57 protein-coding genes and 1 pseudogene are annotated in these 55127 nt (G+C 41.4%); 40 read left to right on the top strand and 18 right to left on the bottom strand.

What is annotated here, in order from left to right; translation table 11 throughout:
• Positions 1-281: 281 nt before the first annotated feature.
• The 13 genes from ACEQ1T_RS12695 (at position 282) to ACEQ1T_RS12635 (ending at position 11517) form a co-directional block, all read left to right on the top strand.
• Positions 282-650, top strand: a complete 369-nt coding sequence (locus tag ACEQ1T_RS12695; RefSeq protein ID WP_206839333.1) for a DUF2750 domain-containing protein — start codon at positions 282-284, stop codon at positions 648-650.
• A gap of 85 nt (positions 651-735) precedes the next feature.
• Complete coding sequence (locus ACEQ1T_RS12690) at positions 736-1500, top strand: LysR substrate-binding domain-containing protein (RefSeq protein ID WP_370223192.1); 765 nt, start codon at positions 736-738, stop codon at positions 1498-1500.
• 790 nt (positions 1501-2290) lie between these two features.
• Positions 2291-3010 (top strand): GntR family transcriptional regulator, encoded by a 720-nt coding sequence (locus ACEQ1T_RS12685; RefSeq protein WP_370223190.1) that lies wholly within the window; start codon positions 2291-2293, stop codon positions 3008-3010.
• A gap of 204 nt (positions 3011-3214) precedes the next feature.
• The gene (locus tag ACEQ1T_RS12680; protein WP_206839336.1) at positions 3215-4300 is read left to right on the top strand and encodes an ABC transporter substrate-binding protein; all 1086 of its coding nucleotides are present in this window, start codon (positions 3215-3217) and stop codon (positions 4298-4300) included.
• 16 nt (positions 4301-4316) lie between these two features.
• Entirely contained in the window at positions 4317-5393 is a 1077-nt protein-coding gene (locus tag ACEQ1T_RS12675) for an ABC transporter ATP-binding protein (RefSeq protein WP_370223189.1), read from the top strand.
• A 5-nt stretch (positions 5394-5398) separates the two neighbouring features.
• Positions 5399-6316 (top strand): ABC transporter permease, encoded by a 918-nt coding sequence (locus tag ACEQ1T_RS12670; protein WP_206839339.1) that lies wholly within the window; start codon positions 5399-5401, stop codon positions 6314-6316.
• Entirely contained in the window at positions 6313-7113 is an 801-nt protein-coding gene (locus ACEQ1T_RS12665) for an ABC transporter permease (RefSeq protein ID WP_206839340.1), read from the top strand. Before ACEQ1T_RS12670 ends, ACEQ1T_RS12665 begins: the two co-directional genes overlap by 4 nt.
• Positions 7114-7128: 15 nt before the next feature.
• Positions 7129-7452 (top strand): (2Fe-2S)-binding protein, encoded by a 324-nt coding sequence (locus ACEQ1T_RS12660; RefSeq protein ID WP_206839341.1) that lies wholly within the window; start codon positions 7129-7131, stop codon positions 7450-7452.
• Positions 7442-8521 (top strand): NAD(P)/FAD-dependent oxidoreductase, encoded by a 1080-nt coding sequence (locus ACEQ1T_RS12655; protein WP_206839342.1) that lies wholly within the window; start codon positions 7442-7444, stop codon positions 8519-8521. Before ACEQ1T_RS12660 ends, ACEQ1T_RS12655 begins: the two co-directional genes overlap by 11 nt.
• A gap of 20 nt (positions 8522-8541) precedes the next feature.
• The gene (locus tag ACEQ1T_RS12650) at positions 8542-8880 is read left to right on the top strand and encodes a (2Fe-2S)-binding protein (protein ID WP_235192236.1); all 339 of its coding nucleotides are present in this window, start codon (positions 8542-8544) and stop codon (positions 8878-8880) included.
• Positions 8881-9954, top strand: coding sequence for an NAD(P)/FAD-dependent oxidoreductase (locus ACEQ1T_RS12645; RefSeq protein WP_370223187.1), 1074 nt, complete (start codon positions 8881-8883; stop codon positions 9952-9954).
• A gap of 87 nt (positions 9955-10041) precedes the next feature.
• Complete coding sequence (locus ACEQ1T_RS12640; protein ID WP_206839344.1) at positions 10042-10374, top strand: DUF1904 family protein; 333 nt, start codon at positions 10042-10044, stop codon at positions 10372-10374.
• 15 nt (positions 10375-10389) lie between these two features.
• A complete protein-coding gene (locus ACEQ1T_RS12635; RefSeq protein ID WP_206839345.1) occupies positions 10390-11517 on the top strand; it encodes an FAD-binding oxidoreductase in 1128 nt (375 codons plus the stop codon).
• Between the two features lie 54 nt (positions 11518-11571).
• Here the strand turns inward: ACEQ1T_RS12635 and ACEQ1T_RS12630 are convergent, their stop codons facing one another.
• From ACEQ1T_RS12630 to ACEQ1T_RS12610, 5 genes are all read right to left on the bottom strand, one after another.
• Positions 11572-11709: a YvrJ family protein gene (locus ACEQ1T_RS12630; RefSeq protein WP_019380521.1), complete on the bottom strand. Its 138-nt coding sequence runs from the start codon at positions 11707-11709 to the stop codon at positions 11572-11574.
• A gap of 80 nt (positions 11710-11789) precedes the next feature.
• Positions 11790-12008, bottom strand: coding sequence for a DUF2922 domain-containing protein (locus tag ACEQ1T_RS12625; protein ID WP_370223186.1), 219 nt, complete (start codon positions 12006-12008; stop codon positions 11790-11792).
• Between the two features lie 43 nt (positions 12009-12051).
• Positions 12052-12270: a DUF1659 domain-containing protein gene (locus ACEQ1T_RS12620; RefSeq protein ID WP_206839350.1), complete on the bottom strand. Its 219-nt coding sequence runs from the start codon at positions 12268-12270 to the stop codon at positions 12052-12054.
• 64 nt (positions 12271-12334) lie between these two features.
• Positions 12335-12838: a sigma-70 family RNA polymerase sigma factor gene (locus ACEQ1T_RS12615; RefSeq protein ID WP_206839351.1), complete on the bottom strand. Its 504-nt coding sequence runs from the start codon at positions 12836-12838 to the stop codon at positions 12335-12337.
• A gap of 195 nt (positions 12839-13033) precedes the next feature.
• The gene (locus ACEQ1T_RS12610) at positions 13034-13846 is read right to left on the bottom strand and encodes a hypothetical protein (RefSeq protein ID WP_206839352.1); all 813 of its coding nucleotides are present in this window, start codon (positions 13844-13846) and stop codon (positions 13034-13036) included.
• 649 nt (positions 13847-14495) lie between these two features.
• Here ACEQ1T_RS12610 and ACEQ1T_RS12605 point away from each other — a divergent pair.
• Positions 14496-14891, top strand: a complete 396-nt coding sequence (locus tag ACEQ1T_RS12605) for a hypothetical protein (RefSeq protein ID WP_206839354.1) — start codon at positions 14496-14498, stop codon at positions 14889-14891.
• A gap of 441 nt (positions 14892-15332) precedes the next feature.
• Here ACEQ1T_RS12605 and ACEQ1T_RS12600 read toward each other — a convergent pair whose 3' ends face one another.
• Complete coding sequence (locus tag ACEQ1T_RS12600) at positions 15333-15788, bottom strand: TIGR02206 family membrane protein (RefSeq protein ID WP_370223185.1); 456 nt, start codon at positions 15786-15788, stop codon at positions 15333-15335.
• A 275-nt stretch (positions 15789-16063) separates the two neighbouring features.
• On the opposite strand from ACEQ1T_RS12600, the gene ACEQ1T_RS12595 reads away from it, so the two are divergent.
• From ACEQ1T_RS12595 to ACEQ1T_RS12565, 7 genes are all read left to right on the top strand, one after another.
• Positions 16064-16531 (top strand): flavodoxin, encoded by a 468-nt coding sequence (locus tag ACEQ1T_RS12595; RefSeq protein WP_206839356.1) that lies wholly within the window; start codon positions 16064-16066, stop codon positions 16529-16531.
• A complete protein-coding gene (locus tag ACEQ1T_RS12590) occupies positions 16524-17411 on the top strand; it encodes a hypothetical protein (protein WP_206839357.1) in 888 nt (295 codons plus the stop codon). The genes ACEQ1T_RS12595 and ACEQ1T_RS12590 overlap by 8 nt, the downstream gene beginning before the upstream one ends.
• 15 nt (positions 17412-17426) lie before the next feature.
• Positions 17427-17876: a flavodoxin gene (locus ACEQ1T_RS12585; protein ID WP_206839359.1), complete on the top strand. Its 450-nt coding sequence runs from the start codon at positions 17427-17429 to the stop codon at positions 17874-17876.
• Positions 17877-17910: 34 nt separating this feature from the next.
• Positions 17911-18051, top strand: a complete 141-nt coding sequence (locus ACEQ1T_RS12580; RefSeq protein WP_244671149.1) for an FbpB family small basic protein — start codon at positions 17911-17913, stop codon at positions 18049-18051.
• Between the two features lie 429 nt (positions 18052-18480).
• The gene (locus ACEQ1T_RS12575) at positions 18481-19356 is read left to right on the top strand and encodes a GNAT family N-acetyltransferase (RefSeq protein WP_370223184.1); all 876 of its coding nucleotides are present in this window, start codon (positions 18481-18483) and stop codon (positions 19354-19356) included.
• A 105-nt stretch (positions 19357-19461) separates the two neighbouring features.
• The gene (locus tag ACEQ1T_RS12570) at positions 19462-21702 is read left to right on the top strand and encodes an ATP-binding cassette domain-containing protein (protein WP_370223183.1); all 2241 of its coding nucleotides are present in this window, start codon (positions 19462-19464) and stop codon (positions 21700-21702) included.
• Between the two features lie 81 nt (positions 21703-21783).
• Complete coding sequence (locus ACEQ1T_RS12565) at positions 21784-22503, top strand: GNAT family N-acetyltransferase (RefSeq protein ID WP_370223182.1); 720 nt, start codon at positions 21784-21786, stop codon at positions 22501-22503.
• A gap of 237 nt (positions 22504-22740) precedes the next feature.
• Here the strand turns inward: ACEQ1T_RS12565 and ACEQ1T_RS12560 are convergent, their stop codons facing one another.
• Entirely contained in the window at positions 22741-23922 is a 1182-nt protein-coding gene (locus ACEQ1T_RS12560) for an ROK family protein (protein WP_370223181.1), read from the bottom strand.
• Positions 23923-24103: 181 nt separating this feature from the next.
• On the opposite strand from ACEQ1T_RS12560, the gene xylA reads away from it, so the two are divergent.
• The 4 genes and pseudogenes from xylA (at position 24104) to xylE (ending at position 29601) form a co-directional block, all read left to right on the top strand.
• Positions 24104-25435, top strand: a complete 1332-nt coding sequence (gene xylA, locus ACEQ1T_RS12555) for a xylose isomerase (protein ID WP_370223179.1) — start codon at positions 24104-24106, stop codon at positions 25433-25435.
• Between the two features lie 107 nt (positions 25436-25542).
• Positions 25543-27045: a xylulokinase gene (gene xylB, locus ACEQ1T_RS12550; protein ID WP_206839363.1), complete on the top strand. Its 1503-nt coding sequence runs from the start codon at positions 25543-25545 to the stop codon at positions 27043-27045.
• Positions 27046-27066: 21 nt separating this feature from the next.
• Positions 27067-28104, top strand: a complete 1038-nt coding sequence (locus tag ACEQ1T_RS12545; RefSeq protein ID WP_370223178.1) for an aldose epimerase family protein — start codon at positions 27067-27069, stop codon at positions 28102-28104.
• 96 nt (positions 28105-28200) lie between these two features.
• A pseudogene (gene xylE, locus ACEQ1T_RS12540) lies at positions 28201-29601 on the top strand (D-xylose transporter XylE).
• A gap of 151 nt (positions 29602-29752) precedes the next feature.
• On the opposite strand, the gene ACEQ1T_RS12535 reads toward xylE, so the two are convergent.
• From ACEQ1T_RS12535 to ACEQ1T_RS12520, 4 genes are read right to left on the bottom strand one after another with little or no spacing between them, the layout of a single operon-like run.
• Positions 29753-30127 carry a metal-dependent transcriptional regulator gene (locus tag ACEQ1T_RS12535; protein WP_370223177.1) on the bottom strand — a complete coding sequence of 125 codons (375 nt, stop codon included), beginning with the start codon at positions 30125-30127 and terminating at the stop codon, positions 29753-29755.
• Positions 30128-30161: 34 nt separating this feature from the next.
• Positions 30162-31103: a metal ABC transporter substrate-binding protein gene (locus tag ACEQ1T_RS12530; RefSeq protein WP_206839368.1), complete on the bottom strand. Its 942-nt coding sequence runs from the start codon at positions 31101-31103 to the stop codon at positions 30162-30164.
• A gap of 34 nt (positions 31104-31137) precedes the next feature.
• A complete protein-coding gene (locus tag ACEQ1T_RS12525) occupies positions 31138-31995 on the bottom strand; it encodes a metal ABC transporter permease (protein ID WP_206839371.1) in 858 nt (285 codons plus the stop codon).
• Positions 31995-32741, bottom strand: a complete 747-nt coding sequence (locus ACEQ1T_RS12520) for a metal ABC transporter ATP-binding protein (protein WP_206839894.1) — start codon at positions 32739-32741, stop codon at positions 31995-31997. The genes ACEQ1T_RS12525 and ACEQ1T_RS12520 overlap by 1 nt, the downstream gene beginning before the upstream one ends.
• Positions 32742-33091: 350 nt before the next feature.
• Here ACEQ1T_RS12520 and ACEQ1T_RS12515 point away from each other — a divergent pair, with 350 nt between their 5' ends.
• The 4 genes from ACEQ1T_RS12515 (at position 33092) to ACEQ1T_RS12500 (ending at position 37669) form a co-directional block, all read left to right on the top strand.
• Positions 33092-33670: a glycerol-3-phosphate acyltransferase gene (locus tag ACEQ1T_RS12515; protein ID WP_206839372.1), complete on the top strand. Its 579-nt coding sequence runs from the start codon at positions 33092-33094 to the stop codon at positions 33668-33670.
• Positions 33671-33673: 3 nt separating this feature from the next.
• On the top strand, positions 33674-35284 hold the full coding sequence (locus ACEQ1T_RS12510) for a GNAT family N-acetyltransferase (protein ID WP_370223176.1): 1611 nt from the start codon (positions 33674-33676) through the stop codon (positions 35282-35284).
• Entirely contained in the window at positions 35271-37100 is a 1830-nt protein-coding gene (locus ACEQ1T_RS12505; RefSeq protein ID WP_370223175.1) for an LTA synthase family protein, read from the top strand. The genes ACEQ1T_RS12510 and ACEQ1T_RS12505 overlap by 14 nt, the downstream gene beginning before the upstream one ends.
• Positions 37101-37483: 383 nt before the next feature.
• Positions 37484-37669: a hypothetical protein gene (locus ACEQ1T_RS12500; RefSeq protein WP_206839930.1), complete on the top strand. Its 186-nt coding sequence runs from the start codon at positions 37484-37486 to the stop codon at positions 37667-37669.
• A 67-nt stretch (positions 37670-37736) separates the two neighbouring features.
• Here the strand turns inward: ACEQ1T_RS12500 and ACEQ1T_RS12495 are convergent, their stop codons facing one another.
• Complete coding sequence (locus tag ACEQ1T_RS12495) at positions 37737-38216, bottom strand: DinB family protein (protein ID WP_206839375.1); 480 nt, start codon at positions 38214-38216, stop codon at positions 37737-37739.
• Positions 38217-38440: 224 nt separating this feature from the next.
• Here ACEQ1T_RS12495 and ACEQ1T_RS12490 point away from each other — a divergent pair, with 224 nt between their 5' ends.
• The gene (locus tag ACEQ1T_RS12490) at positions 38441-39049 is read left to right on the top strand and encodes a hypothetical protein (protein ID WP_370223174.1); all 609 of its coding nucleotides are present in this window, start codon (positions 38441-38443) and stop codon (positions 39047-39049) included.
• 10 nt (positions 39050-39059) lie between these two features.
• Here ACEQ1T_RS12490 and ACEQ1T_RS12485 read toward each other — a convergent pair whose 3' ends face one another.
• Positions 39060-39938 carry a helix-turn-helix domain-containing protein gene (locus ACEQ1T_RS12485; RefSeq protein ID WP_370223173.1) on the bottom strand — a complete coding sequence of 293 codons (879 nt, stop codon included), beginning with the start codon at positions 39936-39938 and terminating at the stop codon, positions 39060-39062.
• A 103-nt stretch (positions 39939-40041) separates the two neighbouring features.
• Between ACEQ1T_RS12485 and ACEQ1T_RS12480 the strand changes: the two genes are divergently transcribed.
• The 5 genes from ACEQ1T_RS12480 to ACEQ1T_RS12460 all read left to right on the top strand — a co-directional run bounded on the left by ACEQ1T_RS12480 (position 40042) and on the right by ACEQ1T_RS12460 (position 46720).
• Positions 40042-40995, top strand: a complete 954-nt coding sequence (locus tag ACEQ1T_RS12480) for a DMT family transporter (RefSeq protein ID WP_370223172.1) — start codon at positions 40042-40044, stop codon at positions 40993-40995.
• Between the two features lie 375 nt (positions 40996-41370).
• The gene (locus ACEQ1T_RS12475) at positions 41371-42372 is read left to right on the top strand and encodes an LLM class flavin-dependent oxidoreductase (protein WP_370223171.1); all 1002 of its coding nucleotides are present in this window, start codon (positions 41371-41373) and stop codon (positions 42370-42372) included.
• Positions 42373-42872: 500 nt separating this feature from the next.
• Positions 42873-44435 carry a spore germination protein gene (locus ACEQ1T_RS12470; RefSeq protein WP_370223169.1) on the top strand — a complete coding sequence of 521 codons (1563 nt, stop codon included), beginning with the start codon at positions 42873-42875 and terminating at the stop codon, positions 44433-44435.
• Positions 44436-44459: 24 nt separating this feature from the next.
• Complete coding sequence (locus tag ACEQ1T_RS12465) at positions 44460-45551, top strand: spore germination protein (protein ID WP_206839383.1); 1092 nt, start codon at positions 44460-44462, stop codon at positions 45549-45551.
• On the top strand, positions 45548-46720 hold the full coding sequence (locus ACEQ1T_RS12460) for a Ger(x)C family spore germination protein (RefSeq protein ID WP_370223168.1): 1173 nt from the start codon (positions 45548-45550) through the stop codon (positions 46718-46720). Before ACEQ1T_RS12465 ends, ACEQ1T_RS12460 begins: the two co-directional genes overlap by 4 nt.
• A 33-nt stretch (positions 46721-46753) precedes the next feature.
• Here ACEQ1T_RS12460 and ACEQ1T_RS12455 read toward each other — a convergent pair whose 3' ends face one another.
• Positions 46754-47485 carry a hypothetical protein gene (locus ACEQ1T_RS12455; RefSeq protein ID WP_370223167.1) on the bottom strand — a complete coding sequence of 244 codons (732 nt, stop codon included), beginning with the start codon at positions 47483-47485 and terminating at the stop codon, positions 46754-46756.
• 139 nt (positions 47486-47624) lie between these two features.
• Between ACEQ1T_RS12455 and ACEQ1T_RS12450 the strand changes: the two genes are divergently transcribed.
• Positions 47625-48629 (top strand): LysM peptidoglycan-binding domain-containing protein, encoded by a 1005-nt coding sequence (locus ACEQ1T_RS12450; protein ID WP_370223165.1) that lies wholly within the window; start codon positions 47625-47627, stop codon positions 48627-48629.
• 33 nt (positions 48630-48662) lie between these two features.
• Here the strand turns inward: ACEQ1T_RS12450 and ACEQ1T_RS12445 are convergent, their stop codons facing one another.
• Entirely contained in the window at positions 48663-48893 is a 231-nt protein-coding gene (locus ACEQ1T_RS12445; protein ID WP_211202532.1) for a hypothetical protein, read from the bottom strand.
• A 188-nt stretch (positions 48894-49081) separates the two neighbouring features.
• On the opposite strand from ACEQ1T_RS12445, the gene ACEQ1T_RS12440 reads away from it, so the two are divergent.
• The 4 genes from ACEQ1T_RS12440 to ACEQ1T_RS12425 all read left to right on the top strand — a co-directional run bounded on the left by ACEQ1T_RS12440 (position 49082) and on the right by ACEQ1T_RS12425 (position 51646).
• On the top strand, positions 49082-49507 hold the full coding sequence (locus ACEQ1T_RS12440) for a VOC family protein (protein WP_206839386.1): 426 nt from the start codon (positions 49082-49084) through the stop codon (positions 49505-49507).
• 116 nt (positions 49508-49623) lie between these two features.
• Positions 49624-50157, top strand: coding sequence for an N-acetyltransferase family protein (locus tag ACEQ1T_RS12435; protein ID WP_370223164.1), 534 nt, complete (start codon positions 49624-49626; stop codon positions 50155-50157).
• 232 nt (positions 50158-50389) lie between these two features.
• Positions 50390-51046 (top strand): hypothetical protein, encoded by a 657-nt coding sequence (locus tag ACEQ1T_RS12430; protein WP_206839387.1) that lies wholly within the window; start codon positions 50390-50392, stop codon positions 51044-51046.
• Between the two features lie 12 nt (positions 51047-51058).
• On the top strand, positions 51059-51646 hold the full coding sequence (locus ACEQ1T_RS12425) for a hypothetical protein (RefSeq protein ID WP_370223163.1): 588 nt from the start codon (positions 51059-51061) through the stop codon (positions 51644-51646).
• 168 nt (positions 51647-51814) lie between these two features.
• Here ACEQ1T_RS12425 and ACEQ1T_RS12420 read toward each other — a convergent pair whose 3' ends face one another.
• Genes ACEQ1T_RS12420 through ACEQ1T_RS12410 form a run of 3 tightly spaced genes read right to left on the bottom strand, consistent with a single transcriptional unit; the run spans position 51815 to position 54952 of the window.
• The gene (locus tag ACEQ1T_RS12420; protein ID WP_370223193.1) at positions 51815-52906 is read right to left on the bottom strand and encodes an acetyl-CoA C-acyltransferase; all 1092 of its coding nucleotides are present in this window, start codon (positions 52904-52906) and stop codon (positions 51815-51817) included.
• Positions 52902-54353, bottom strand: coding sequence for an AMP-binding protein (locus tag ACEQ1T_RS12415; protein WP_370223161.1), 1452 nt, complete (start codon positions 54351-54353; stop codon positions 52902-52904). Before ACEQ1T_RS12415 ends, ACEQ1T_RS12420 begins: the two co-directional genes overlap by 5 nt.
• 35 nt (positions 54354-54388) lie before the next feature.
• On the bottom strand, positions 54389-54952 hold the full coding sequence (locus tag ACEQ1T_RS12410) for a biotin transporter BioY (RefSeq protein WP_206839392.1): 564 nt from the start codon (positions 54950-54952) through the stop codon (positions 54389-54391).
• Between the last annotated feature and the right edge of the window lie 175 nt (positions 54953-55127).

Here is a 55127-nt window from a genome sequence, read left to right as displayed (position 1 = left end):
CAAATATATCCTTTTCAGTGACTATCCTCCAATTGAAACCCATTTACCGGTAGGTAAATAGCTATGAAAATCTAAGAAATCAGGAGTAATCGGGTGTGTACGTTTCTTTTATTGAGGGAGGTTAGTTGAATAAGGGTATTTGGTTAATTTATCATGACTGGATTTTGAATTGTAAGAAAGGAAGATCATGTAACTAACTATGCTCGGAAATGAAATAAAAGTAGTAACTTTCTATATAATTTGATATATTTTTAAATAATTATCGTAAAGGAATGGCTAATATGAAATTAATTAAACGATTTATTTTAAACCGACCAGCTGAAAAGCGGCTTGCATATTTTTATGGTATGGTTGCAACGGATGAACAGGTGTGGTTACTACGTGATGAAAATGGCGATCTATTATGCTTAGAAGATGATGGGGAATATGCATTTTTACTACCTGTTTGGCCAAGCAGGAGCTTTGCTGAAATGAAGGCTGCCAATTTAGATGAGTCATACGAAGCGTTCAACATTCCAATTTCAAGTTTTTTAGACGATTTACTAGTTGATATTGAAAATGACGGTGGTGCCACAGCGGTTTTCCCCAACGAAAACGATACAACCATTCAAAAACGTGATGAAATAAAGGAAATGATTAGCAATTTATAGCAAAAAAATGCTCACATTAAATAGGAAACTGTAATAAGTGAGTTCAATCCTTTTGTAGAATTTGAGTATGTTATCTAACTAATGGGTGCAAGAGTTGAAGATCAGGGCTGTCATTTTGGCGGGTAAGCGCTTTTTAACTCATGTCCAAAGTATTCTAGACAAATTGGACGAAGCTCGCAGTGCCGTTCATGACAATGAAAATCTAAGTGGCACCCTAACGATAAGTGCCAACGAGGTTCTTTGCGCCTATCGTCTTCCAACTGTCTTCCAGCTATTTCGTTCACGCTATCCAGGAGTTCGTCTCATCTTCCGATCTGTCCCAAATCAGGAACTCAAGCAAACGCTCTTTGAGGGAACCGCGGATGTCGTCTTTATGCTGGATGAAACCATTCTCTCAACGGGGCTTACAGTGGAACCGTTACTAAAAGAAACTTTCCGCTTTTTCGTCGCTCCAGATCATCCTCTCGCGAAACTAACTGTACTACAGCTGGAAGATTTTCACGGAGAAGTGTTCCTGGTCAATGAAAAAGGTTGTACCTATCGAACCATGTTTGACCGGTCATTTGAGAAGAAGGGCATTGATGATATTACTTATTTAGAGTTTCAAAATGCCGAAGCCATTAAACAATGTGCAATTACGAGAATCGGCATAGCCTTTCTTCCGGAAATAACAGAGGAAGCCGAAGTTGAACGGGGTGAACTTGTTGCTCTACCATGGCAAATTCCGGACTTGCACGTATATACACATATGGCATGGCATATAGACAAATGGCTTTCACCAATCATATTATCTTTCATAGAAGCAGCAAGAGAAGTTATAGCTATTGAGGAGGTGAATAGAACTGCTTAGCCTATTCAGCGATATTTCGTTGGCAAACTAATTGATACTTTCTATCAGGAAATGTAATAATAAGGCATCTGGGTGTGATAACTAAGATGCTATACTTATACTCCTATATAAATAATGAGGTATTTTTGTAGTTTTATTTAATAGAAGGTTCTAACAGCCACTCACTAAGGTAAGAGTTTCACTTAAACTATTCCACCCCGTTACTTTAAGTATATTTCTTCACAAGCTCTTCAAAATATTAACATAGATACCCATTTTTCTTAAAGGTATTATTCAGCAATTTGGCCCTATTGTTGTATCGCCATGGAGGGCTCATGAGGCCCAAAATGGTTAGGGTTAGAGAGCAGAGGAAATGGTCGTCATGGAGGGTTCATGAGACCCAAAATGGTTGGAGAGCAGAGGAAATGGTCGCCATGGGGGGTTCATGAGACCCAAAAATCATTAAGTACATAAATTCCATCTTCATAAGGGGTAAGGAGAATTGATCTCTGGTAATAAAGACGAAATGCCGAATCAAGCCAGCAAAATGGGAGTTAATCAAAGGGAATAAAGACAAATCCCGAAGCCAGTCATCAGAAGGGGCGTTAAACAAAAGCAACAGTGCTGAAACTAGGCTATTAGTTAAAACTAGGGATAAATCAGATCCTTGTGTGTACTGAACAATACTGTAAATTATATACTCGTTCTAAATATTAAATTTTCAAAAAATATTGACAACTATCCAAAAAACAGTTAAATTATAAAATAATATAAAGTTATAACATTATATTCTTTCAAGGGAGATACATAGATGCAGATAGATAAGAGTTTACATATACCCCTATATAGACAAGTAGAACAGATTCTGGAAGAGAAAATCATATCCGGACAATGGGAGGTTGGGAGCCAGCTGCCGACTGAGCAGGAGCTGTCAGATCGATTCGATGTCAGCACCATTACGGTTAAAAGAGCTGTGATTGAGCTTGTGAATAAAGGTTATCTCTTCAGACAGCGTGGCAAGGGAACCTTTGTATCCGGAGCTGCTAAAGAGCAGGACCTCAATTCCATTATTTCGCTTTCCACCGGTTCGGAACAGGAACATCCGCATGAAATGCTGAGCTTTATATATGAAACAGCAGGTTCTGAAATTGCGCAGAAGTTAAGGATTGATCCTGAGGATGAGGTGATCAAAATTGAGAGATTAAAAGTGGAAAACAATGATCCTCTCGCGCTGGAATATACCTATCTTCCGGCGGATAAATGTCAGGGGCTTACACCTGAGATGATCAATAACGACTTAATTTTTAACATCTTAAAAAGTAGATTCCATATAGCGCTAAACCGGGCTAAGGTATTTATCCGGCCTTATATTCTTCCCAGTCACCAGGCAAAGCTGCTTCATGTGGAACCGGGCACTCCGGTGTTTGAGTGGGAGCGTACTACATACACAAAGCAGGAAGACATCATTGAGTTCTCCAAATTCTATATCCGCAGTGATAAAGAGGTTTATTATACAGAGGTTCAATTGTAAAAAAAATTGCTGAAAGCCCATAGGACAATTTATAAATATAAAAGATATAAAGTTATAATATTATATCTTTATATTTTATATAGAAATCAATCTCTTTCTATAGATTGATCTAAATTATAAAGGGGGTATCGGTTTTATCAAGTCTTCATCTTAGAACAGCTCCTTAAGTTCACGAAAGCAAAAATAAACGAGGGGGAAAATGAGTTGAAAAAGAAAGCTTATTTAATTGTATTGCTTTGTTTATTGCTTGTCACGGCTGCAGGATGCAGCGGCCAAACAGGAAGTTCTGCTGATGAAGGATCAGGAAAAAGTGATGAAAAGACACTTGTCTTAGCGGCATATGGAGGAAGCTATGAGCAAAAGATGAAGGAGGACTTGATCCCTAAGTTTGAGAAAGAGCATGGCGTAAAGGTGAAATATATTACGGGAAGCTCTGTTGATACCTTATCCAAGCTTCAGGCACAAAAGGATAATCCTCAAATTGATGTAGCTTTCCTTGATGATGGACCTCAAGCTCAGGCAAAGGCGTTTGGATTGCTGGCACCATTGGATGAAAGTGTTGTTACGAATCTGGCAGATGTCTATGATATTGCAAAAGACAAAGATAATGTTGGTGTTGGATTTGGAATCATTTCAACCGGCTTGGCTTATAACAAGGATGTCTTCGAACAGAATGGCTGGGAACCGCCTGCATCATGGAATGATTTGGCCGATCCGAAGTATAAAGGAAAACTCGTACTGCCTTCCATTGCCAATACGTATGGAGTTCATTTTCTGCTCATGACTGCGATTGCCAATGGCGGAGATGAAGAAAACATTGAACCAGGCTTTGAAAAAATGAAGGAAATTGCCAAAAACGCGATCACTTTTGATAAAACGGCTGACGTATCCAACTACTTCCTGCAAGGGCAGACAGTTGCAAGTGCATGGGGAAGCAGCCGGGTGTTTACCCTTCAGGATAGCGGATTCCCGATTGAGTATGTCATTCCGGAAGAAGGGGCTCCAGCCTTGATGGCCACGGTCAGTGTGGTGAAGGATGCTCCAAATGGGGATCTTGCTCAGGAATTTGTCAATTTTGTTCTGGATGAAGAAGCACAGCTTCTATTTGCCAACTCCTTGTTTGACGGTCCGGTTAATAAGAATGTGAAGCTTGAAGGAGACATCGTCGATAAGGTGGCTTATGGGGAAGAGGAGATTGCCAAATTGATCAAAGTTGACTGGGAAACTGTTAATGCAAAACGGGCAGAGTGGACAGAACGGGCCAATAAAGAAATCGAAGTAGCCCATTAAAAGAGAGGGGAAACGAATGAGTTACTTAAGCCTGGAAAACGTGGTTAAGACATTTAATAAAACAGAAGTCGTTAAAAAGCTCAGCCTTGACATCCAAAAAGGGGAACTGGTCTCCTTTTTGGGGCCTTCGGGCTGCGGAAAAACGACAACACTAAATATGATCGCCGGATTTTTGGAAGTGGATGGCGGGAAGATTGAGGTGGACGGCAAACCCGTTCACCTGCTTCCTCCCAATAAAAGAGAAATGGGCATGGTGTTCCAAAACTATGCTTTGTTTCCGCACATGACGGTTTTTGATAATGTCGCCTATGGGCTTAAGCTCCGTAAAGTGCCAAAAAGTGAAATCAGCAAAAGGGTGTTTGAAGCATTGGAGATGGTTCGTCTGGCTGGCTATGAAAAACGTTATCCAAAGGAACTTTCCGGAGGGCAGCAGCAGCGTGTTTCATTGGCGAGGGCCCTGGTCATTAAGCCGAAGGTCCTTCTTCTGGATGAGCCATTGAGCAATCTTGATGCCAAGCTTCGCCAGGAAATGCGTGAAGAAATTGTTGATATCCAAAAGCAGGTGGGGATCACAACGATATTTGTCACACATGACCAGGAGGAAGCATTGGCCATATCGGACCGTATTGCGGTCATGTATGAGGGCCGGATTGAACAGGTTGATGATCCGGCATCCATCTATAACCATCCAAAGACTGACTTTGTGTCTCAGTTCATAGGGGAAGTCAACCACATCCAGGGGAAAGTCCTGGAAACCTATGAAAATAAGAAATGCAAAATGCACTTTTTTGGGAATGAACAGATTGTTTCAGTCCCATCTGTAAAAAATTCCGAAGTTCACTTTTTCATCCGGCCGGAAAAAATCCAAATCGCTTTAGCCGGATCAAATGAAAGAAATGAGGCTTTTCAAACCAGGGTGGAACGTAAAATGTTTCTCGGAGCCAAGACAAGATACATTTTGAAGGTGCAAGATCGGCATCTGATTGCAGATATTTCCAATACCGTATTAAATCCTACCGAAATTAAAGAAGGAAACAGTGTCTACACGTATTGGAACCCTGAAGACCTGTTGCCTTCCAGAATGGCGAGGTGAATCACATGCAAGCCGGAATCGGAACGGAACATGACTTATTGCTTCAGCAAAAGAAAAAGAATTTGAATAAAAAACGGCTTGATACGTGGCTGCTTTTGCTTCCGACGCTGGGAATCTTCATTTTCTTCTTCTTGCTGCCATTGTTTTTCTTATTTATTACAAGCTTTAAAAATTTTGATGCGAGCACCGGAGTGGGTAATGAGTGGACACTCCAGAACTACATCAAGTTCATGTCAGATCCTTTTTACCTTGGAGTAGTCTGGCGCACGGTGAAAATCGCTCTTTTAACAACATTGATTACGATCATTATCTCTTACCCGGTAGCTTTTCAGATTTCCAGGTCAAAAGGAAGAGCCAGAAATTATTTAACCCTTCTGGTGCTTTCCCCGCTTCTGATCAGCATGGTTATCCGCTGCTACGGCTGGGTGATTCTTTTATCCAACAATGGTGTAGTCAACAATACACTATTAAAGCTGGGCTGGATAGATCAGCCTTTAACCCTCTTATACACCGAATTGAGTGTGGTCATTGGGATGGTTCATGTATTATTTCCGTACATGGTGCTGAGCATCATGGGTTCACTCGAAAAAATAGACCCTTCTGTCATCAGAGCCTCGCAGAATCTTGGGGCCAGCTCCTTCAGAACTTTCTTTTCCATTTTGCTTCCGTTAACCTTGCCTGGTGTTTTTGCCGGATCGGTTATGGTGTTCAGCTTAAGCGTCAGCTCATTTGTTACACCTGCCATTTTAGGCGGCCCGCAGGTGAAGGTTATGTCCTATTTAACGTATGAACAAGTAGCTGTGATGCTGAACTGGCCGTATGGAGGCGCAATTGGCTTCCTGTTAATCCTGATTGCCACCATTACCATCATCGCATACAGCAAAATCCTTGCCAGGTCTGAGAAAGGAGTGGCCATACAATGAGCAGGAAGCTGCCCAAGTATTTCTTTAATTTTGTTTGTATACTGGTTTATATTTTCCTGCTGGCTCCCATCGTGGTTGTATTGCTTTCTTCCTTAACGACTACCGAATACATTGTATTCCCGCCAGAAGGCCTGACCCTCAGATGGTACACAGAATTAATTGAACATCCGGAATTTATGCAGTCCTTTACGCTGAGCATTATTGTGGCGTTCGGAACCGCCATTATTTCCACCGCCATTGGCACATTGGCATCTCTTGCGGTCGTCCGGCGCCAATTTAAAGGGAAGTCAGCGATTGTTCAATTAGTGGGTTCGCCTCTCTTGATTCCATCGGTTGTGTTTGGTGTGGCTCTCTTGCAGTTTTACTCATGGATTGGTTTGGCTGCGAGCCCGCTTGCATTAATTTTGGGTCACATCATCTTAACAGTTCCTTTTGTGATGCGCCTGGTTGTTGCCAGTTTAGTAGGTTTTGACCGTTCTATCGAACAAGCGGCCCTGAACCTTGGTGCAGGCCCGATGAAGGTTTTCTTTCAAATCACTCTGCCGATCATTAAATCAGGCGTGATAGCCGGAGCCATTTTTGCCTTTATTACTTCATTTGATGATTTAACAGTTGCCTTATTCATTGTCAGCACTGACGTTGTGACACTGCCAGTGCGGATCTACACATACATGCAATATCAATATGATCCGATTATTACATCCGTATCAAGCATCATGATTCTTTTCACTGTCGTATTAATGCTCATAATTGAAAGAGTGCTAGGTGTTGGGAAAGTGTTTTCCTCGAAAAATTAGATAGGAGAGGTCTTTATGCACATTGAGAAACATCCCGTTCTGGGCAGGCAGCTTCAAAAGCCTGTAACCATTTATTTCAATGACCAGCCATATCAGGCCTATACGCAGCAATCTGTCGCTGCCGCGTTAATGGCAAATGGAATTAAGAAATTGGGTGTCAGCCGAAAGCTGGTCCAATCCAGAGGATTATTCTGTTCGCGGGGGAGATGCTGCAGCTGCTATATGACCATTGATGGGGAGGACCATGTACGGAGCTGTATGACAGAAGTTGAAGATGGCATGCGAATATACCCGAATATGGATGATCCCGAGATAAGGAGAGAGATTGATGAAGACTGATGTACTGATCATTGGAGGCGGTCCTGCAGGTCTATCAGCAGCAATTGAGACAGCATCAAGGGGACTGGATGTAACCATTGTTGACGAAGCTTCCCAGCTTGGCGGGCAGCTAAACCAGCAGACTCAAGTGATGCGTCAGCTTCCATCTGTATATGAACCTATGCGTGGCTTTGAATTGGCCAATAAACTAATTGAGCAAATTAAGGGTTGTAATGTAAGACCGCTCCTTAATCACCGTGTGGTTGGATTTTACGCAGATGGAAGTGCCGGAATTACCGATGAAGATAATGTATTCCCGGTAAAAGCAAAAAAGATTATTGTGGCTTCCGGAGCGGCTGAAAAGGCTGTGGCATTTCCAAAATGGACCATGCCGGGGATTATGACAATCGGTGCTGCACAGACAATGATCAATCGTGATTTTGTGTTGCCTGGGAGTGAAGCTGTTATTGTGGGCTCAAGTGATTTTGCCATGGAAACGGCAATGCAGCTGATGGCTGTGGGCACTCGGGTGAAAGCGATCATAGAAAAACAAAGTGAAGCTTTAGCAAAAGAGCAGGAAAAAGTGAGTGAACTGTCAAGGAATGGAATTCCATTTTATTTTAATAGTTTTATAAAAGAAGCAAGAGGAAATGGGCAGGTGGAACAGATTGATATTGAGCTGCCGGATGAAGTCATAACCCTGAATGTAGACCTCGTTTGCATTGACGGAGGCAGGGCACCTATACTGGATGTATTTTACCAGCTGGGCTGTTCCTTTGGGTTTCTAGAAGAGCTGGGCGGCTGGGTTCCGCAATATAATAATAGTTTACAAACCGGCAGAGAGGATGTATTTATAGCCGGGAATGCGGCTGGCATCAGCACCCAGGGTCCGTTGCTTTTAACAGGAATGATTGCCGGCATCAGTGTAAGTGAAGAACTGCAGGCAATCAGCCATGCAGAGGCCAATGAGATGAGAGAGGCACTTTGGAAAGAACTCGGATTATTGGAGTACAGAGAAGTGTATAGCGGAAGAGTCAAGCATCTCGAGAACTTCGCAAGCCCGGTACTGAAAGATCAATTTATCTCCTAGATAGGAAAAGAGAGAAGAAGGTGAATAAGTTGGATAAAACGACGATCATCTGCAGATGTGAAGAAATCAGCTGTGAAGAAGTGGAAGAGGTTATCAGCAATGGTGGAAGGACCTTTGATGATGTGAAGAGGATTACCCGATGCGGAATGGGTCCTTGCCAGGCTAAAATCTGCACCAGCATGGTGGCAGAAATTATTCACCAGCAGACTGGGCTGTCACCTTCAGAGATTCCGCTGCCGAGAATGCGGATGCCGTTATCCCCTATTAAGCTTGAAACACTGGCAACGAACAGTACATCCTTTAGTACCGTCAAGTCTGTTCTTGATGAGGTGGAATTGGAAGAAGGGAAGGTGAGGTAATTGGAAACCAATTATGAAACAATTGTTATCGGAGGGGGTGTAGTGGGCAGCGGAATTGCTTACCACCTTTCTGAGCGGTACAAAGAAGGCGTGCTTGTGCTTGATAAAAAATACCCCATGTCAGGAACATCCGGATCCACCCAGGCCTGGGTATGGGTACATAATAAAACACCTTCCTGGTATGCGGAATTTAATATGTACAGTGCCGAACTCTATCCTTATCTGTCTAAAAAGATCGGGGACGTTGAATACAAGCGGACAGGAGGGCTATCGCCTTTTTTCAATGAAAGTGACCGTGAAAAGGCACAGAAGCTCGCGGAATCCTACCGGAAAATCGGCATCAAAATTAAAGTATTATCCAGAGAAGAAGTTCTCGAAAAAGAGCCCTATATGAATCCGGAAGTAGCAGGGGCTACCTACAGCTCCATTGATGGCAATGTCAATCCATTTCGCTTGATTGATATGTACATGCGAGCAGCTAAAAGAAATGGCGTCCAGTATTCTACTTATAATAAAGTAACAGAGATTAAAAAGCAGGATGGAAAATATTCAGTTATATCAGATAAGGGTGCGTTTGAATGTAAAAACCTTATTCTTGCTGGCGGAACCTGGTCAAGAGAAATCGGTGACATGCTTGGAGTTAAGATTCCAGTCAACCAATTAAGAGGGCAGATCCTGGTGTCTGAACCATTGAAGCCTTTCTTAAATTTTACAATCAGCGGATTAAGGCAGGCAAACAATGGGGAAGTTCTGATGGGGTATTCAATGGAAGAAGCAGGCTTTAATCGGGCAACAACTCTTGATGTGATTCAGGAAACAGCCAATATGGCAGTCCGTTATGTTCCTGGATTAAGAAAAGCCAAAATTGTCCGCGCCTTTTCCGGAATCCGGGCCATGCCTGAGGACGGCTTTCCGATTCTTGGTAAAGTACCCGGTCATGAAAACCTGTATGTAGCAGCGACCCATAGCGGAGTTACACTTTCTCCCTTAATAGGAACGTTAATAACAGAATTAATCGTGGATGGAGAAACATCCATACCAATCGACAGGTATTCTTTAAGCAGATTTGGTTAGAGTGAATGTTATTAAGTTATAATATTATAACTTTTTTATTCCAGTTGTCAGGAAAAATATTATGTAAATTAAATTGGAGGAAACAGGATGCCGCATTTGTTTATAAGGGGAATTTCAGTGGATCAGACGAAGGAAATCAGTACACAGCTGGTGAAGGATTTGGCTGAGCTTTGTGACTGCGGAGAAGATAACTTTACATTGGAGGTTTTGAACTCAACCTTTGTGTTTGATAAAAATGAAGTTCCAGCATATCCATTTATAGAAGTAAAATGGTTTGACAGGGGCAAGGCAGTTCAAAATCAATTTGCCGGGATTGTTTCGAATCATGTTCAGTCGCTTGGAGTGCAGGAGGTAGAAGTCGCATTTTCAGCCTTTTTAGAGGCGGATTATTATTTGAATGGGAAGAGTTTTGCGGATTAAAGGGGGAGTTCAACCATGAAAATAGCAGTCATAGGCTCCGGGATTGTCGGTTCAAGTTCAGCCTATTACCTTTCAAGGGAGGGTGCAGAGGTAGTCATTATTGATAAGGCACATCAGGGACAGGCAACTGCAGCAGGCGCAGGAATCATCTGCCCGTGGATTTCCAGAGTAGATCATAAAGACTGGTACACCATTGCAAGAAGAGGCGCTCTTTACTACCCATCTTTAATAGCCAACCTAAAACAAGATGGAGAAGAGGATTTTGGATTTGGAATGGTAGGAGCTCTGGCAGTCAGCAGCAGTTCGGATGAACTGGATGCGATCGAACAAAGTGTCCGGCAAAAAAAGGCTGAAACGCCTGAGGTTGGGGAGATTACGAGATTAACAGCAGAGGAAGCCCGGGAACTTTATCCGCCGCTCCGTGAGGATCTGCAGGCTGTCCATGTTACGGGTGCAGCGAGGCTGGATGGCAGGCTGTTAAGGGACGCCATGCTAAATGGTGCAAAAAAACATGGTGCTGTATTACTTGAAGGTGAAGGTGACCTTGTATTTCATAATAATAAGGTTACAGGAGTAAAAGTGAACGGGGATGTCATTGCTGCCGATGCAGTTATCGTTACTGCCGGTGCATGGGCTAAAGACTTACTTGCCCCGTTAGGCATTGATCTTAAAATCGAGCCTCAGCGCGGACAAATTGCCCATCTGAAAATGGACGGTATGGACACCTCCAGCTGGCCGGTTGTCCTTCCGCAAAGCTCTCATTATTTAGTGGCTTTCGACCATTCCAAAGTGGTGGCTGGAGCAACCAGGGAAACGGGATCCGGGTTTGATTATAGACTTACTGCGGCAGGTGTGAAAGAAGTGCTGGATGAAGCATTAACAGTTGCACCAGGATTAGCTGAAAGCACACTAAAAGAGGTAAGAATTGGCTTCCGCCCGGCTGGGCCAGATATTTTGCCGCTGCTGGGTACGGTTCCAGCTGCAGAGGGGCTGGTAATCGCAACAGGATTAGGGGCTTCAGGGCTTACTATGGGACCTTACGTGGGCACCCTGGCTGCAGATCTTGCTTTGAAAAGGGAGATGGAAATAGATCTGTCACCTTATGATCCATTAAGAAAAGGCTTGGAAGCAGAAATAAAGTGAATTTAATAAGCATAAGCTGCCATACTGTTTTAAGGCAGCTTATTTGTTTTTTTCCTATTCCTTCAGACGATCCGGCAAACCCTGAATGGAAGACACCACAACATCAAGCTTCGCTTCGATCCGGTTCAGCAAAAACAATGTGACAACGATCGGGAAGCCGAGTTCGCTGATCAATGTAACCATCTGTTCCATGGCAGCTGCTCCTTTCTAGTGAATTCATTTTACCCCATTGTAAAAAATGGCCGGGTTCCAAGGAATCCGGCCACTGCACCTTACATTAATTCATAATCAGTTACATTATGCTCAACCAATCTGGCGCTTTCCGCTGAAACCAAATCACCGCCATTGCCGTCAAAAGCATTGGCAGCAATGATTTGTTCCATGGCTGCTTTCACAGCTGCAGGATCAATCGGTTCGATTGGGTTATCAACGGATAGTTTCGTTGGCTTGCCCAGTTCTGACAGAAAAGTCATTTCTAATGATTTCGCCATTTTTATTCCCTCCTTTATGTTTAAAGTATTTTAATAGAATGAATTAGCCCAGAATTTCGAAGCTGTCATTTCTATTAATTCCAGCCAGCGGATAGATGCTTAGTCCAGAGATCGCTTGTCCCACTGTGAAAAGCTGGTCTGCTGTTGCCGATTGTTTTACGCCGCTGTAGGTTTTGGATTTGTGGATTGGCTTGCCCTGCCCGTTAAGGCCTGTTTCAAACACCAGGCGAAGTTTGGAATCAGTGATAATTGCTTGTGCCATGTTGTTCACCTCCTTTCACCCTCTATATACATATTGCTGGGAGATAAGGACAGGGTAAATTTGATTAATCTTCTAAAAAGCGATTATTTTTCATTATATTTTTCAGCTTCGCACGGGCACCCTGCCGCCAGTTTTTGACTGCTGACGGGGTGACTTGTTCTTTTTCAGCTATTTCCTTTACAGACATCTGATCACATAAAGTATACTGCAGCCATTTCATTTGATTGGGAGTTAATAGCCCGCATCTTTTTAGCAGCTCGTGTGCAAGATCTGTGGAGGGGAATGATGAGGGGTCTTCAATAAGTTCCCAGAATTCATCTTTCGGATAGAAACATTGCTGGCTTTGTTTATGTTGTCTTGTTAATTCGTTCATGATATTTCCTTTTATCATACTGTAAGCATAGGAAAGCAGGGTCCCTTTTTCAGCGTCATGATTTTTCCACGCCTGCCATAGTGTAATTAATCCCAGCTGGTAGAATTCCTCTTTGTTTTTATAGATGTTCAGACTATGCATGATTTGATGAATTATCCTCTCATATTGTGCTTCTAACTGTTCAAAACTCTCCATGAATTCGGTCCCTTCAAGGAAAGCGCGCTCTCTATGTTTTCCCGGGTAGTTCAAACATAGTCTGTTAACCAAATTTTGGCGAATCAAGTAAAAGTCCCAGATCAGTGAGTTAACCCCCCTAAGTCCGGAGTTAAGGGGTCTAAGTCCGGACTTAGGGGGTATAACTCACGAAAAACGGGTAGTTAGCCTGTTTTTTTATTTTTTGTAAAAAAAATTCATGAAGAAGTCATTTTCTTCAGCCAAAAATCCCAATTCAAACAAATCCTCAAAGTACATTTCTTCAAATTTCTTAGTCAAGATTCCATAGAAATAAGCGACAGGATTAGCAATGGCGCGGGTTTTCATCTTCCTGATCAGCTGCTTAAACGAATGGATGGCTGCAGCCAAAACAGCGTTTACTCTTTGGTCACAATTGTTTTTATAGGCTGCTATGGATGCCATTCTCCAAAACTCCTCAATTTGCTTTGCTTCCGGAAAAAAGGATTTTACAGTGCTGGTAAATGATTGTGGTACACGATCACTTGTATAGGTGTGATCAAGGACGTTTTCGTTACGTTTATTAATCTTTTGATTTTTATTAGCTTTAGAAAGATTAATGGTTTTATTAGGGTGGTCCAACTTTTCTTTCTTAGGTGGTTCACTCTTGGGAAAACGATTAAAAACATACAAATTACTGGACTGGGACCCGTTTTTTCTTTCGGTTTCAAGAACAGTGATAATCCCTGACTCTAATGCTTTGACAATCATCCTTTTAAAAGTGGATCGGGAAATTCCATTTCCGTTATATTCTTCGTGAATGGCTTTTAAAACGGTGGCGATTTTAGCATTGGAGACTCCAGGGATTTTCGCAGCAAAACGAACCAGCCTCTTTAAACCAACCAGTTCACCTTTTGAGAACTTTTTCTTATGCACCGAAAGCCACATCTCCACATGCGCATTAAACTCCGTAAGATCCTTAAATTGGGAATATCCTTCAAATTGCTCAATACTGCCTGATTTTAAATTCATTTTAATGCACCACCCTTTCACCTTCTAAATACAAAGGATGGGAGGGAAAAGACAGGGGCTATTTGGGGGATTGTGAAGGAATCGTGAACACGGCTGATTTTTGAAATAGCTATGGAAACATGGCGGCGAAATTACAAAGCTTCAATGGAAACGGTCGCCATAAGAGGTCTGTGACGACGAAACTCGAAGGTCCCCAGTCAAAATGGTCGCCATGAGAGGTCTATGAGGACGAAACTTGAAGGTCCCCAGTCAAAATGGTCGCCATGAGAGGTCTATGACGACGAAACTCGAAGGTCCCCAGTCAAAATGGTCGCCATAAGCGGTTAATGACGACGAAAAATCGGAAGCTCAATTAAAATCAGTCGCCAATACCTAAAACTTATTATCACCACTTTTCCTATTTTCTTGACAATGATAATCATTTTCATTTAAAATTGATTTTATCAATGATAATCATTATCACTATATTCTATTTACATGATAGTAATCTAATCTGAGGGAGGGGTATAAGTCGATTGAACTTTACATTTGCTGCTGGTGCGGTTATATGGCGGATACGGATTCAGATGAAAATAACGATGCCCAATGCCCTTGCTGCGGTTTGGATTTTATCGAGGCAGCGGAATATGACATATAGGAGAGTTGAAAAATGAGTGGACTTTATATCGCAATAGAACATTTTGATCATCAAATCGATTGCTTTTGCCCTGATGCTGATCATGTGAATATACTGCATTTTCAAAAGGGGGATTTAATTGAGGTCACTCCTGAGCGGAAATATACAATGCTGGGATGGTATGCGCTTGTGGTGATTAATGGACAGCAGGCATTTTACTTGGCTGAAGAGGATATTGAAAGATATTTCATGAGTGAATTCATATCTTCACAGCTAGATATAGACCTGAAAATCAATTATCTGCAATATAAAATTGATCAGGATCTTGAAGCGGGGGACAAGGACTCTTTTGCAGAGAATAGCAGAAAGCTGCGCGAAACCTGCAGTCTGAAAGAGGAATTGGAATATTACATGGCCAAGGCCATCTAAAGTAAATAAAAAAACAATGAAGCTATCATGAGAGCGTTAGCTTTATGTTTTTCTCAATTGGATAGTCTATCATTGTATGTTCCTGACCGGGCGTTTTTTAAGAGGCCATCTAAGGAAAGCTGCTATCTCCTGGCAGCTTTTATTTTTGTCTAAAATCATCCCCATTCATTAAAAATGAGAACGTTCTTTGTGGCCTTTCTCCCATTTTCGCAAGATAAACCATGTAATTAAGCTCAGGATAATCAGTAAGCTCTCCAATGTGAAGATATACCATGGATAGTCACCCAATATGTCAAAGAAACTTGGGGTCTTAGGTTTATGACGCAAGAACCAATAATTTCCCTTCGTTTGATTGTTAATCAGAAGGATTGCAGGCAAAAGCAGATTGATAAAAACAATTAGTTTTATGACCGATCGGAATGATGGATAATATTTTCTGGCCTACAAAAAATATAAGGCCACCCATACAACCATCATGTGTGCATAAAAAAAGTGAAAAAAGCGAAAGTGAGGAAAGTCATATGTTAATGCTGGAGTAAGTATAGCCTGAGTAGCACCCAATATTGCAATAAAAATTAATAGTTCAAAAATATACTTTTTTCTAGTCAATAGTAAAAGGATACATAATATAAGTCCGATATTACACAATTCCAATGGCATGGACCGCCCCAATTTCCATACTCCATTCACTAACATCCATACGTGATTCAATATCTCGGCAAATATTAAGGAAATGGCCGATCCAACTTCAAGCCTTCTCCATCCATCACCATTCAGCTTTTTCCGGAATAGAAAAATGGCAGATGATACAAAAAAGAAGATTGCCAATGTAACAAGATGACTGGCTGAAAACATTTCAAAATGGAAAGACTTATGACTTTTGCCAAACCACTCCATCCGCACACACCCCAACTCTGTTTAATGAATCAGGCATAAGATGTGCATCTCCTATATTTTTTATACAGCTTTTCTGTACCTTCATCGATGAAGCATATTTGCAGCTGCCAGGTTGACTCCTTATGCGACGCATATTTCCACCCTTTGATTTTTTTATCATACCAATTAGGAAAAAGTTTACAAAATTAAATTGCCCATTGACATTGATAATCATTATCATTTATTATCAGTTTAACAATAAATGAAAATAGTTATCAATTAGGAGGCGAGATGAAATGAAGGCTTTCATTGGATATTTAAGTATGTCAGGAAATACGGAAGATATGGCTTCAATCCTGAAAGATGTTCTTGTATCTAAAGGATGTGAAGTGGATATGGAAAGCTTGGATTTGACAGAAATCCATAGTATCCTTGCCTATGATTTTATTTTCATTGGTGCTTATACATGGGGGGATGGGGATCTTCCTTATGAAGCTGAGGATTTTTTTGAAGAATTGAATGATCACGATTTAACAGGAAAACATGTTGCGTGCTTTGGCTCTGGGGATCATGCTTATCCAAAATTTTGTGCAGCAGTGGATACGCTTGCAGACAAATTAAGAGAAAGAGGAGCCAATGTTTTTCAGCAAAAGTTAAAGATAGAACTCAATCCGGAAACAGATGAGCAAATCCTTGAGTGTCAGCAATTTGCAGAAGCTGCCTATGAATGGACAGTGAAAAATGAGGAGATGGAACATGTTTGACAAAGGCTCCACTGCAGTTCTATCAACTCAGGATCTTCCTTTCATTGTAGCAGTTAAGCAGGCGGGCATTTATTCCTTTGAGGATGGAGACTGGCTCCTTCAGTATGGATTAACTCAAAATATATACAAACTTGTGCAATTAGGTCATTTCATATTCGGAATCGGAGACAATGGCACAATTATCCGATACGATCTGCAGCGAAAAAAGTGGAATCAAACCTCATTCCCGACTGCCCAGCGGCTGTGGGATATTACAGGAAACCGCAAGGGACTCATCGTAACCCATGGCGGCAGCTGCCTATACATATCAACTAATTTTGGTTCCGATTGGTCTGTTATTAGACCATTTCAAAATATGCCGCAAAAGCCCCTTATCCGATCTCTGCTATATCATCAGGGAATCCTTTATATTGGGACACAAATCAATTCCCAGAATGGAGGGTTATGGAGATATTATGTTAGAAAAGGGGAATTGCAGCTCATAAAAAAAGAAAAGCATTCGATGATTTCCTCTATTTATAGAGATGAAAATGACCTTCTTATCATTGCAAAAGGAAACGCCCGATCCGGTATGGGAACGATTGAGTTTCTGAATCCTTTTACAAAAAAATGGGATGTATGCCAGCAGCCTATATCAGAAAGAGCTTTCCTGGATATTTTTGAGGCAAATGAAAAAGTATATGCCACGACAAGTCAGGATGTAGACGGTTTTTCAAGAATCTATGAAGTCCATAAGAATAGCATGTCCCTGATTCCCATTGAAACCGTAGCTGGACATGGATTCAGAGGTGCAGGCTTTGAAGACCAGCTTTTTATCTGTTCACATAGAGAAAGTAAATGGATCAGCCACAGGTATAACACATCAGCACTAATTCATTGATAGGAGTGAAGAGGAATGAAAATTGGCGTATTTTATGCAAGTATGTCCGGGAACACAGAAGCAATTGCAGATATAATAGCGGGGGAACTGAAAGATCAAAATCATGATGTGGATTTAGAAGATTTTATGAGTGTTCAAAGTGCTTCCGAACTGCTAAACTATGATCTTACTTTTATTGGAATGTATACATGGGGAGACGGGGATTATCCGGATGAATGTCTGGATATAATTGAAGAAATCGAACAGCTTGATCTTGAAAAGCAACCCTTTGCCATCTTTGGATCAGGAGATACCTCCTATCCTGATTTTTGCGGCGCCCTTGATCAGCTTCAGAGAATTATAGAAGAACAGGGTGGAACAGTTGTCGGGAATCCCCTGAGAATAGAGTTCAACCCGGAACCGGAAGATGAAGAGATAATAAAAAAGTTTGTCTCTGAAGCCTTGATGTTAAAAGAAACCTGCTGAGTATATGGCAGCAAGCTTAGAAAGGATGGCGTTAATGAAAAAGAAAACATTTCATAAGCTCGTAGAAGAAAACATGAAAAATATCCTAAAAGATAAAGATCAATTGGAAGAAATATATCGGAGGATTGATGAAAATATTTTGATGGAGACAGAAAAAACAAAAGTAACTCAATAGGAATATCCAGGCAGGCTGGAAAAGAAGTATGCGTTTCTGCAATAGGCAGGGACGCATACTTTATGTCAGCAGCCAGTTGTCCACCATTTGGGCATTGTGAAAATGGCTGCTGTTTTAAAATTTCAAAAAAAATTCCCCCATGGGGAATGAAAGAACAACTCATTATTTTGATTTTTTCTCATTCGACTTTTCCTTTTGAAGCTTTTCTTTTTCAAGACGCTCCGCATCCTTCTTGAACGCCTCCATCGCTTTGTAAAAAAGGAGAGTCATCGTTTTTCACCTCCTTATCCTTTTACTTCGTTAATTTCTTCCATTTTCCTTTGGAATTTTTTCGATTGTTAAGATTTGGCAGGAATTATTGCATTTTAAGAGAATTCATTTTTCAAGGCAAGGTGTTTGAGGACAAAAAATAGTGAAGGTGTGTTTAACTTGGGCCATTCAGCAAAATTCACGGATAGAATGCTAAGCATTATAAAGAGTGCAGAAAAGGAAGCCCGTATGTCAGATTTTAATGTGATTCATCCTGTCCACCTGCTAATTGGGTGTCTGGAAGAAAGAGGAGGCGCATTGGGGGAAATATCTTTGAAATGCAATTTAAACCCAGGCTTGCTGAGCGGAGCAGTTCAAAATACGCAAAGATTAACGCAAAGTGAATTTTTCAGCATCCCAGTAACCGATGAGGTTATAGACATCTTTGATACAGCGATTGCTTTTATGCACAGATATAATCAGGTTTTTGTTAATGAAGGGCACTTACTTAAAGCATTACTTGCTGATTCCACCATTTCTGGCAGGCTATCTGAGGATATGAAAAAAACCATCTTAACCCTCGGAACGTCCTCCAGGGACATGATCACTCACCTTGGCAGCTATACTTTTCCTCAAATGAACACCCCTTTTGTCAGGAAAGTTCATCAAGGTGATGAGAGGGAGCTTGCAGACTTTATAGAGAAAAACTTTTCTAAAGAATGGGCACATACCATTCAGGGGGGATTTCAGAAGGAAAAGCCGTCAATCTATATCGCATGTGATGAAGAAGGAAGGATTATTGGCTTTGCAGCATTTGATGTATGCCAGAACAAAAAGGGATATTTCGGTCCTATGGGTGTAGTAAAAAACAGGAGGGTAAAAGGCATAGGAAATGCATTGCTTCATCACTGCTTAAAAGATATGAAAGAAATAGGATATGAATATCCATTATTGGAGGAGCAGGGCCAATTGAGTTTTATGAGAAAGCCTGCAGGGCTGTTGTCATTCCTTCTATATAATCAATCACCGGAAGAGTCGTTTTTCCCTAAAACTTAAAAATAATTATAGAATATTGTTGCAATTTGATTTCCACTATTGGTATGATTATTCTCCGCGCAAATTTCTTACATAAGAAAAGTGATATCAAAAGGAGCTGATTGTGTGAAGCAGGAATTCATTGAAATTTTCAATGCCAGAGTAAATAACCTGAAAAATATTGATCTGCAGATTCCAAAAGGAAAGATCACGATATTTACAGGTGTCTCCGGTTCAGGCAAATCGTCCATCGTTTTTGATACGATTGCCCAGGAGGCAGGCCGCCAGTTAAATGAGACGTACAGCAGTTTTCAGCGGCTTTTTCTTCCAAAATATAGCCGTCCGGAAGCAGATGAAATTAATAATCTTTCTACTGCCGTTGTAGTCGATCAAAAACGGCTCGGCGGAAATGCACGATCCACACTTGGAACCGCTACAGATATTAATCCTCTTCTTCGCCTGTTTTTCTCCCGGTTTGCAGAACCTCATATAGGTTACAGCAACGCATATTCATTTAATGATCCCAGCGGCATGTGCCCGAAATGTGAAGGGATTGGGAGAATTATTACGCTAAACCTTGATGCTGCTCTTGATAAGGAAAAAAGCTTAAATGAAGGAGCTATTCTGCTTCCGGGATTTGGACCTGGAACATGGCAATGGAAAGCGTATGCGGAATCCGGATTCTTCGATATTGATAAGAAAATAAATGAATATACAGAAGAAGAATTTAATAAGCTTGTCTATGCGGTGCCGCAAAAAGTAAAAGTGAGTTATATGAATAATGATATGAATGCAACCTATGAAGGCCTGGCAGTTAAATTTATGAGGCAGCATGTGAAGAGGGACAAAGAAACTTCAAAAACAGGAGAGAAGCTCCTGAAGAACTTCAGCACCATGACGAAATGTCCTTCCTGCGGAGGAAAACGGTACAATGAGAAGGTGCTTTCATCCACAATCAAAGGCTATTCCATCTATGACCTTACATCCATGCAATTGGATCAGCTAATTAATACTCTTCCAAAGATTACATCACCTGAAGCTAAGCCAATTGTTGACGGGATCATGGAACGATTGGAAAATCTATGTGATATTGGACTGGGCTATATGGATCTGACAAGGGAAACGCCAACACTATCGGGCGGTGAATCCCAAAGGGTGAAAATGGTAAAATATTTATCCAGTAACTTAACAGGCTTAATGTACATATTTGATGAACCAAGCACCGGACTGCATCCGCGGGATGTCTATCGGTTAAATGAATTGCTGGTTCGGCTGCGTGAAAGGGGCAATACCGTTTTAGTTGTCGAGCATGATCCAGACGTCATCCAAATAGCCGACCATATCGTTGATGTTGGGCCTCAAGCCGGAACACATGGGGGAGAGATTATGTATACCGGCAGTTATCAGGGTTTCTTATCTTCTGATACATTGACTGCCAATTATTTGAACCGCAGTGCAGAAATCAACGCCAATCCGAGACCGGTTTCCGAGTTAATGGAATGCAGGAAAAGCACTCTTCACAATTTGAAGAATGTGAGTCTTTCAGTTCCAAGAGGGGTTTTTACTGTTATTACAGGAGTAGCGGGTTCAGGGAAAAGCACACTTGTGAACGAAGTGTTTGCAAAAGATTTTCCTGAGGCAATCCGTATTGACCAAAGCCTGGTCCACGCCAACATACGGTCTAATCCGGCAACTTTCACTGGCATTATGAATTCGATTCGCAAATCTTTTTCAGATGCCAATGGAGTGGAGAGCGGATTATTCAGCTATAATTCGACCGGTGGGTGTCCGACATGCGGAGGCACCGGGACGGTCGAGATCAATTTATCTTTTATGGATACAATGGAAGTCGAATGCAGTGAATGTCATGGAAGCCGTTTTAGGCAGGACGTGCTTCAATACTTATATAAAGGCAAAAATATTGTTGAAATCATGGAGATGTCTATAGCGGACGCTGTGGAGTATTTTGATGCAAAAGACATTCAGAAAAAACTCAAAGCCCTGGAGACTGTCGGTCTTGGCTATTTGTCATTGGGACAGCCGCTGACCACCTTGTCAGGAGGCGAATGTCAAAGACTTAAGCTTGCAAAGGAACTGAATACTAAAGGAAACATTTATATACTTGATGAACCAACTACGGGATTGCATATGTCAGATGTCGCTAATATTCTGGACATCATTAATAAATTGGTGGAAAAGGGCAATACCGTTATAGTCATAGAACATAATCTGGATGTTATCCGAAAAAGTGATTGGATCGTTGATTTAGGTCCGGATGGAGGCGCTGGAGGCGGAGAAATCCTGTATGAAGGACCGCCGGCAGGAATTTTGGAATGTGAACGTTCGGTTACTGCACAGCATCTGTAATGGAATATGTAAAAGAGATCAAATGGCCATGGAATTTTTTCAATGGCCATTTTCTTTATCGCTTAAGTGGAGGTGATTACAATGGATAAACTATTAAAAGACCTGAAGGCAGCAGGTGTACACAGTATTAAAGGTGATTCAGAGATTATTCTGGAAATCTTTCAGGATGAACGAATAAGTCCCAATAAAGCAGATTATTTAATTAATAGGCTTCTTACCATGGATGAAAGCAGAATTGAAAAAGTAAAGCTTCAGTGCCCTCAAGCAATTTTGGATGAATTAATGGTTTCGCGAGGAAAAATGAAAGTGATTGGTGAGAGAGTTATTTTTAAAAAGCAGTTTGCAGAATCCAAGATTGAACAAGCCCCTCCTTATGAAGTTTGGCCGCTCCTTAACAATAGTTCCATTATTTTTTTATCTGAAGTTATGAATTTTACTTATGAACAAACTGAGAAATTTTTAAAGAGCATGAAAGCAGAGCTCCCTGAACAAGCAGATAATATGTTTACGGTTTATACAGTTCATTCAGAACCGGCTGGAGCCGTTTTTCCTCATTTAGAACCTGACCGGGACCGGGAAGGAAGGATGTTTTGGATCGGCATCCACCCTGATTTCAAGGGTAAAGGGTATGGTAAGAACCTGCATTTAATAGGACTTCATAGATTGCAGTATGAATATAAAGCTGAAAAATATCTCGGGGCAACAAGCGCTGATAATGCCGCCATGAGAAAGATTATGGAAGCAAATGGATGTACACAGGAGAGCAATTCTGTTTTTACCTTAGTGTATTCTTTTTCTTGATAATCAAGAATGATGTATGAAAAAGGCTCAGTCGTTTTCAGCAGGTATATATTCTGGTGGATGAAAAGTGTCATTGCTGCCTACTAAATAGTGGTTTCTTTCATAACTGTAAAAAAAAGGATTGATCAGGAATTAATTCAGGCTGGTTTGACACAATCAAGAAACATGAAAGAATGTCCCGCACATCCGGGACATTCTTTTCATCTTTCAACAATTTTCTTATAGGATACAGGCAGTCTATTTATTCAGGTTTTCCTGCAGATCCGAGTTCAGAAAGTTTTCTGTGGCATAAGCTGAAGCCCCAAGTGCTGTGGAGTAAATCGATAAATCTGCAAATGTAATGTTTACGTTTTCCTGATTAAATCTTAAGGAATGGGTCTCGACAACTTCCATAATCGAATCCAGTAATAAATCTTTGGCAATGGCTAAGCGATTTCCTATAATGATCTGCTCGGGATTAAATGTATTGATGATATTGTTTATGCCAATGCCGAGGCATCGGCCAATAAGCCGGAACAGATCCTTTACTTCCTCATCTTCTTCCGCCATTTCAACTAATGACTCCAGGTTCAGATCATCCCGTTTTAAATAGGATTGAATATTCTTTGCCTGGTTTAATAAAGCCTGTTCAGAAGCATACAATTCCCAGCAGCCTTTGCTGCCGCATCTGCATTCTTTTCCATCTATATCGATCACCATATGGCCCATTTCACCGGAGAAGCCTTCAGCGCCACGATAAAGGCTATTTTGTAAAATAAAGCCGACTCCTATGCCAATTCCAGCACTTACGTAGATGAGATTTTCAAAGTTTTTTCCGGCTCCGAAACGCTTTTCCCCGTATGCTCCGGCGTTCGCTTCATTGTCGATGATAACGGGAAGGTGAAACTCTGTCTCAATTTCTGCCTTCAAATGGATATCTGTCCAGCCCAGATTAGGTGCCAGCAGGATATTACTGCCTTCCTTATTTACGATTCCCGGCACTCCAATACCTATTCCGATCACACCATAGGGGCTCTCAGGGGTAGAGTCCAATAAGGATTGGATGACTTCTTTTATGACAAGAATGGTTTCTTCATATCTCATGCTATTCATATGCTTTAAATGTTCGCTCACAATATTGCCCGATAAATCAGTCATGACACCTAGAATATAGTTAACCCCTAAATCAATTCCAATCGCATAGCCTGCTTTTTCATTAAAGAGCAGCATCACAGGGCGACGTCCTCCGCTCGATTTGCCTGGTCCCGTTTCGGAACAGATTTTTTCTTCAATCAGCTCGTTGACTAAAGAGGAAACAGTACCTTTAGTCAGTCCCAAATGCTGTGCGATATCAGCCCGTGAGATAGGGGATTGGTCGATGATCGTCTGCAGAACGCGTGATTTGTTTTTCATTTTTACCAGCTGCTGATTCCAAGTCATTATCTTTCTCCTCAAATCCTCAATTTCTTTGTCTATTACAATCATATTCCATTTATACCATAATTAAAAATAAAAATAAAACTTAGTTCATTCAATAGACAAACTAAGTTCAAGGTGGTAAAATCGATTTGTAATCAAATGAAAGCGATAACAAATGAAAAGAGAAGATGGAGGAATGAACATGAACTACTTTAATAATGTGAGCGGAGTAAAATACGAAGGTCCAGATTCTAATAATCCATTAGCTTTTAAATATTATAATCCTGAAGAAATGATCAACGGCAGAAAGATGGAAGACCTTCTCCGTTTTGCAGTGTCTTACTGGCATACATTTACGGCGGAAGGCACTGATCCTTTCGGAGATGGAACGATGATCCGTTCCTATGACAGATTTTCCGGAATGGATTTGGCCAAGGCGCGTGTAGAAGCTTCTTTTGAATTCTATGAAAAACTGAACGTCCCGTTTTTCTGCTTCCATGATGCTGATATTTCGCCTGAAGGGGATTCATTAAGAGAAACGTTTAAGAACTTAGATGAAATTACGGCCATGATTAAGGAATACATGAAATCCAGCAAAACAAAGCTATTATGGAATACCGCTAATATGTTTTCACATCCGCGCTGGCTGCACGGTGCGGCGACAGCACCTAATGCTGATGTATTTGCCTATGCTGCTGCAAAAGTGAAAAAGGGACTTGAGATCGGCAAGGAGCTGGGTGCTGAGAACTATGTGTTCTGGGGCGGCCGCGAAGGATACGAAACACTGCTGAATACGAACATGAAGCTTGAACTTGATAATCTTGCACGCTTCTTCCATATGGCAATCGATTATGCGAAGGAAATTGGGTTTGACGCACAATTCCTAATCGAGCCAAAGCCGAAGGAGCCTACCAAACATCAATATGATTTTGATGTGGCAACCAGTTTATCATTCTTGCAATCTTACGGCTTAAAAGACTACTTTAAATTCAATATTGAAGCAAACCACGCGACACTTGCCGGCCATACTTTTGAGCATGAATTGCACACAGCACGCATAAATGGAATGCTTGGTTCTGTGGATGCCAACCAGGGAGATACCCTGCTGGGATGGGATACGGACGAATTCCCGACAGACATCTATTCTACAGCACTGGCAATGGTAGAAATTCTTAAAAATAACGGGCTTGGAACAGGCGGCCTTAACTTTGATGCCAAAGTACGAAGAGGATCATTTGACCCTGAGGACCTGTTTTATGCTCATATTGCAGGAATGGACACATTTGCGGTTGGCGCAAAAGTTGCACAGCGTTTAATTGAAGATAAAGTATTAGACAACTTTGTTGCTGACAGGTACAGCAGCTATACAGAAGGCATCGGACTTGAAATCGTTGAAGGAAAGGCAGACTTCCATAAGCTTGAAAAGCATGCCCTTCAGCTTGAAAAGATTGAAAACAAATCAGGAAGACAGGAACAGCTAAAAGCTGTCTTAAATAAATACATTCTCGAAGCCTATGCGAGTGTAGAAGCGTAAGAGATCAATATAAAAAGATTAAATGTACTGGGAATACAAAAGTGTCCCAGTACATTTTTAAAAAGTAAAGCTTAGCATACATTCCATTATCTAAAGGATGATCAATCATGAAATATGTAATCGGGATTGACCTTGGCACGAGCTCGGTAAAAGTTTTATTAATGAATCAAAAGGGAGAAGTATGCAGCGAAGTTTCCAGGTCTTATCCGCTCATTCATGAAAAGTCGGGTTATAGTGAACAGGACCCTGCTGAATGGGTTGATAAAACAGTGGCTGCTCTTAAAGAACTTACAGAGCAGTTTGATGGAAGTGCGGAAGACATACAGGGAATCAGTTTTTCTGGCCAAATGCACGGCCTGGTCCTTCTGGATGAAGAGAATAAGGTTCTGCGCAATGCAATTCTGTGGAATGATACCCGCACGACAGAGCAGTGTAAACAGATCTATGACATGGCTGGGGAGAGCCGTCTGCTTGAAATCACAAAGAATCCGGCACTGGAAGGCTTCACTTTACCAAAGTTGCTTTGGGTGAAGCAATATGAGCCGGAAGTTTTTGAAAAAGCGGCTGTATTTATGCTCCCTAAAGATTATCTTCGCTTTAAACTGACTGGAAGGATTCATAGTGAATATAGTGATGCAGCGGGCACTTTGCTGCTGAATGCCGGCCGGAAAATGTGGAGTGAAGAGATATGCGGGCTAACCGGGATTGATGTGAATATCTGTCCGCCTTTAGTTGAGTCCCATGAATGTGTAGGGACGTTAAAGCCTGAGATTGCTGAGAAGACGGGATTATCTTCTTTAACGAAGGTATTTGCAGGAGGGGCTGACAATGCCTGCGGTGCGATCGGTTCAGGTATTCTGTCCGAAGGCAAAACATTATGCAGTATTGGCACTTCCGGAGTCGTTTTATCCTATGAAGAACAAAATGACAAGGATTTTCAGGGGAAAGTCCATTATTTTAATCATGGTGAAGAAAATGCCTATTATACAATGGGTGTCACCCTGGCAGCAGGACATAGTTTGAGCTGGTTTAAAGATACGTTTGCAGAAATGGAATCATTCGACTCCTTGCTGGCTGAAATGAGCGAGGTTCCGATTGGATCGAACGGCCTTTTGTTTACACCCTATTTAGCCGGTGAGCGCACGCCATATGCAGATTCGCAAATTCGGGGAAGCTTTATCGGCATGGACTCCTCACATAACCGAATTGACTTTGTACGATCAGTTATTGAAGGAATTACCTTTTCTTTAAATGAATCGATTGAAATATTCAGGGAAAGCGGCAAGCTTGTCGATACCATCATTTCAATCGGCGGAGGAGCCAAAAGTGATGCCTGGCTGCAAATCCAGGCCGATATCTTCAATAGCACCATTGTAAAGCTTTCAAGTGAACAGGGACCTGCTGTAGGTGCGGCTATGCTGGCGGCATACGGATGCCAATGGTATGAATCTCTGGAAGCCTGTGCCGATGACTTCATAACTTATGAGAAGACGTATACACCCATCCCTGAAAACGTAAAGAAATATCAGGAGCTTTACCAGTTATACAAAGAAGTTTATGCGCAAACCAGGAAGCTGAATGAGGGTTTGGCCGGTTTTAGGAAAAAGTAAGCTGACTTGAGGGAGATCGACATGAACATAACTGAAAGCATCTTTGGCGAATGGAACGGACACAAGGTTAAATCCTATACAATCAGCAATGATCATGGAATGAACGTATCGTGTATCGACTACGGGGGAATCATTACCGGGATATCTGTCCCCGATCGTGAAGGAAATAGAGAGAATGTGATCCTGGGGTACGACACACTTGAAGAATATACAAATCATTCACCATTCTTCGGTGCTATTATCGGAAGGGTGGCCGGAAGGATAGCAGGATCGGCTTTCACTCTTGATGGAGCTGCTTACCAGCTGCCAAAAAATGATGGCGAACACCATCTGCATGGTGGTACAGGCGGTTTTCACAATGTCATTTGGGACTCGGCCGCCGAAAAGGGCATGAATGAGGCGAATATCAGGTTCTCCTATATAAGCCCGGATGGGGAAGAGGGGTATCCTGGGACACTTGAGGTAACGGTAAACTATACACTGAACAATGAGAATGAACTGGTCATTAGTTATGAAGCGATATCTGATAAAAAAACGATTATCAATCTGACAAACCATACTTATTTTAACCTGAGCGGGGACTTGAAGAGCGACATTCTTGAGCACGAGGTGACCATGCAAAGTGATCACTTTCTGGAGCTTGATGAAACATTGATTCCTACTGGGGAATTCATACATGTTGAAAATACACCTTTTGATTTCAGAGCAGGGAAGAAAATCAAAGAAGGCGTAAAGTCCGGCCATCAGCAGAACATGCTTGCGGGCGGAGGATATGATCATCCATTTCTATTAAATACAGGTGAAATGACTGTAGTGGATTCTGCAAGCGGGCGAAAACTGACAGTGGAAACGGATAGGCCGAGTGTTGTTTTATATACAGCGAACATGCTGGGAAATGAATTTCAAATTAGAGGGGTTCAGTCAAAAAGGCATTTGGGGCTGTGTCTCGAAACTCAATGTCCGCCTGATGCTGTTCATCACGAAAACTTTCCTTCTATTGTCCTGGAGAAAAATGAGGTCTTCAAAACAAAAACCAGCTTCAAGTTTCTCATTGTTTAAACATTTCTACTAGAAAGGAGTAAAGATAGATTTGAATTATAGTAATGTAAAAATTGTAAGCGCTCTATTCTGGTTCAAATCTGTCTTTTACAAACTATGAAACAGAATCGGAACTCTCTATATATTGGTTCACTTACATTGGTTGCTGCGATAGGCGGTTTGCTTTTCGGATATGATACAGCTGTAATTTCCGGAGCTGAAAAGTCACTGGAAATCTATTTGATCGATAGTTTGGGATTAGGATCGCTGGCTCATGGGGCTACAACCTCCAGTGCATTAATTGGCTGTATCATTGGCGGTTAAATATCCGGTTATTTTGCGTCAAGGTTTGGGCGGAAAAAATCGCTGATTGCTGCGGCTGTATTATTTTTCTTATCTGCCTTAGGCTCCGCTTTTCCTGAATTTTTATTTTTCAATAAAGGGGAACCGACCATCTCGTTATTATTGACGTTTAATCTTTATCGCATCATTGGCGGAATTGGGGTTGGGCTGGCGTCAGCCATTGTTCCCATGTATATCGGCGAAATTGCACCTGCCGATATCCGCGGACGCCTGGTTTCATTCAATCAGTTTATGATCATTTTCGGGATGCTTGTCGTGTACTTTGTAAACTGGGGCATTGCCAGCGGCCGTCCATTGGAATGGATCAATGATGTTGGCTGGAGGTACATGTTTGCTTCGGAAGCCATTCCGGCCCTTGCCTTTGGTCTGCTGCTGCTCCTTGTTCCGGAGACACCCCGATACCTGGCCATTAAAAATCATGATGATAAAGCTTTAGCAGTGCTTACGAAAATTAATGGTGCAAGAGAGGCTAAAACGATCCAGGGTGAAATCAAAAAATCGGTAGCAGCCTCAGCCAATGTTCCAGCAGAAAAGCTGTTTGCATACGGAAAATTAGTGATTGTGATAGGAATTCTGCTGTCTGTATTCCAGCAATTTGTCGGAATCAACGTTGCTTTGTATTATGCACCGCGAATTTTCGAAAGCATGGGAGCAGCAAAGGATGCCTCGATGCTGCAGACGATTGTTATGGGTGTCATAAATGTCATCTTTACAGTTGTGGCCATTTTAACTGTAGATAAATGGGGGCGCAAGCCATTATTGATCACAGGTTCCATTGGCATGGCGATCGGGATGTTTGGTGTTGCAGGAATGGCTTTTTCCAATTTAATCGGAATGGGAACGTTAATTTTTATTATCGTTTACACAGCGTCTTTCATGATGTCATGGGGGCCGATCTGCTGGGTATTGATCTCGGAAATTTTCCCGAACAAAATCCGCGGACAGGCAGTTGCGGTAGCTGTTGCTGCACAATGGGCTGCAAACTATTTCATTTCATCGACTTATCCGATGATGATGGAATTCAGCGGCGGCTTAACTTACGGCTTCTATGGACTGATGAGTGTTCTTTCAGCCACTTTTGTATGGAAGTTCGTACCTGAAACGAAAGGGAAAACTCTTGAGAACATGGAGAGTATTTGGAAAAAAACTGCCTAATGGAGTCCTTTGGCAGTTTTCTATTAAACAATGAAAAAGACTGTCCCTTCTGAATGTGATATTCAGTAGGGACAGTCTTTTTTCTGCTAGATGCTGCTTATATCATTTTCTTCACTAGGGCAAAAAAACGCTTGAATGTTCATGGAACATCTCAAGCGTTTTTCTTATGATCTTCTATAAAGCTCTTAATTTTATAAACCACTTCCGTTCCAATATGCATTTCAACTTCTCTAACTTTCTTCGGGATCAGTTTCTCTTCAACCCCAATTATTTGATAAAACTCTATTAAAACCTGATGATCCTGAAATAGGTTTTTGCCAATTTCTAAACCTTGTTCTGTCAGTTTGACAGTTCCATAGGGCTGAAAATGAATGTAACCGTCTGATTTTAGCTTTCCGGCCATTTTAGATGCAGCTGAAACGGTGACTCTCAATACCTTTGCAATGCCGGAGATGGTCGCATGCCCATGTGCTTCCTGTAATAGATAAATCTCGAGAAGATATCTCTTTGAACTAATGGGGATCACATGATTCACCTGCTTGCTGGAATTGTGAACTTTATTACCTGGTCAAGCCTTCTTTAATGGTTTTAATATTCCATTCCATCATCGAGATGTACGTATCTCCGTCTTCACCCGGCTTTGCCAGAGAGTCTGTAAACACTTTTCCCATGATTGGAACATTGGTTTCATCGGATACAGCTTCCATGCTTCTTGCATCAATGCTTGTTTCCAGGAATAGTCCTGTAATTGCTTTTTCATTAATAATATCCACAATTCTTGTAATTTGCTCCGGTGTTCCCTGGTTTTCCTGATTGATTTCCCAGATGTATTCTGCCTGGAATCCGTAGGCTTCGCTGAAATATTTAAAAGCACCCTCACTTGTTACGAGAACACGTTCGTTTTCTGGAATTTCATTAAATTGTTCCACCGCTTTATCATGCAGCTCCTGAAGCTTTGCAATATATTCTTCCGCGTTTTTTTCGTAAACCTCTTTGTTGTCCGGGTCTGCTTTGATAAGTCCATCTCTGGCATTTTCCGCGTATTTGATCCCATTTCTAATGTCCAGCCATGCATGGGGGTCTTCTTCACTTTCTTTGCCCTTTGTGGTTAGGTGCATGGCATCAACGCCTTTGCTCATCAGAAAGACTGGCGCATCTTCACCGTCTTTTCCGGCAGTTTCCATCAGCTTATTGAACCATGAGTTGCCTGCTTCCAGATTCAGCCCGTTGTAAAATACAGCGTCTGCATCGGTTGTTTTTTGCACATCTTCAGGAAGCGGGTCATATTCGTGGGGATTGGAACCAATGGGCGCTAAACTATGAATCTCAACCAAATCCCCGCCTACATTTTTAACAATGTCATACACAATCGAATAGGTAGTGACAACTTGAATTTTTCCATCTTCATTTGCTGATGTGCTGCTTTTTCCGCTGCTGCAGGCAGACAGGAATAACACAGAAAGAAGGGATGCAGCTAATAATAGAAAGCCTTTTTTAATCATAGTCTTACCTCCTGAAAATTTGATTTTATGAAAATTAAACTAATGAAGCTCTCTTTTTCTTTACTTTCAGCGTTTTCCATATTAGCCCATGCTTTGGCGAGAATAGGAAAACGAGAATGAAAATAGCAGTGGATGATATGACGATCGTTGCTCCTGAAGCTAAGTTGTAGGTGAAGCTAAAGTAAAGTCCCACGATGGATGAAATCACACCAATGCCAGAGGCAAGGAAAATCATCATCCACAGCCGCTCGGTTAAGAGATAAGCTGCCGCTGCAGGGGTGATCAGCATGGCAACAACCAGGACGATACCAACAGTCTGGAGGGAAGCAACGGTCACCATTGTCAAGAGAGTCATTAGGAAATAATGAATGAAACGAACTGGCAGTCCGTAAGCGGCTCCCATTGTTTCATCAAACGATGTGACCAATAATTCTTTGTAAAAGAGGTATACAGCCACCAATACAACCAGGCTGATGCCTAGTGTGATCCACATGTCTGATAATCTTACTGCCAGTACATTGCCAAATAAAATATGGTATAGATCTGTACTGCTTTTTAACATGGTAATAATAATGATTCCTGAAGCAAATGCCGCTGTAAACATAATTCCAATCGAGGTATCATGCTTAATCCGGCTGTTTTGGGATACAAAACCAATGGCGATAGCTGTAATCACGCCGCTTATGACTGCGCCAAAGAAGAAGTTAATTCCCAGCATATATGAAATAGCCACTCCCGGAAGAACAGCATGTGATATGGCATCTCCCATGAGAGCCATTCCTCTCAGGATGATAAAGCACCCGATGACTCCACAGATAATTCCAACCATAACCGAGGTTAATAACGCTTTTTGCAGAAATCCATATTGCATGACCGCTTCAATAAAAGCCATTATAACGACACCCCAATCTCATTCATAAAAGCAAAATGCCCCTTGTATGCTTTTGCAATTACTTCAGGTTTAAACACTTCTTCAACGGTCCCAAAACTGATCAATTCCTTATTTAGGAGAATTAGCTGATTGAAATAATCATTTGCTTTACTTAAATCATGGTGTACGACAATCACTGTTTTTCCCTGTCTGCAGAGCTCCTTCAAAATGTTCACAATAGTTTCCTCGCTGGATACATCAACTCCAACAAATGGCTCATCCAGAAAGAACAAATCCGCTTTTTGGGCTAGTGCTCTCGCAAGAAAAACTCTCTGCTGCTGGCCGCCTGACAGTTCCCCGATCTGCCTTCTGCTGAACTCCTGCATCCCAACTCGCTGAAGACATTCCATGGCCCACTCTTTATCCTTTTTCTTTGGACGGCGGAACAGTTTTAAATGGGGGTAGGTCCCAATAAGAACCGCATCCAGCACAGTGATGGGGAAATCCCAGTCAATGTCATTCCTTTGCGGGACATAGGCGATACTTTTGCGTACTTCAGCAATGGGTTTTCCCAGCACTTTTACTGCCCCTTTATCTTTTGGTATGAGATTTAGCATTGCCTTTAAAAAAGTCGATTTTCCTGCGCCGTTCGGCCCGATAATTCCTACCAGATTTCCTGTATTAACAGAAAGGCTGACTCCTGTCACCGCTTCATTTCCGAAATAGGAAACATGCAAATCCTCTATGCTGATTGCTGGATCCTTCATCATTTTATCCCCCTTTATTTCCCATATTTAAATTAACCCAAATTAATTGTTTATGTGCAATTATACGTCACATGGACAAGATTTATGGTTTTGTTAAAAAGTTTTGCCTTAATGCAAATTATATGCGATTGCTAAACAATGTCAACACTAAATAATTATTTTTACAGAAAGTTTAATGTTGGCAATAAAATAGGAGAATTATGAAATCAGGCTCTGGCATTCAATTTGATTAATGGTAAAATTAGGGGTGTTATACTATCTGTAGCAGATTATAGATTGTAATTTTGCAAATATATGAAACTTTTTACCCTTTTTGATCGTTTAATTAGTATAAGGCGGGATAGGTGCTTATGATCGATGATGTGTGGACAGCCCTGATGGTTATGATCTTTTCCTACGCATTGGGAAGCGTAACCGGGGCTTATTATGTGGTTAAATACATAGCAAAAGAGGATATAAGAAAAAAGGGGAGCGGGAATGTAGGTGCTACCAATGCAGGCAGAGCTATCGGCAAGAAGGGGTTCCTGCTCACAATAGCAATAGATGCTGTAAAGGCATGGGCCGCTTTATATGTAACTGGACTTATGTTTGAAGGTGAGGGTTTATTAATCCTTAGCGCAGTTTGTGTGCTTATTGGCCATTTATTTCCCATTCAGCTGGGCTTTCACGGGGGAAAAGGAGTGGTGGTCTACTTGGCTTCCGCTTTGTTTTTGGAGCCCATGACAATAGCGATAATGGCTATCACGATGGGAATTGCCTATGCAGTTCTCCGGAAGTATACACGATCAGGTTTTATCGCCATGGCTTCGATTCCCATAACAGCCTGGGTGATTGGTGATTCATTCATCATTTCTGCAGGTCTTTTGCTTCTGCTTTTGATTGTTCTCATTTCCCATACCCATTTCATCATGCCTAAACATAGGAGGTAAACTGTGAATATTATCTGCAAAATCGCAACCGAACCTGATGAATTAGAACAAATTCATCAGCTGAACTACCAGACATTTGTGGAAGAAATTCCTCAGCATAAGCAAAATGAAGATCAGCATTTAATCGATAAATTTCATGAAGAAAATACATATGTCATTGCCAAGTCTGGCGAGGAAGTTGCCGGAATGATCGCGATCCGCGCCAAAAGGCCATTTTCGCTTGATTATAAACTTCCTAATCTCGAAGAATACTTGCCAGTTAAGGGAGAATTTTGTGAGATCCGCTTGCTGTCAGTCAAAAAAGAGTATCGCAGCACCCGTGTTTTTTATCAGCTTTGTGAAAGGCTTGTAGAGCTTTGCCTTGAAAAAAATTATACGATGGCGCTTATATCCGGCACAGTCACACAGCTGAAATTGTATAAGCGGATGGGGTTTCTGCCTTTTGGTCCTCTGACAGGAGAGGAAGGAGCCCGGTTTCAGCCCATGTATTTAACAAAAGAGAATTTCGAACGTTCAACGAAAGCCTTTGAACGCTTAATGGCCAGAAATTCAGCACCTGCCGATCAGCATTCATTTTTGCCGGGTCCTGTGCCCATTCATGCAAAAGTGAAAAGGGCTTTTTCCAAAGAAGCCGTATCTCATCGCAATCTTGATTTTATACTCGGTTTGAAAGACTTGCGTTCTCAATTATGCAAGATAACAAATGCCTCTCATGCAGAAGTTGTTGTTGGCACAGGAACACTTTCCAATGATCTGGTGGCAGCACAGCTGAAAAACATGGAGGGGGATGGGCTGATCCTGGCCAATGGCGAATTTGGCTTTCGTCTAATTGATCATGCAAGAAGGTTTCAATTATCTTTTCAAACCATTGAAAAAGAGTGGAATGAACCGATTACCCGCGAAGAAATAGCCTGCATGCTGAAAGAAAACCCCTCTATAAAATGGGTATGGACGGTGCATTGTGAAACGTCAACCGGGTATGTATTCGATATCAGCGGCATTCAGGAGCTATGCGGGGAGCATGATGCCGAGCTTTGTGTGGATGCTTGCAGCACGGCCGGTATTTTGCCGATGAACCTTAAGAATATTTATTTTGCATCGACCGTCAGCGGAAAGGGATTTGGTTCCTATCCGGGTCTGGCAATCGTATTCCATCGTGACAAGATTAATGGCAACAGCGCAGTTCCAAGATATCTGGACTTAAAGATGTACGAAGAAAATCAAAGCATTCCATACACCCATTCTTCCAATCTGGTCAGCGCATTAAAGGAGAGTATAAAGCTGATAGATTATGAGAAATTAAATCAATTGGCTGGAAAAGCAAGGAAGAAGCTGGAAGACAGCGGTTTTTCCGTTCTTGGAGACGACGATTATTCCCCTGGCATCCTGACGATCTGTCTGCCGCAGAGCAATTCCAGCAGGGAGTTTGGAGACGCATGCAAACAGAAAGGAATTCTCCTAAGCTATGAAAGCAGGTACCTGCTTGATAGAAATTGGGTTCAGGTGGCTCTTATGGGGGCGCAGGATGAGCAGAAGGTCATGTCATCCCTCGAAATAATGACAGGTATTTTAGAAAAAAAAAATGAAAAGCGGTATGATTATGAAGTTATTTAAAAGCCTTTCACCCATATGGTTTGCCGTCATTTTAATCTGGATTAAAACGATCATTGTTTCCTTTATCGGATTTAATCTGCATCCGGAGAACTGGACTGATATTTTATTTATGCTTTTGAGCCCGATTGGGGCCATAATGGCCATTCTTGGAGTTAATATTTATTTTAAGCGGAAGGTGAAACCGGCAGCCATATGTTCAACGATGGTGATTTTGACGGGCATTCTTTTCGGGGATTTGCTTTATTATCGATTTTATACTGATTTTGTAACCGTACCGATTCTTTTTCAGTTTAAAAATGTGGGAGGGATTGGACCGAGCACACTTGAATTGATTAGCCCATGGGATCTTTTATTATTTGCTGATCTGGCCGTTTTTTGGCTTTTCTATATAAAACGGAAGCCTGTACATGAGCAAATCACAGCTAAATCAAAAAGATTTTACACGGCTGTCAGTGTGTTTTTTGTATTGATGACCATCATTCTCGGCATGGTGAAAGTGCCTCATTTATTTTCGGAATCATATAATCGCCAGCAGCTTGTTAAGCATATTGGCTTGTATCAGTATCATCTTTATGATATTGGCATCGCTGCATCATATCCGCTCAATCGCGCTTTTGCCAGTCCGTCCGACGCAGAAGCCTCAGCGGAGTATGTCCAATCACAAGAAGATAAGCCATCCGATTACTTTGGTGCGGCAAAAGGGATGAATGTCGTTCTCATCAGTATGGAGTCCACACAGAACTTTGTTATTAATCAGAAGGTGAATGGCCAGGAAATAACGCCATTCCTTAATTCACTGATTGAAGACAGCTTTTATTTCAGCAGTGTCTATGATCAGACAGCACAGGGGAAAACGTCCGACTCGGAATTCATGATCGATACAGGTCTTTATCCGTTATCGAGCGGATCGGCGTTTGTCAGAAAAACGGAAAACGCTTATCGAAGCCTGCCGCATATTCTATCTGATGAGAAGTATTACTCAGCCGTTTTCCATGGGAATGACGCTTCGTTCTGGAATCGGGAGGCCATGTATGATTCTCTGGGGTATAATCGTTATTTTTCAAAAGCCGATTATTTGGTCACAGAAGAGAACTCAGTGAACTACGGCATAAAGGACATCCCATTTTTCCAGCAGTCCATTCAGCATCTGGAAAAACTGCAAAAGCCTTTCTATGCCAGGTTTATCACATTGACAAACCATTTCCCATTTTTGCTGGAGGAGGACGATCAGTTCATTTCTGAAGCCAGCACCAGTGAAATGGTCGTCAACCGCTATGTGACAACCGTTAGATACCAGGATGAAGCCATTAAAACATTCTTCCAGGACTTAAAAGCAAGCGGACTCTATGAAAATACAATGTTTGTATTGTACGGCGACCATTATGGCATCTCGGACAAATACGAACATGGCGTTCTGGAGCTGCTGGGGCAGGAAGATACCATTGTTAACCGCATGCAGCTGCAGAGTGTGCCGCTGATTATTCATGTGCCGGGAGTGGAAGGCAAAACGTTTTCGAACATTGGCGGGGAAGTCGATATCAGGGCAACAATCCTTCATCTGCTCGGCATTAGTGCTGAGGATAACTTCAGCTTCGGGCAAAACCTTTTTACAAGGGATCCTCATCATCCAGTTATTTTCCGGGATGGAAGCTTTATGTCTAAAGACTATTTTTACAAAGCCGGTAAATGCTTTAAAAGCGAATCGGAGGAAGAAACAGACATTAATAGCTGTGAACCACTGATGGATATCTCGAGAAAAGAGCTTGGGCTGTCTGATGACATTGTTCATGGGGATTTGATGAGGTTTATGGAATAAAATAGTGAATAAAGAGAGGATTGCATGGAATCCGTTTTTTAACGCTATGAGAAGTGATTAGTATTACTGGTATTTTAGGAAATGTATGATTCATTAAAGTGAATTCGCGTAATAATATTAAGGTGGTTCCAGCTATTTGCTGGAACCATTTTCTATGCAGTTTCGCGAAAAAACTTCATATGCTTTTTTTACTTAATTGATTCTACGGTAAGAATATTGTGGGGTTTTTTTAAGAAAGAACTGAGCCACACAAGAGGATTTTCTAATTCAAAAAAATGAATCTTTCCCTTATTAAAAAATAGATATCTTCATCAGGGTGCTAATACAAGCATTCTTTCAAAGAATGCATATTTTAATGTAAATGGGACAAGGAGGTGATTTAGATGTCATGTGGAAGAAGAAGATTTGATGATGTAGCAGGTGCATTTGATCGTGATGACAGAAGAAGAGAAATTGAAGTTGATAATGTATTAATCCGTGCGAATAGGGTTATTGTTGTCGAGGATGATAGAAAAGATCGCAGAAGAAGTGATGATGATAGAAGACGCAGAAATAGGTGTCCATGGTAAACTGAATTTAAAGGTTTGATTAAAGACTGTTGAGAATTTTCTTTCTCAACAGTCTTTTCATAGATATTTAGTCCAGCATAGAAGAAATGGATCGATAGATGCGTTTGATTGTTTCCATATGCATCGCTTCATGATAAAATCCAAACAGAAATGCCTCTCCAGTTGTGTGAAAAGTTATTCCGCCGCGGTTTGTAAATGGTCTGGGCAGTTTTTGATGAAGACGTCCATGAAGAAATGTCTGTATTCTGGGTTTTTGTTCAGATAAGACAGATGAAATTTCATCAAATGAAGGCGGTGTTTCGGTCCAATCTGCAGGCTTTGTTCCAGCGCCAAATAACCGTTCATAGTTCAGCGGGACGTTCATTTCTTCACCGGATATTCCAAATACCAGCTTTTCCTGCACAAATGCAATGTGACCGAAATTCCAGCGGATACTATTGTTGAATCCTTCGGGAATGATATCAGATTTTTCTTCAGGAATACTTTTGATCGATTTTTCAGTTATGCCCCGCACTGTTTCCATATGGTGAAAAATAGTCTGTTCCAAATAAACTCACCCTCCATATTCATGCTCACTGCATAAAGTTCTAGACTTCCACTTCATTTTCCTACATTTATATTTATTTTTATCTAAAAGTGCTATGAATGAAAATTATTCCATTAGCCATAAGTCTCAAGCCCTAGAAGCATATACAGCGCTGGCTTCTTAATCTATAGACCGTGTTTCTTTATTATAAAAATATAATCATAATTTTGATAAGGAGATACGTTATGTCTAATCAAAAAATCTATATACTCCTTACGGATACCGGAACGTTATTTACCCGGCTTATTAAGCTTTACACAAGAAAGCCGTATAATCATGCATCTATCTCACTTGATCCTGAATTAAAAGAAGTATACAGTTTTGGCAGAAAAACGGCGAAAAATCCATTCATAGGCGGTTTTGTTAAAGAAAATATCCGGGGAGAATTTTTTTGTGACTCAAGATGTACGATCATTAGCTGTTCTGTTACAGATGCACAGCAGAATAAGCTTAAAGCATTCATAAATAAGATAGAAACTGAAAAAGACAATTACGGCTATAATCTGCTGGGGCTTTTTGCAATCATGTTTAATAAACAGCTCTCAAGAAATAATGCTTTTTTCTGCTCACAATTTGTAGCAACTGTCCTGCAGAGGTGTGAAATTGTTCATTTTACTAAACCGCCGTCGCTGATTATACCGCATGAGTTTATGGAAATGGAAGATTTCCATGTTGTATATCAGGGAAACCTGAAAGAGTATTTTTTGAATATAGACAGCCGGACATTAGAAATAAACACATATATTTCAGCCCCCGGGCAGGAACAGTTCGGACAATCAATGGCCATTTCCTGATGTGCTGCAATTAATTTCGATTCTTTTTATACGCTAAAGGTGTCATATTCATAGACTTGCGGAATTTTTCTATAAAGTAACTGCTGCTGTTGAATCCTACTTTAAAAGCAACTTCTGTGACATTGGAGTCTCTTTCTTGCAGCAGGGGGAGACTTTTTTGGATGCGATAATGAATCAAGTAGTTAATGGGTGTCGTCTTTAAGATTTTTTTAAAGTATCTGCAGCATTCGGAATTGTTCAGCCTGCCAGCTTTGGCGATATCAGCAAGCGTGACTTTTTCAGCGAAATGCTGATGGATCCAATTCAGCATTTCCTTCATCCGCTTATGTTTTTCCACTTCAGTCTGGCTGTATTCCAATTGGAATCCGTTTCTGATTAACTGCTGCCAAATGAATGTCAGCAGACTGGTTATGTTAATCTCGTAAAATGGAGAATTGTCATTAATTAATTTCTTGATTTCCATCATGCTTTCTAATATGCTTTTTCCCCAATCCTCGCTGGGTTTCAGGATGATGTATGGGAGATTTGTTGCTGATATATATGGAAAAATATAGCTGCTGTATAATTCCTCTGGAAGCAGGAAATGAGGGGAGACATTTAAACAAATATATACGCAATCTCCGCTAACATCCTCGGCCGAATGGAGACATCCGCTATTGATGAAAATGCCCTCACCTTCTTTAACCGCCAATTTCTCCTCATTTATATGGACCATAGCATCGCCTTTTACTGACAGGATAAATTGAATCTCCTCATGCCAGTGCAAAGGGATTTTACCTTGTATATTATCTGCAATCTTCGTTTCGTAGCAGGCGACAGGCAGCACCACTGTCCTGTGGCTGGTAAGCTCTTGCAGGCTTTCATCCACTTTAAAATCTTTAATCTGCAAAATGCCACCTCAATATAGTTATATTTTTTTATTGTATTTAGCTATTTTTATCACAGCATTTGGCTTATTATAACACTATTATTATATTTAAGGTGGAATTTACATGAGGGGTCGTTCAAGGAGTACCGGTTTATTGCTTGTTATTTTTGGAGCTTCATTTTGGGGTGTTGGCGGAACAGTTGCGCAAAAGCTTTTTCAGGAATTTGGAATCTCTGTTGATTGGCTTGTTACTGCCCGTCTGCTGACAGCAGGTGTTCTTCTGTTAGCCGTTCAATTTCTGCTGAAAGACCGCTCACAGGTATTTGGAGTCTGGAAAAATAAAAAGGCAGCCATCATGCTCTTGATCTTTGGTCTCGCAGGAATGCTAGCCGTGCAGTATACCTATATGGCATCCATCCATCATGGCAATGCGGCTGTTGCCACACTGCTTCAATATCTGGCACCTGCTATGATTATCATTTACCTGGTTTTACGGAAACAAACGGTGTTTTCAAGACAGGATTTTGTAACAATTTCCCTTGCCCTGTCAGGCTGCTTCTTTCTTTTGACCAACGGTTCTGTTTCTCAGCTGTCCGTACCGGCACCGGCAATTGTCTGGGGAGTTCTATCTGGTGTGGCACTGGCGTTTTATACTTTGTATGCCGTCCCGCTGCTGAAGGAATATGATTCCCTTGTCGTGGTTGGATGGGCGATGGTCATTGGCGGATCTGCATTGAGTTTCATCCATCCCCCATGGCAAATGGATTTCGGCAGCTTATCGGCTGAAGCATTCCTGTATTTGGTTTTCGTAATTATTTTTGGAACAATGCTTGCGTTCTGGTTCTATATTGAAAGTCTCCAAACCCTTTCTCCAACGGAAACCAGTCTATTAAGCAGCCTGGAGCCCCTCGCTGCAGTATTTACTACTGTTATCTGGCTCAATGAACCATTCGGCATGTTTCAATGGGCGGGTACAGCCTGTATCTTTGGAATGATTCTGCTGCTGGCTATGAGTAAAAAGGAACCTGCAAAGAACAGTGATTGTCCTGAGAACGAAGAACCGTTAAGAGTAAGCTGATAACCAGCCCCTATAGAAGGGGCTGGTTTTTTCATACTTAGGCTGTGGGTAAAATCTGATGTTGGACATGGATACAATTTCGCTCATAAAATAGGGTTCCCGCTCATAACCCGAGGATAATCGCTCATAAAATAGGATTTTCGCTCATAACCCGAGGAAAATCGCTTATAAAATATGGTTTTCGCTCATAACCCGAGGAAAATCGCGCATAAAATAGCATTTCCGCTCATAACCCGAAGAAAATCGCTCATAACCTTTATAATTTAATTCTTAATAAATTCTCCTCTATAATTTTGCTCACACTAAGCATTATATTTTCCTAAATTTATTTCGGTTGTTAAAATAAAATCAATTCTTCATGAAGGAGATAATAAAATGACAAATATACAAATACCTGTTTCTGTTTTGAATCTTGCCCCAATACGAGAGGGGAAGGAAAGCAGACAGGCGATCGAGGATCTGGTTGATCTGGCTCAGGCAACAGAGGAGATGGGCTACAAACGCTATTGGATTGCGGAGCATCATAATACTCCGACACTGGTCAGTTCTGCCACTGCTATACTTATAAAGCATGCATTGGAACATACAAAAACCATTCGAATCGGCTCCGGCGGAATTATGCTGCCTAACCATGCACCATTAGTTGTTGCCGAGCAGTTCGGAACGATGGCGACCATTTATCCGGATCGTGTCGATCTTGGTCTTGGAAGGGCACCTGGTACGGATATGATGACGGCTAATGCGCTTCGCCGCTCGAAAAATGATTCTGTTTATACATTCCCGGAAGATGTGAAGCAGCTGCTGACATACTTTGGTCCATTAGAGGAGCAAAGTTATGTAAAAGCACACCCGGGAGTGGAAACGAACATTCCAATTTATATTCTTGGCTCTTCGACAGATTCTGCCTATTTGGCTGCTGAGCTGGGGCTTCCTTATGTATTTGCCTCACACTTTGCGCCAAGATGGATGGAGGATGCCATCCGGATCTACCGTGCCAACTTTAAGCCTTCTAAGTATCTCGATAAACCATATATGATGGTTTGCTTAAATGTCATTGCAGCGGAAACGGATGAGGAAGCCGAATTCTTATCAACCACGATGAAGCAGTTCTTCTTGAATGTTGTCAGAGGAACTTCCATGAAATTGAGCCCGCCAGTTGAGGACTTGGATTCGATCTGGAACCCAATGGAGAAGGAAGCGGCAGAGGGAATGTCAAGCGTGACCTTTATGGGGAGCAAAGAAACAGTCAAAGGGCAGCTGGAACAGTTCCAGGATATGTACAATGTTGACGAAATCATGGCGGTTTCTTATATCTATGATGAAGAAAAACAAAAACGATCATATGAAATATTCAAAGAAATTACAGACGGCAAATGAGCGGGGAAATTATTCCCCGCTTTTTTCATTTAATATTTGTTAAAGTTTTAAACTTCGATAACTGTCTAGTACAAGCAGCATGCCCCCTTTAGGTGTCGGGGCGGGCAAGGCGCTTTGCGCTTTTCGTATTTCTCGGGAAAGCGCAGGATTAGACTTTTCTTGCGCTGAAAGGTCGGAAAATGGCTCTTTATGGCGAAATGGATACGCTTACATAAAAAAACAAAAAAACTGCATTGAGAGCTCTATAAAAATTTCTTTAAACATGGTATTTGAATGGATGTTTGAATGAATGAAGTGGAAGCCTAATCACATCAGTAATAATTCCTGTACCGTTCAGCAGCATTTTAGCTGATTTAAAGGGTGAATAAAATGTGGAAAGCTATCGTTTCCCATCTTCCTGATTGGGAGATTCTCTTCCAGAGTTTTGCAGTGCTAATTGTACCTTTAGGGATTTCAGCATTATTTCGCAAAATCGGGCCTTCAAAGGATGGTTCTTTAAAATGAAAATTTACCAGATAAAAAAGAAACCACTAAAAAACAGCATCAGGAAACATGGCGGGATAAATGAAGGTGAAACTGCTTATAGCCTTTCTGGTGATATTCATAAAGATCTGGAAGTATTCGAAAAGGAGATTGGCCATAATTCAGACGTTCATTTTCGGGAGTTTAATATTGGGCTGACGAGTATTCGGGGTGCACTAATCTTTATTGACGGCCTTTCAGATAAAGAGCTGATTGATAAACATATCATGAAGTCGCTAATGCAGGATTTTACAGATACACAGCATTATGGCAGCCATGAGGTAAATGAGAAATTCACAGTCGATTATATAAAAAATCATATTCTATCCCTCAGTGATATTTATACTGCCTCTATTATAAAAGAAACGGTACCGCAAATCTTAAAGGGCTCTGCTGTACTTCTCCTGGATGGATCCTCAAAAATGCTTATATTGGGTACCGCAAAGGGGAAAACACGAAATATTGAAGAGCCTGTTTCCGAGCAGGCTGTCAGAGGGCCGCGTGAAGGCTTCACAGAAAATCTTAGTGATAATACAGCTCTATTAAGGAGAAATGGAGGAACGGAAAAGCTGATATTCACAAAGTTTATAGTCGGAAAGCGCTCAAAAAAGGACCTTATTGTTGCTTATATTGAAGATATTGCAAATCCATCAATAGTTGAGGAAGTAAAATCGAGAATCAGGGAAATTGACATCGACAATGTGATGGAATCAGGGTATGTAGAACAGCTTATTGAGGATAATTACATTAGTCCATTTCCCCAGGTGCAGAATACTGAACGGCCTGACAGGGTAAATGCTGCTTTAATGGAAGGGAGAGTGGCCATTTTGCTGGATGGCACCCCATTTGCACTCCTGGTTCCTGTAACATTCAGCATGATGCTTCAAGCCTCTGAGGATTATTATGAACGCTGGATTTCCGGCTCGCTCATCCGATTATTGCGTTTTATTGCTATCTTTATATCTCTTTTTGGACCTGCGCTGTACATATCTTTTGTCTCGTTCCACCAGGGACTGATCCCGACTAAATTAGCGATGTCCATTATCGGCACCAGGGACGGGGTTCCTTTTCCTTCTATAATAGAAGCTCTGATTATGGAAGTGGCAATAGAAATTCTTCGTGAGGCCGGGCTGAGGCTGCCAAAGCCAATTGGCCCTGCAATCGGCATTGTCGGCGCTTTAATTATTGGGGAAGCAGCAGTTTCAGCAGGAATCGTAAGCCCAATTATGGTCATTGTTGTTGCGGTTACCGCCATTTCATCTTTTGCTATTCCTGAATATAGCTTAGGGATTTCTCTGCGCTATCTTCGTTTTGCCTGCATGTTTTTTGCTGCTGTTTTTGGTTTATATGGAGTTATTTTGTTTTTCCTTTTTATCAGCAGTCATTTAGTCAAGCTCAAGAGTTTTGGTGTCCCCTTTATCAGTCTGGCCGTTCCTTACCGGCTTAGTGACTGGAAGGACTTTATCGTACGATTCCCTTTAAAAGTATTGAAAGAAAGGCCAAGTATGTTTCATCCAAAAGATCCGACTCGGAAAAGATAGACTATTTCACAGGAGGTTATCCGCTTGAAAATCGGTTCAAAGGAGAAGCTTTCAAGTCTTCAAGCAGCTGTCATCCTGGTTAATTATATTCTTGCTGCAGGCATACTTACCTTACCGCGATCATCAGCAGAAAAATTGAAATCGCCTGATGTTTGGATAACAGTAATTCTAGGCGGTCTATTAGCAATGGGATCAGGGGTAATAATCGCGAAGCTTAGCCAAAGGTATCCTGGCAGGACCATTTATAAATATAGTCAGGAAATAGCAGGCAAATGGATCGGCAGTTTCCTCAGTCTGGTCATGGTCATTTATTTCTTTAGCCTTGCTGCCTATGAAGTAAGGGTACTTTCAGAGGTAACAAGTTTATTTTTGCTTGAAGGCACCCCTATTTGGGCGATCATTATGCCATTTATGTGGATAGGCCTTTATCTCATCGTCGGGGGCATTGACCCAATTGCCCGTTTATTTGAACTGATTCTTCCGATTACCGTAATCATTTTTCTAATTGTCATCAGCATGAGTATGGGAATCTTTGAACTTGATAATCTCCGTCCGGTTTTAGGTTCAGGAATAACTCCTATTATAAAAGGTGTGAGTACGACAGTTGTCGCTTTCTTAGGAATCGAGATTATGCTTGTCATTGTCGCTTTTATGGATAAGCCATCACAGGCAGTGAAGGTAGTCTTAGTTGGCACAGGAACTTCAATGTGCTTTTATTTGATTACAGTGGTTATGGTTATTGGAGCACTGTCTGTGGATGGCGTCTTAACGAAAACCTGGCCAACGATAGATCTGATCCGAAGTTTTGAAATCCAAGGGCTCATTTTTGAAAGATTTGAGTCTTTATTGCTGACTATTTGGATCATGCAGATCTTTACAACCTTTACTATCACCTTTTATGCAGCTTCGCTGGGTCTTTCTCAAATCTTTAAAAAGAAAATCGGACCATTTCAGTTTGGCCTGCTGCCTGTTATTTACCTCATAGGAATGATTCCTGCCAATATGAATGAAGTGTTTGCAATGGGCGATATGATTGGAAATACGGCTCTTTTATTATTTGGTGTTTTGCCCATCGCCTTGCTTATCATTTCAAAAATAAAGGGTGGTAAAGCATGAAACTGACTCAGAAAGTCCTGCTTTTTATACTGGTGGTTATATTTTTATCCGGCTGCTGGAGCAGCAAGGAAATCGAGGAGCTTGGACTTATAATAGGTACGGCCATTGACTTGGACAATGAAGGGGAATTTGAAGATCGCCAAAGAGGCATGACCAATGGTGATGTTTTCAAATTGACGAATCAGCTTATTACGGCAGAGACAGCCAATAATGCAATGAATGGCGGGCAATCACAAGTGAGGGCATATAAAAATATTACGGAAACAGGAGATGCGGTTCTCCCTGCTTTGAGAAATATGATTCTGCGAATTGACAAACGTGCTTTTGGAGAACATGCCAAAGTCATCGTTATTGGGGAGGAACTTGCCCGCAGCTATAATCTTGAACAGGTGCTCGATTTTTTTCGCAGAGAACAGGAGATGCGGCCAAGTACGCTAATTGTTATTGCCAAAGGCAGTGCAAGTAAAACCCTGGAATCTGCCGAGGCAACTGTTATTCCTGCAATCCAGGTTGTCGAAATGGTACAAGGTATGGAACGGACCACGAAAATCCTTACTCCCACGCCAATAGCCAAAATAGAAGGGCAGCTGAATTCAGGAAATAGCTTTCTCTTGCAGACAGTTGCGACAGAAAATAATGATAGAAAGCTTACAGGTGCTGCAATGATTGACGGAAATACGAAGACTCTCCGTGCATTCTTGAATGATCAGGAAACTGAAGGAGTATCCTGGATAACAGGGAAAGGGAAAGGCGGGCTTGTAAGGAGCTATGATGATGAAGCGCATCTGCCAATTGTATATGAGAGTTTATCGATGAAAAGTAAAATAAAACCCACTGTAAAAGGAGATTCGATTTCTTTCACGGTTAAAATTGAAACTGAAGGGCGTATAGGTGAGCATTGGGATATCAGTGGAAAAGCATTTGACAGCAAGTACATGAAAAGGGCGGAAAAAGCTGCAGAAAAAGAAATTGAGCGTCTGGTAAAAAATGTATTAGCGAAAACACAGGAAGAGTATAAAATGGATGTCATGGGATTTGGAAGAAGTCTTCAAATCAGTTATCCTCAAGTGTGGAATAAGGTTAAAAATAATTGGGATGAAACGTTTAGTGAGATTCCGGTTAAATTCAGCATTAACGTATCAATAAAAGAAATGGGGACATCAGGCTAAGTTGAAGGGCAGCTGCGGCTGAGTGCAGATGCCCTAATATGTTTCTATATTTTCTTCTCTATAAAGGGCAGGGTTGGCCGCAGTATTCAAACTCTGTGCAGACGCCCACAAATTCGCCAGAAAGCGCGGCATCATCTGCTGTGAAGGAATAATACCATATCTTGAAAAGTAAACAAACAGTTTCAAATAAATTCTAGCATTATTCGGCAGGTGTATTTCCCTGGCATAGTAATCATTTTCCGTGATGGTCGCAAAAGAACGTGTCTCAAATCCTGAAATAAACCGTGTGCTTTTACCTTTGTATTCATTTTGGATATAATGGATTTTTTTAATTATCGCGGGATCATCCGAACCATCATAATTGGCCATTCTTGCCTGTCGAAATGCAGGGACAGAAGACAGGTTATCTGATAAAGCAAAAGCGTGCCCGTATGCTTTATCATGTCCTTCGTATAACGGCCTGATTTGTATTTTCTCCATTAAATCCGCTAGGGGCAATTCCTCCTTCTTTAAATAGGGCGGCCTGAAGATCTGTCTGGAAAGCTTAAGCTCATCCAGTGAATCACAAACGAATGAAGTGAAAAAATACCACTGCCCATTGTCATCCACGCTGACATCATAATCCTGCCCATCTTTTTCGAGCCGGTAATCGATAAATCGGTCTTCACGGTCGAAAGTAAAATCTGATTGTTCTATTTCTGCCGGCCTGAATCCAACAGGAATCTGAACAGGTACACAAACCTCTGAGAAGTAATCATTTTTCATGCTGATACACACCTTACATTTTTTTTTAGTTTTCCCTGCTATAGAAAATACCCTGCAGATTTTTGGTCATGCCAAAAAGTTAGGATAAATTCCTTTAGTTAAATAAAAATAATAAAAACGAATGGAAAGGACATTGAGAATGAAAAAATGCATTTTTCTAGTCTTTAGTCTTGCATTAAACTGGCAATTCAATTGGATCTCTGTACATGCAGAAAACAATCCCCGCAATATTTATGAGGTAAAGCAGGGGGATACCCTGACATTAATTGCAAAAAAATATGGATCAACCGCAGGGGACTTGAAGCAATACAACGGTTTGCAGTCAGACAGGCTTTTAATAGGGCAAAAGCTCCGTGTTCCAATCATGTACAAAGTAGCACACGGAGATACACTATGGATGCTGGCGGAAAAATATGATTCAGCCGTGCCGATTATTAAGTCAGCAAATGGGCTATCATCCAGTTCCATAAATGCAGGGCAAAAGCTAAGGATTGTTCCCAGGAAATTGTCCATGAATGGAAAGTTTGTCCTCATGACAAGAGAGGAATTCCGGGATTGGATATTCAATCAGAAGTTCACGAGAAAAGTGGCTAAAGTTCAGCAGCATCACACTTATCAGCCTTCTTACAAACAGTTCAATGGTTCAAATCATTTTGCTTTAATGAAGGGAATGGAGGAGTATCATATAAGCGGCATGAAGTGGAGTATGATCAGCCAGCAGCTGACGACTTTCCCGGATGGAAAGGTGGCAGTGGGGAGGCCGTTCGATATAGCACCGGAAGGATCATTTGGACTTCAGAATAAAGAAGCTATGCACAAGATTGAAGCGGATGCGATAGCGATTGAAAATCTCGGGAATTTTGACGATAATCATATGACTGGTGAACAAAAAGAAACAATCGTGACAGTCACAGCTCTCCTGATGATGAAATATGGCCTGGCACCATCCATAGACAGCATCACCTATCATCATTGGTGGGATATTAACTCAGGTGAGCGGGTGCTGGACAGCAGTCATGGGCATGCTGTGAAAACCTGTCCCGGCACCGAATTCTTTGGCGGGAATTCGACTGCAAGCGCTAAGAATAATTTTTATCCTCTAATCAGGAAAAAAATGCAAGAAATCAGAGAAACATTGCACTAATATGAAAAACCCGCAGAATTTGGCGGGTTTTTCTCATCGCTTTTTCTTTTTCTTTTTATCATCTTCTGCTGCAAGCTTCGCTTTATTCACACTTTCAAGCTCTACCTGAATATGGATTTTTCTTTCCTCTACTGCCGTTACACTGGTCACTTTGCCTTTTCGTCCTTTGATCTTAACCTCTTCACCTTCATTTGGAACACTGTTGCGAAGCTGATTTAATAAAACATTTCTCCCATCAAGATAATACACCGTAAACACTCTCATCACACCTTTTTTCTATGGAATGTGGTACAAGTTATTGCACCTTTCCTATAAAATATAGAATTAGTGAATAAAATAGACCGATTATATTTATTTTTTTAAATAACAGTTGCGAACGTATGTTCTTTGTAGTAAAATCAATTTTGTAATAAATGTTAAGAAAAATGAAAAAATTAGGGGAGCTGATTAAGATGACAGTTAAAGTGATTCCATATTTAGTGATGGACGGAAATGCGACTGAAGCAATTGAATTTTACAGAGAGGCGCTGGAAGCGGAAGTTCTGTATAAGCAAACATTTGAGGAAGGGCCGGAAAACCCTGAATATCCACTTCCAGAAGATGCAAAGAACCGCATTATGCATGCAACTTTAAAGATTGGGGAGAACGAACTCATGTTTAGCGATACATTCCCTGGCCAGAGTCATCAAATAGGCAATCAGGTGACCATTTGCCTCTCTACATCAGATTCTCAAAAATCGAAGAAATTTTTTGAAGCACTGCAGCAGGACGGACAAGTGACGATGCCTCTTCAGGAAACATTTTTCAGCCCTGCATATGGCAGCGTAATCGACAAATTCGGAGTGAATTTTCAAATCTATACAGAAGGCGACCATTAATTAACTGTATGAGCCATTCTTTTATGGAGGAGAATCGGCTCTTCTTCTTGAACTTCGTGATATTTCTCAAGATAAAAAGAGAGGGAATTTTATGATTATAAAACCAAAAGAATACATTGTTAAAAAATTTTAACTATATTATAAGATCTGCTGTCGAGGAAGATGCAAAGGAACTATCTGCAGTAAGGGTGCAGATTGATGGAGAAACGGAGAACATGGACCGCGAAGCAGGCGAAGCATACATAGATGAAACTGATTTTAAGGAGTTAGTTAATAAAGATTCCATTAGTGGCCGGAATCTATTTTTGGTTGCTGAAGTGAATGGGAAAATTGCCGGCTTCTCCAGATGTGAAGGCAGCGAACTGAAAAGAAGCGGGCATAAAGTGGAATTTGGAGTATGTGTACTCAAGGAATTCTGGGGCTTTGCTATTGGAAAAAATCTTTTAGTTCAGTCTATTCAATGGGCGGACTCCAATCATATTAAGAAGATTACTTTAAATGTTCTTGAAACAAACGAGAAGGCGATTAAGCTTTATGAGCAAAATGGCTTCGAAATTGAAGGAATATTAAAAATGGATAAACAGCTGTCTGATGGCAGATATTACAGCACCATTGCAATGGGAAGGATTAATAACAAAACTCTAAGCTGAAAATTTTTGCTTGTATCAATGGAAGATGCGAACACTTGAAGGAGCAAAAGTATAAAGCACAGCGGACTCATCCCGAAGCATTTTGGTTCGCTGTTTTCTTGGCTATCAAATCCCAGTCTGCATTCTAATTCATTTTATCGGACCCCGGACTGCTTCCCATCATTTACACAACTCCGTACCCCTTATTTATTAATTGAATATAATTTAACATACGTCAGCTAAGGAGTATGTTATGGACAATCAACTAAAAGAGATCGTCGGAGCGACTTTAGCTGCGATCGGAACGATCATTTCAGCTGTCTCAACCATACCCGCAAAGTCAGAAAAAATGGAAAAACTCTTTGATGGCCTTGATATCGTGGGAAACAGCCTCCAAGGAACAGGTAACGCTCTTCAGGCGGATGGGCAAAGCGGACCGTCACTTGAAAAAGTCGGGAATGAGATACAGGCAATCGGAAACAGTACTGTCATCGCCGGATTAACTTTAGACTTAGAGGATGAAAATGAAGAGAAATTAGTGATCGCAGGAAACTGGCTTCAGGCTCTTGGCGGAGCGGCAGCACTTGGAGATGAATTTGAAGATCCCACTGCAGCCGGTCAGATTTTTAATATAAATGGCAATCTACTTCAATCGATTGGCAATTCCCTTCAGGCATATGGGGGCACGATAAATCTCAAGGAAAAAGAGCTGGGAGAATCGGGAGACAGCGCAAATAATATTATTGCCGTTGGAAGCTGGATTCAGGCTGTCGGCTCTGTTTTATCAGTAATTGGCCAGATTCAGGAGGAAAATCAGGAGATAACTTCTGATAGCACTTCTGAGAGCAGTGAAGAAAACAATGAAGCTGACTCAAAACCTTCTGTGTGGCTAAATGAAGAACTTCTTTAGAGAGGGGTAATCATGTATCTTGAAGGAGATGATCTATTAACTATCGGAGCGTATTTTTTGGTTGCGGGCACATTTATTTCTGCGATTGGTGAAACCATGAAGCCAGATGAAAACAATTTCAACAAAAAATTAATACGCGACGGAAACGGAGTCCAGGCAGTTGGCAATAGCCTGCAGGGATTTGGAAGAATAAGCGTGGCTGAAGGTAATGAAGAAGCTGCTAATTTATATGGAATTATCGGTAGCTTTACACAGGCAGGCGGCAATTCAATCAACACAGCTGCAAACAATATCGAAATTCAAAATCCATCAGTCTCTGTGTCAGGCTTTAATTCACTGGGCAGTACCATTCAATCGATGGGGGCAGCATTGGAAGCTGCGGGAGTGGCAAACGAGGAGAACAATATTCTCAGCAATCTCGAGACACTGGGCTACTCATTAATATCCGTATCGGCCATCCTTGACGCTTTAGGAATTCTTATAGAAGATGAAGAGAGCATACAAAAAAGACTGCTTCTGGCAGCAGGGGGATGGCTGGAATTCATTGGTGCTTCTCTGGGCGCTTATGTTATAATCCAGGCAGCTGATGAAACTGTATGATTTTGCTGCATTAATAAAGAAAATAACCTGTTATCATGATGATATCAGTTGATATGTGTCGAATAGCAAAATGCTAGCAGGTGATATTTTTGTGCTAATATGTCGAATTTATCGTTGATTATTCAAAAAACCTGGAATAACAATACTCCAGGCTTACGTACAGGTTTATTATACACCTTCAAACAAAACAGCAACCCCGACGCCTCCTCCGCTTCCAATGGCAGCTAATACATATTTGGAAGGAGATCTTCTTTGGACATCATGAAATAATTTTGTAACCATTACAGCACCTGAAGCTCCATAAGGATGGCCAATTGTTAGAGCGCCTCCATTAACATTCAGTTTTTCATATGGAATTGAGAGCTCATTGGAGCATGCAGCAATTTTTGAGGCGAATGCTTCATTAATTTCTATTAAATCAATATCGTCAATCGTTAAATAATTTCTTTCCAGGATCGCTTGTATTGCTGGGACAGGCGCAGATCCCGGATAGTTGGGGTGTACACCAGCTACTGCACTATCGGCAAAACGCAGAATGGGCCTGTATCCATTTTTAATAGCTGTTTCTTCTTCCATGACCAGCACAGCAGATGCCCCGTCATGGATGCCGCAGCTATTGGCTGCTGTTACAGTGCCATCCTTTTTAAATATAGGCTTTGCACGTTTAAGAAGAGTCTCCATTTTTCTTTTTCTAAAAAACTCTTCATCATGCAGATGGCTTCCAATTGGGATCATTTCCTCTGTCAGCAGTCCATTTTCAAAGGCCTTCCAGCTCCGTTCATAGCTCAATTGTGCGTATGTATCCTGACTTTCCCTTGATATGCTGTACATCTCGGCCACATTTTCCGCTGCTGCACCCATATCGGGGTCTCCGATTTTGTCCGGGGAGAATCGGGCCCTTTTGGAAAAGGGAGAGGTGCTGGCACTTTCCGTACCACCCGCTATATAACAAGTCCCTGCACCTCCCTGGATGGAATAGCATGCCAAGCGAATGGCTTCAAGACCCGCACTGCATTGCCTGTCCAGGGTTAAGCCCGGAACAGACAGAGGGAGTCCTGCTTCCAATGCTGACAAGCGTGCTACATTTCCGCCAGGTCCAACGACATTGCCCAAGATGACATCATCAATTTTTTCTTCTATACCTGCAGCCAGATAATTTAGAAGCGGAGCAGCGAGTTCATGAGGTTCATAGTCTTTAAGCATCCCATTTACTTTTCCGATAGGTGTTCTTTTTGCCTGTACAATCACTGCTTTCTTAATGGCTAATCACCTTACTTTCGATGGATTCCTTCAGCTGGGCACGTGCAATTTTTCCGCCGGCTGTGTAGGGCATTTCTTCAGTGAAGATCCATTTGCGCGGTACTTTGTAGGAGGCTAGATGTTTTTTGCATAGTCGCTTTAACTCAAGGACATCCGTTTTGCCTTTGATAACCGCAGCTGCAATTTGCCCCCAATATTGATCCTCCAGTCCAATCACAGCAGCCTCCTCGACATCCGGGTGCAAACTGATCACTTTTTCAATTTCTTCAGGAAAGATATTAATTGCCCCATATAAAATCATGTTCTTTTGCCTCCCGCTGATGTATAAATATCCTTCATCATCAACATAGCCCATATCATCAACGGTGGCCCATCCATCCTGATCCTTTATGGAATGGATTATTTCATTTGAAAGGTAACCATCGAAAATAAGTTCGCTTCTGACATATATTTTGCCAATTTCATAAGGAGCGAGCTTCCTGCTGTCTGTTCCTCTAATTTCGATTTCAACACCATGGCAGGGCTTTCCGACTGATCCTGCCTTATCCTCATCAGCAAGAAATGTTACATAGCTCAATTCACTCGCTCCATAAAATTCGATCATGGAGAGCTGGGGGAATATTTTGCTGATTTCCAGCTTCGACGTTTCATCCCATTTCGCACCTGAGGAAAAGATTTTTATCGGTTTATCTATGATTCTTTTTTCTCTTAAAATAGCTGAAACCATCGTCGGAACTGTATAAAGTGTGCTGATGGGCTGCTCCTCGATACATGAGAGAACCTGTGGTGCACTGAATTTTTCGAGCAGGTGAACCGTTCCGCCCGTACAGAGCGTACTTACCGCACCATACAAGAAATGAGAATGGATAAGTGCCCCTGGTATCAGTACGTGCTCTTTCTCATCCATCTTAAAATCATAATGGTTCACCTCGAAGCTGGCCGCCCAGGAACTATGGGAACGGATAAAAGCTTTTGGGCTTCCGGTCGTTCCTGAAGTAAATCCCATATAAAATGGGGAGTTAGTTTCTGAATCGATGTGAAAATTAGTGCTCTGACCGCAGATTTCCTCCAGGGCATCCTCCCAGATAAGCACGAAAGGGTGAAGGCGGGCAATCTGATCATAGTATTCTTTAACTGTGATCACGATAGCAGGGCTGGATATTTCGATTCGCTGGTTAAGTTCTTCGGCTTTCCATTTTAAGTCGAAAGGTACAGCTGTCCATCCAGCCATGGAGGCACCTATGAATAATTGCAGAAAAGGAATTCCATTTGGCAGCAGGATTGCTGCAGTTTTATTGGTTACAGATAGTGAATTAAGCCAGTTAGCAGTTTTGCTGAGATGAGAGCTCCATTCTTTATAGCTTAAAGTTTGGCTTTTTGAAATGATTGCGGCTTTTGATGGAGATTCTTCAGCGAGTTTTTGTATATTAGCTGTAATATTAGTCAACGGGTTGTTCCTCTCCTTATGGAAAAGGAGACACCTTAAAGTGTCTCCAGAGATTTAGAAAATTGCTTATTGATTATCGGATGCTTGAGCAGCCTGTAAACCAGGAATGAGGCGAGGGTTGCTTTTAACACATCTCCAGGGATATAAACAAGGCTTAATTTGATTGCATCAGCTAAAGGAATGTTCATCATAAATGCCTGTACCGGAATGCCAAATAGATAGATTAGGAATATTCCGGCAGTCAGGTTTATGAGCAGGATATTCATTAATTTTAAAGTTTTGAAGCGTGAAAGTAAATAGCCGATAAAAAATGCGGTAATCGGATAGGCAATCAAATACCCTGCACTTGGCCCGAAGAAAACCCCAATGCCTCCGCGGCCACCCGATAATAATGGTGCACCGGCAGCAACCAAGAGTAAAAACAATGCCATGCTGATTCCACCAAGCCTTGCGCCTAGAATACCGCCGGCCAAAAGGACTCCAAGTGTCTGCAAGGTAATCGGAACTGGTGTAAAAGATAGCATGATGGGAGGAACAAGACCAAGTGCTCCCATAACAGCCGCAAATAGTGCTACAAATGTCATCTCTTTAACTTTCATAATAACTCTCCAATACAGATTAATAGGTTAACTGGTTTTATTTTATGGTTTACATAAAAGTTTGTCAACCTGATATATAATGCAGTTTACACTTGTTTTTAGGAAGGACTGAAAAGGTGTTAACTAAATCTTAATGGACAATGAGTAAATGGATATAATATATTTTGATTATTCA

The organism is Cytobacillus sp. (assembly GCF_964223445.1).
Classification (GTDB): Bacteria; Bacillota; Bacilli; order Bacillales; family Cytobacillaceae; genus Cytobacillus.
The sequence above is the reverse complement of the archived record's forward strand: the minus strand, read 5'-3'. Positions and strand labels throughout refer to the sequence as shown.

Coding starts and splice junctions, on each gene's coding strand:
- ACEQ1T_RS12695 (WP_206839333.1), top strand. CDS start 282: ATGAAATTAATTAAACGATTTATTTTAAACCGACCAGCTGAAAAGCGG.
- ACEQ1T_RS12685 (WP_370223190.1), top strand. CDS start 2,291: ATGCAGATAGATAAGAGTTTACATATACCCCTATATAGACAAGTAGAA.
- ACEQ1T_RS12675 (WP_370223189.1), top strand. CDS start 4,317: ATGAGTTACTTAAGCCTGGAAAACGTGGTTAAGACATTTAATAAAACA.
- ACEQ1T_RS12670 (WP_206839339.1), top strand. CDS start 5,399: ATGCAAGCCGGAATCGGAACGGAACATGACTTATTGCTTCAGCAAAAG.
- ACEQ1T_RS12665 (WP_206839340.1), top strand. CDS start 6,313: ATGAGCAGGAAGCTGCCCAAGTATTTCTTTAATTTTGTTTGTATACTG.
- ACEQ1T_RS12660 (WP_206839341.1), top strand. CDS start 7,129: ATGCACATTGAGAAACATCCCGTTCTGGGCAGGCAGCTTCAAAAGCCT.
- ACEQ1T_RS12655 (WP_206839342.1), top strand. CDS start 7,442: ATGAAGACTGATGTACTGATCATTGGAGGCGGTCCTGCAGGTCTATCA.
- ACEQ1T_RS12640 (WP_206839344.1), top strand. CDS start 10,042: ATGCCGCATTTGTTTATAAGGGGAATTTCAGTGGATCAGACGAAGGAA.
- ACEQ1T_RS12635 (WP_206839345.1), top strand. CDS start 10,390: ATGAAAATAGCAGTCATAGGCTCCGGGATTGTCGGTTCAAGTTCAGCC.
- ACEQ1T_RS12630 (WP_019380521.1), bottom strand. CDS start 11,709: ATGGAACAGATGGTTACATTGATCAGCGAACTCGGCTTCCCGATCGTT.
- ACEQ1T_RS12625 (WP_370223186.1), bottom strand. CDS start 12,008: ATGGCGAAATCATTAGAAATGACTTTTCTGTCAGAACTGGGCAAGCCA.
- ACEQ1T_RS12620 (WP_206839350.1), bottom strand. CDS start 12,270: ATGGCACAAGCAATTATCACTGATTCCAAACTTCGCCTGGTGTTTGAA.
- ACEQ1T_RS12615 (WP_206839351.1), bottom strand. CDS start 12,838: ATGGAGAGTTTTGAACAGTTAGAAGCACAATATGAGAGGATAATTCAT.
- ACEQ1T_RS12610 (WP_206839352.1), bottom strand. CDS start 13,846: ATGAATTTAAAATCAGGCAGTATTGAGCAATTTGAAGGATATTCCCAA.
- ACEQ1T_RS12605 (WP_206839354.1), top strand. CDS start 14,496: ATGAGTGGACTTTATATCGCAATAGAACATTTTGATCATCAAATCGAT.
- ACEQ1T_RS12600 (WP_370223185.1), bottom strand. CDS start 15,788: ATGGAGTGGTTTGGCAAAAGTCATAAGTCTTTCCATTTTGAAATGTTT.
- ACEQ1T_RS12595 (WP_206839356.1), top strand. CDS start 16,064: ATGAAGGCTTTCATTGGATATTTAAGTATGTCAGGAAATACGGAAGAT.
- ACEQ1T_RS12590 (WP_206839357.1), top strand. CDS start 16,524: ATGTTTGACAAAGGCTCCACTGCAGTTCTATCAACTCAGGATCTTCCT.
- ACEQ1T_RS12585 (WP_206839359.1), top strand. CDS start 17,427: ATGAAAATTGGCGTATTTTATGCAAGTATGTCCGGGAACACAGAAGCA.
- ACEQ1T_RS12580 (WP_244671149.1), top strand. CDS start 17,911: ATGAAAAAGAAAACATTTCATAAGCTCGTAGAAGAAAACATGAAAAAT.
- ACEQ1T_RS12565 (WP_370223182.1), top strand. CDS start 21,784: ATGGATAAACTATTAAAAGACCTGAAGGCAGCAGGTGTACACAGTATT.
- ACEQ1T_RS12560 (WP_370223181.1), bottom strand. CDS start 23,922: ATGACTTGGAATCAGCAGCTGGTAAAAATGAAAAACAAATCACGCGTT.
- xylA (WP_370223179.1), top strand. CDS start 24,104: ATGAACTACTTTAATAATGTGAGCGGAGTAAAATACGAAGGTCCAGAT.
- xylB (WP_206839363.1), top strand. CDS start 25,543: ATGAAATATGTAATCGGGATTGACCTTGGCACGAGCTCGGTAAAAGTT.
- ACEQ1T_RS12545 (WP_370223178.1), top strand. CDS start 27,067: ATGAACATAACTGAAAGCATCTTTGGCGAATGGAACGGACACAAGGTT.
- ACEQ1T_RS12530 (WP_206839368.1), bottom strand. CDS start 31,103: ATGATTAAAAAAGGCTTTCTATTATTAGCTGCATCCCTTCTTTCTGTG.
- ACEQ1T_RS12525 (WP_206839371.1), bottom strand. CDS start 31,995: ATGGCTTTTATTGAAGCGGTCATGCAATATGGATTTCTGCAAAAAGCG.
- ACEQ1T_RS12520 (WP_206839894.1), bottom strand. CDS start 32,741: ATGAAGGATCCAGCAATCAGCATAGAGGATTTGCATGTTTCCTATTTC.
- ACEQ1T_RS12515 (WP_206839372.1), top strand. CDS start 33,092: ATGATCGATGATGTGTGGACAGCCCTGATGGTTATGATCTTTTCCTAC.
- ACEQ1T_RS12505 (WP_370223175.1), top strand. CDS start 35,271: ATGAAGTTATTTAAAAGCCTTTCACCCATATGGTTTGCCGTCATTTTA.
- ACEQ1T_RS12500 (WP_206839930.1), top strand. CDS start 37,484: ATGTCATGTGGAAGAAGAAGATTTGATGATGTAGCAGGTGCATTTGAT.
- ACEQ1T_RS12490 (WP_370223174.1), top strand. CDS start 38,441: ATGTCTAATCAAAAAATCTATATACTCCTTACGGATACCGGAACGTTA.
- ACEQ1T_RS12480 (WP_370223172.1), top strand. CDS start 40,042: ATGAGGGGTCGTTCAAGGAGTACCGGTTTATTGCTTGTTATTTTTGGA.
- ACEQ1T_RS12475 (WP_370223171.1), top strand. CDS start 41,371: ATGACAAATATACAAATACCTGTTTCTGTTTTGAATCTTGCCCCAATA.
- ACEQ1T_RS12470 (WP_370223169.1), top strand. CDS start 42,873: ATGAAAATTTACCAGATAAAAAAGAAACCACTAAAAAACAGCATCAGG.
- ACEQ1T_RS12460 (WP_370223168.1), top strand. CDS start 45,548: ATGAAACTGACTCAGAAAGTCCTGCTTTTTATACTGGTGGTTATATTT.
- ACEQ1T_RS12455 (WP_370223167.1), bottom strand. CDS start 47,485: ATGAAAAATGATTACTTCTCAGAGGTTTGTGTACCTGTTCAGATTCCT.
- ACEQ1T_RS12450 (WP_370223165.1), top strand. CDS start 47,625: ATGAAAAAATGCATTTTTCTAGTCTTTAGTCTTGCATTAAACTGGCAA.
- ACEQ1T_RS12445 (WP_211202532.1), bottom strand. CDS start 48,893: ATGAGAGTGTTTACGGTGTATTATCTTGATGGGAGAAATGTTTTATTA.
- ACEQ1T_RS12440 (WP_206839386.1), top strand. CDS start 49,082: ATGACAGTTAAAGTGATTCCATATTTAGTGATGGACGGAAATGCGACT.
- ACEQ1T_RS12430 (WP_206839387.1), top strand. CDS start 50,390: ATGGACAATCAACTAAAAGAGATCGTCGGAGCGACTTTAGCTGCGATC.
- ACEQ1T_RS12425 (WP_370223163.1), top strand. CDS start 51,059: ATGTATCTTGAAGGAGATGATCTATTAACTATCGGAGCGTATTTTTTG.
- ACEQ1T_RS12410 (WP_206839392.1), bottom strand. CDS start 54,952: ATGAAAGTTAAAGAGATGACATTTGTAGCACTATTTGCGGCTGTTATG.